Source organism: Sulfitobacter sp. M13, from assembly GCF_053474885.1.
The window spans coordinates 57,672-115,342 of sequence record NZ_JBRKBN010000003.1 but is presented as its reverse complement, the minus strand read 5'-3'; the positions used below and the strand labels follow the sequence as shown (position 1 = coordinate 115,342).

51 protein-coding genes (1 of these 51 only partly in view) are annotated in these 57,671 nt (G+C 58.4%); 32 read left to right on the top strand and 19 right to left on the bottom strand.

The genetic code is table 11. From position 1 onward, the window contains the following. Positions 1–144: 144 nt before the first annotated feature. From ACVBAU_RS17020 to ACVBAU_RS16995, 6 genes are all read right to left on the bottom strand, one after another. Positions 145–3,327, bottom strand: coding sequence for a CHASE domain-containing protein (locus tag ACVBAU_RS17020; RefSeq protein ID WP_448329238.1), 3,183 nt, complete (start codon positions 3,325–3,327; stop codon positions 145–147). Between the two features lie 179 nt (positions 3,328–3,506). Further along, positions 3,507–4,781 (bottom strand): glycerate kinase type-2 family protein, encoded by a 1,275-nt coding sequence (locus ACVBAU_RS17015; protein WP_448329236.1) that lies wholly within the window; start codon positions 4,779–4,781, stop codon positions 3,507–3,509. Between the two features lie 58 nt (positions 4,782–4,839). Continuing rightward, positions 4,840–5,817 carry an NAD(P)H-dependent flavin oxidoreductase gene (locus ACVBAU_RS17010; protein WP_448329234.1) on the bottom strand — a complete coding sequence of 326 codons (978 nt, stop codon included), beginning with the start codon at positions 5,815–5,817 and terminating at the stop codon, positions 4,840–4,842. 101 nt (positions 5,818–5,918) lie between these two features. Then, the gene (locus tag ACVBAU_RS17005) at positions 5,919–7,079 is read right to left on the bottom strand and encodes an acetyl-CoA C-acetyltransferase (protein ID WP_448329232.1); all 1,161 of its coding nucleotides are present in this window, start codon (positions 7,077–7,079) and stop codon (positions 5,919–5,921) included. Positions 7,080–7,103: 24 nt separating this feature from the next. Further along, positions 7,104–7,865, bottom strand: coding sequence for an SDR family NAD(P)-dependent oxidoreductase (locus ACVBAU_RS17000; RefSeq protein WP_448329230.1), 762 nt, complete (start codon positions 7,863–7,865; stop codon positions 7,104–7,106). A gap of 102 nt (positions 7,866–7,967) precedes the next feature. Next, positions 7,968–8,648, bottom strand: coding sequence for a hypothetical protein (locus tag ACVBAU_RS16995; RefSeq protein WP_448329228.1), 681 nt, complete (start codon positions 8,646–8,648; stop codon positions 7,968–7,970). Positions 8,649–9,152: 504 nt separating this feature from the next. Here ACVBAU_RS16995 and ACVBAU_RS16990 point away from each other — a divergent pair. Further along, positions 9,153–10,451 (top strand): AAA family ATPase, encoded by a 1,299-nt coding sequence (locus ACVBAU_RS16990; protein ID WP_448329226.1) that lies wholly within the window; start codon positions 9,153–9,155, stop codon positions 10,449–10,451. Further along, on the top strand, positions 10,451–11,632 hold the full coding sequence (locus ACVBAU_RS16985; protein ID WP_448329225.1) for a ParB/RepB/Spo0J family partition protein: 1,182 nt from the start codon (positions 10,451–10,453) through the stop codon (positions 11,630–11,632). The genes ACVBAU_RS16990 and ACVBAU_RS16985 overlap by 1 nt, the downstream gene beginning before the upstream one ends. 64 nt (positions 11,633–11,696) lie before the next feature. Here ACVBAU_RS16985 and ACVBAU_RS16980 read toward each other — a convergent pair whose 3' ends face one another. Next, complete coding sequence (locus ACVBAU_RS16980) at positions 11,697–12,332, bottom strand: glutathione S-transferase family protein (protein ID WP_448329223.1); 636 nt, start codon at positions 12,330–12,332, stop codon at positions 11,697–11,699. Between the two features lie 101 nt (positions 12,333–12,433). Further along, on the bottom strand, positions 12,434–14,119 hold the full coding sequence (locus ACVBAU_RS16975) for a thiamine pyrophosphate-binding protein (RefSeq protein WP_448329221.1): 1,686 nt from the start codon (positions 14,117–14,119) through the stop codon (positions 12,434–12,436). A 165-nt stretch (positions 14,120–14,284) separates the two neighbouring features. Here ACVBAU_RS16975 and ACVBAU_RS16970 point away from each other — a divergent pair, with 165 nt between their 5' ends. The 12 genes from ACVBAU_RS16970 to ACVBAU_RS16915 all read left to right on the top strand — a co-directional run bounded on the left by ACVBAU_RS16970 (position 14,285) and on the right by ACVBAU_RS16915 (position 31,936). Beyond that, positions 14,285–15,946: a hypothetical protein gene (locus ACVBAU_RS16970; RefSeq protein ID WP_448329219.1), complete on the top strand. Its 1,662-nt coding sequence runs from the start codon at positions 14,285–14,287 to the stop codon at positions 15,944–15,946. A gap of 47 nt (positions 15,947–15,993) precedes the next feature. Beyond that, a complete protein-coding gene (locus tag ACVBAU_RS16965) occupies positions 15,994–20,856 on the top strand; it encodes a cytochrome P450 (protein WP_448329217.1) in 4,863 nt (1,620 codons plus the stop codon). A gap of 183 nt (positions 20,857–21,039) precedes the next feature. Continuing rightward, complete coding sequence (locus ACVBAU_RS16960; RefSeq protein ID WP_448329216.1) at positions 21,040–22,041, top strand: transferrin-binding protein-like solute binding protein; 1,002 nt, start codon at positions 21,040–21,042, stop codon at positions 22,039–22,041. A 162-nt stretch (positions 22,042–22,203) separates the two neighbouring features. Further along, a complete protein-coding gene (locus ACVBAU_RS16955; RefSeq protein WP_448329214.1) occupies positions 22,204–23,484 on the top strand; it encodes a surface lipoprotein assembly modifier in 1,281 nt (426 codons plus the stop codon). Between the two features lie 209 nt (positions 23,485–23,693). Continuing rightward, a complete protein-coding gene (locus ACVBAU_RS16950; protein ID WP_448329212.1) occupies positions 23,694–25,181 on the top strand; it encodes an aldehyde dehydrogenase family protein in 1,488 nt (495 codons plus the stop codon). A gap of 32 nt (positions 25,182–25,213) precedes the next feature. Further along, positions 25,214–26,095, top strand: coding sequence for an NAD(P)-dependent oxidoreductase (locus ACVBAU_RS16945; RefSeq protein WP_448329210.1), 882 nt, complete (start codon positions 25,214–25,216; stop codon positions 26,093–26,095). 88 nt (positions 26,096–26,183) lie between these two features. Then, a complete protein-coding gene (locus ACVBAU_RS16940) occupies positions 26,184–27,164 on the top strand; it encodes a TRAP transporter substrate-binding protein (protein ID WP_323804100.1) in 981 nt (326 codons plus the stop codon). Between the two features lie 53 nt (positions 27,165–27,217). Beyond that, a complete protein-coding gene (locus ACVBAU_RS16935) occupies positions 27,218–27,739 on the top strand; it encodes a TRAP transporter small permease (RefSeq protein WP_448329207.1) in 522 nt (173 codons plus the stop codon). Continuing rightward, the gene (locus ACVBAU_RS16930) at positions 27,732–29,015 is read left to right on the top strand and encodes a TRAP transporter large permease (protein ID WP_448329205.1); all 1,284 of its coding nucleotides are present in this window, start codon (positions 27,732–27,734) and stop codon (positions 29,013–29,015) included. The genes ACVBAU_RS16935 and ACVBAU_RS16930 overlap by 8 nt, the downstream gene beginning before the upstream one ends. A 126-nt stretch (positions 29,016–29,141) precedes the next feature. Further along, positions 29,142–29,813: a sigma-70 family RNA polymerase sigma factor gene (locus ACVBAU_RS16925; RefSeq protein ID WP_323804097.1), complete on the top strand. Its 672-nt coding sequence runs from the start codon at positions 29,142–29,144 to the stop codon at positions 29,811–29,813. 1 nt (position 29,814) lies between these two features. Then, positions 29,815–31,251 carry a flagellar hook-length control protein FliK gene (locus tag ACVBAU_RS16920; protein ID WP_448329203.1) on the top strand — a complete coding sequence of 479 codons (1,437 nt, stop codon included), beginning with the start codon at positions 29,815–29,817 and terminating at the stop codon, positions 31,249–31,251. A 13-nt stretch (positions 31,252–31,264) separates the two neighbouring features. Continuing rightward, the gene (locus ACVBAU_RS16915; RefSeq protein ID WP_448329202.1) at positions 31,265–31,936 is read left to right on the top strand and encodes a flagellar hook assembly protein FlgD; all 672 of its coding nucleotides are present in this window, start codon (positions 31,265–31,267) and stop codon (positions 31,934–31,936) included. 11 nt (positions 31,937–31,947) lie between these two features. On the opposite strand, the gene ACVBAU_RS16910 is transcribed toward ACVBAU_RS16915, so the two are convergent. The 5 genes from ACVBAU_RS16910 to ACVBAU_RS16890 form a co-directional block, all read right to left on the bottom strand. Beyond that, entirely contained in the window at positions 31,948–32,355 is a 408-nt protein-coding gene (locus tag ACVBAU_RS16910) for a flagellar biosynthesis protein FlgH (protein ID WP_448329200.1), read from the bottom strand. Between the two features lie 62 nt (positions 32,356–32,417). Then, the gene (locus ACVBAU_RS16905; RefSeq protein WP_448329198.1) at positions 32,418–33,155 is read right to left on the bottom strand and encodes a flagellar basal body L-ring protein FlgH; all 738 of its coding nucleotides are present in this window, start codon (positions 33,153–33,155) and stop codon (positions 32,418–32,420) included. Further along, entirely contained in the window at positions 33,152–33,832 is a 681-nt protein-coding gene (gene flgA, locus ACVBAU_RS16900; protein WP_448329196.1) for a flagellar basal body P-ring formation chaperone FlgA, read from the bottom strand. Before flgA ends, ACVBAU_RS16905 begins: the two co-directional genes overlap by 4 nt. 12 nt (positions 33,833–33,844) lie before the next feature. After that, positions 33,845–34,630, bottom strand: coding sequence for a flagellar basal-body rod protein FlgG (gene flgG / locus ACVBAU_RS16895; protein WP_093732868.1), 786 nt, complete (start codon positions 34,628–34,630; stop codon positions 33,845–33,847). A 21-nt stretch (positions 34,631–34,651) separates the two neighbouring features. Next, complete coding sequence (locus ACVBAU_RS16890) at positions 34,652–35,383, bottom strand: flagellar hook basal-body protein (protein ID WP_448329194.1); 732 nt, start codon at positions 35,381–35,383, stop codon at positions 34,652–34,654. A gap of 117 nt (positions 35,384–35,500) precedes the next feature. On the opposite strand from ACVBAU_RS16890, the gene ACVBAU_RS16885 reads away from it, so the two are divergent. From ACVBAU_RS16885 to ACVBAU_RS16870, 4 genes are all read left to right on the top strand, one after another. Continuing rightward, positions 35,501–37,318: a tetratricopeptide repeat protein gene (locus ACVBAU_RS16885; protein WP_448329192.1), complete on the top strand. Its 1,818-nt coding sequence runs from the start codon at positions 35,501–35,503 to the stop codon at positions 37,316–37,318. Between the two features lie 130 nt (positions 37,319–37,448). Continuing rightward, positions 37,449–38,750 (top strand): flagellar hook protein FlgE, encoded by a 1,302-nt coding sequence (locus ACVBAU_RS16880; RefSeq protein ID WP_448329190.1) that lies wholly within the window; start codon positions 37,449–37,451, stop codon positions 38,748–38,750. Between the two features lie 26 nt (positions 38,751–38,776). Further along, on the top strand, positions 38,777–40,195 hold the full coding sequence (flgK, locus tag ACVBAU_RS16875) for a flagellar hook-associated protein FlgK (RefSeq protein ID WP_448329188.1): 1,419 nt from the start codon (positions 38,777–38,779) through the stop codon (positions 40,193–40,195). Between the two features lie 10 nt (positions 40,196–40,205). After that, entirely contained in the window at positions 40,206–41,285 is a 1,080-nt protein-coding gene (locus ACVBAU_RS16870; protein WP_448329186.1) for a flagellin, read from the top strand. Here the strand turns inward: ACVBAU_RS16870 and ACVBAU_RS16865 are convergent, their stop codons facing one another. Continuing rightward, complete coding sequence (locus ACVBAU_RS16865; RefSeq protein ID WP_448329184.1) at positions 41,286–41,990, bottom strand: winged helix-turn-helix domain-containing protein; 705 nt, start codon at positions 41,988–41,990, stop codon at positions 41,286–41,288. It abuts the gene before it with no gap. A 150-nt stretch (positions 41,991–42,140) separates the two neighbouring features. Here ACVBAU_RS16865 and ACVBAU_RS16860 point away from each other — a divergent pair, with 150 nt between their 5' ends. The 5 genes from ACVBAU_RS16860 (at position 42,141) to ACVBAU_RS16840 (ending at position 46,133) form a co-directional block, all read left to right on the top strand. After that, a complete protein-coding gene (locus ACVBAU_RS16860) occupies positions 42,141–43,322 on the top strand; it encodes a flagellar basal body P-ring protein FlgI (protein WP_448329182.1) in 1,182 nt (393 codons plus the stop codon). Continuing rightward, positions 43,322–43,624: a hypothetical protein gene (locus tag ACVBAU_RS16855; protein ID WP_448329180.1), complete on the top strand. Its 303-nt coding sequence runs from the start codon at positions 43,322–43,324 to the stop codon at positions 43,622–43,624. The genes ACVBAU_RS16860 and ACVBAU_RS16855 overlap by 1 nt, the downstream gene beginning before the upstream one ends. Further along, positions 43,621–44,112 (top strand): flagellar biosynthesis protein FlgI, encoded by a 492-nt coding sequence (locus ACVBAU_RS16850; RefSeq protein ID WP_448329178.1) that lies wholly within the window; start codon positions 43,621–43,623, stop codon positions 44,110–44,112. Before ACVBAU_RS16855 ends, ACVBAU_RS16850 begins: the two co-directional genes overlap by 4 nt. 132 nt (positions 44,113–44,244) lie before the next feature. Further along, the gene (locus tag ACVBAU_RS16845) at positions 44,245–45,114 is read left to right on the top strand and encodes a flagellin N-terminal helical domain-containing protein (protein ID WP_448329388.1); all 870 of its coding nucleotides are present in this window, start codon (positions 44,245–44,247) and stop codon (positions 45,112–45,114) included. A 167-nt stretch (positions 45,115–45,281) separates the two neighbouring features. Further along, complete coding sequence (locus ACVBAU_RS16840) at positions 45,282–46,133, top strand: flagellin N-terminal helical domain-containing protein (protein WP_448329386.1); 852 nt, start codon at positions 45,282–45,284, stop codon at positions 46,131–46,133. Positions 46,134–46,232: 99 nt separating this feature from the next. Here ACVBAU_RS16840 and ACVBAU_RS16835 read toward each other — a convergent pair whose 3' ends face one another. Next, entirely contained in the window at positions 46,233–47,624 is a 1,392-nt protein-coding gene (locus ACVBAU_RS16835; RefSeq protein WP_448329384.1) for a FliI/YscN family ATPase, read from the bottom strand. Positions 47,625–47,686: 62 nt separating this feature from the next. Between ACVBAU_RS16835 and ACVBAU_RS16830 the strand changes: the two genes are divergently transcribed. The 8 genes from ACVBAU_RS16830 to ACVBAU_RS16795 are packed head-to-tail and all read left to right on the top strand — an operon-like array spanning position 47,687 to position 53,877. Next, positions 47,687–48,040, top strand: coding sequence for a flagellar basal body protein (locus ACVBAU_RS16830; RefSeq protein ID WP_448329382.1), 354 nt, complete (start codon positions 47,687–47,689; stop codon positions 48,038–48,040). 15 nt (positions 48,041–48,055) lie between these two features. After that, positions 48,056–48,466, top strand: a complete 411-nt coding sequence (gene flgC / locus ACVBAU_RS16825; protein ID WP_093732880.1) for a flagellar basal body rod protein FlgC — start codon at positions 48,056–48,058, stop codon at positions 48,464–48,466. A 9-nt stretch (positions 48,467–48,475) separates the two neighbouring features. After that, complete coding sequence (locus tag ACVBAU_RS16820; protein WP_448329380.1) at positions 48,476–48,793, top strand: flagellar hook-basal body complex protein FliE; 318 nt, start codon at positions 48,476–48,478, stop codon at positions 48,791–48,793. Positions 48,794–48,832: 39 nt separating this feature from the next. After that, entirely contained in the window at positions 48,833–49,102 is a 270-nt protein-coding gene (locus ACVBAU_RS16815; RefSeq protein WP_448329378.1) for a flagellar biosynthetic protein FliQ, read from the top strand. 7 nt (positions 49,103–49,109) lie between these two features. Then, entirely contained in the window at positions 49,110–49,892 is a 783-nt protein-coding gene (locus ACVBAU_RS16810) for a lytic transglycosylase domain-containing protein (protein ID WP_448329376.1), read from the top strand. A gap of 2 nt (positions 49,893–49,894) precedes the next feature. After that, positions 49,895–51,985 carry a flagellar biosynthesis protein FlhA gene (gene flhA / locus ACVBAU_RS16805; protein ID WP_448329374.1) on the top strand — a complete coding sequence of 697 codons (2,091 nt, stop codon included), beginning with the start codon at positions 49,895–49,897 and terminating at the stop codon, positions 51,983–51,985. Between the two features lie 6 nt (positions 51,986–51,991). After that, a complete protein-coding gene (locus ACVBAU_RS16800) occupies positions 51,992–52,747 on the top strand; it encodes a flagellar biosynthetic protein FliR (RefSeq protein ID WP_448329372.1) in 756 nt (251 codons plus the stop codon). Between the two features lie 2 nt (positions 52,748–52,749). Beyond that, positions 52,750–53,877, top strand: coding sequence for an EscU/YscU/HrcU family type III secretion system export apparatus switch protein (locus ACVBAU_RS16795; protein ID WP_448329370.1), 1,128 nt, complete (start codon positions 52,750–52,752; stop codon positions 53,875–53,877). Here the strand turns inward: ACVBAU_RS16795 and ACVBAU_RS16790 are convergent. The 4 genes from ACVBAU_RS16790 to ACVBAU_RS16775 are packed head-to-tail and all read right to left on the bottom strand — an operon-like array spanning position 53,874 to position 56,499. Continuing rightward, entirely contained in the window at positions 53,874–54,536 is a 663-nt protein-coding gene (locus tag ACVBAU_RS16790) for a MotE family protein (RefSeq protein ID WP_448329368.1), read from the bottom strand. The two genes, ACVBAU_RS16795 and ACVBAU_RS16790, sit on opposite strands and share 4 nt — an antisense overlap. Positions 54,537–54,539: 3 nt before the next feature. Further along, positions 54,540–54,914 carry a flagellar motor switch protein gene (locus tag ACVBAU_RS16785; protein WP_448329366.1) on the bottom strand — a complete coding sequence of 125 codons (375 nt, stop codon included), beginning with the start codon at positions 54,912–54,914 and terminating at the stop codon, positions 54,540–54,542. Continuing rightward, entirely contained in the window at positions 54,895–55,848 is a 954-nt protein-coding gene (locus tag ACVBAU_RS16780; RefSeq protein WP_448329364.1) for a flagellar motor switch protein FliM, read from the bottom strand. Before ACVBAU_RS16780 ends, ACVBAU_RS16785 begins: the two co-directional genes overlap by 20 nt. Before the next feature lie 9 nt (positions 55,849–55,857). Continuing rightward, positions 55,858–56,499, bottom strand: coding sequence for a flagellar basal body-associated FliL family protein (locus ACVBAU_RS16775; protein ID WP_448329362.1), 642 nt, complete (start codon positions 56,497–56,499; stop codon positions 55,858–55,860). A 134-nt stretch (positions 56,500–56,633) separates the two neighbouring features. Here ACVBAU_RS16775 and fliF point away from each other — a divergent pair, with 134 nt between their 5' ends. Then, positions 56,634–57,671, top strand: the 5' portion of a protein-coding gene (gene fliF / locus ACVBAU_RS16770) for a flagellar basal-body MS-ring/collar protein FliF (RefSeq protein WP_448329360.1). The gene runs 657 nt beyond the window's last position; 1,038 of the gene's 1,695 nt are visible here — the first part of the coding sequence; the start codon lies at positions 56,634–56,636; the stop codon falls past the right edge of the window.

The following is a 57,671-nucleotide window of genomic DNA, read 5'->3' as shown; positions in this document are numbered from 1 at the left end:
CGCCGTCCTTATCTACAAAAAGAAGGCACCATCCCAAATTCAGCACCCTCTTATCCCTTGCGCCCCTATAGACAAAAGCATCTAGTCATTTTTAAGGCGACTTTAAGCAAATTTAACACAACCTGAGATAGATCAACTCGGGCCTTATGTCGACCCGACAATGCTGTTGATAATATGAGATAGCTCAGCCTGCGATTTTACAAGATGCGTGCCTACCCGGCTATCCTTGTCGCGTGCCCCATCCGATGTCAGTCCGACCACCCGCGCTTGGGGCTGAAACCTTGCTATGTCGTCCAGAACCGCACTTGCATCCCCATCCGGCACAGTCCAATCCAGAATAATAACGTCCAACGGTCCCGTATTCAGCGCGGCAGGGACCTCGTTCAGGCGCGTTACATTCTGGACGTCGGCAAAGGGCTTCAACCCCTCGCGAAGCACCTCTGCAAACTCTTCATCATCCTCAAGGTGCAACACCCTCAGGTTGCGCTCCGTGCCGTGAACGGCCTCGAGCTGCGGCGGGTGGACCGGCCCCTGCACGTCGGCAGGACCACTGCTCAACGGGCACGTGAACCAGAAGATAGTCGTCCCGCTCGGCTTGCTTTCGAACCCGATATTCCCGCCCTGACGCCATACGATCTGCCGCGTGATGTTCAGCCCAAGGCCGGTGCCGCCCTTTGCACGTGTGTCAGATCCATCCGCCTGCGAAAAAGCCTGGAAGATGCGGTTCTTGAAATTCTCGGGCACGCCGGGGCCAAAATTCTGCACATAGACGATCGCCATTTCGCCAATCGATTCCGCCTTGATGGTAACAGCTGTGCCTTCGCTTGAATATTTACAGGCATTGGAAATCAGGTTCGCCAGGACCTGCATCATCCGCGACCAATCCGCCGTCACATGGATCGGCGTCTCGGGCAGATCAATCTGAAGTCTGGTCCCGTGCGTTACCGCAAAAGGCATCATCTCGTGAACGGCGGAATCAATCACCTCGTTGAGGCTCATATGGTCGAGGTCGAAATCGATCTTGCCCGATGAGATTTTTTCGAGGTCCAGGATGTCGTTCACGATGGTGGTCAGACGGTCGGCATTGTTCCGCGCGATCTCGATCAGACGCAGGGCGGATGCGGGCAGCGCGTCCCGCGCCGACATTTCAATCAGCCCAAGCGCACCTTTGATCGACGTCAATGGCGTGCGCAATTCATGGCTAACGGTAGAGACAAACTCGTTCTTGATCTCGTCGATCTTCTTTTGATCGGTGATGTCGTTGACCTGCGCGATAAAGACAAAAGCGTCTTCATTCTTGTCATAGGTCCAGGTGATGTTGAACAACCCCCATCGTTCGCCACCGTCTTTGTGCAGGATAGGATGTTCGCCCCTATAAACTTCGTTTGACCCGCTTTCGGTAAACTGGGTGACGATCTCCCGCATCATCTTTACGTCTTTTTTAGGGATGACCTGACCAAGGGTAAAGCTGTCGGTCATCTCCTTTTGGGAATAGCCCGTAAGCTCGCACATAGCATTGTTCACACTGGTAAACTGGCCGTCGCTGTTCAGCGTTGCCATGCCGACGGGGGCCGCATTCAGCACGGTGCGGAACCGCTTTTCACTTGCCTCAAGCGCGTTTCGAGCGTGGCGCAGGGCGGTTATGTCGCTTTGCGTGCCGACCATCCGTGTCGCCGTGCCATCGGCCGCGCGATCCACGACCACAGCGTCGGACCGCATCCAGCGCCAGCTGTCGCCAAACTGCATCCGAAATTCTGTGAGCGATCTTTCGGCCTTGCCGGTTATGCAGTTTTTATCTGCCTCAAGCAGCCGGGGCAAATCGTCGGGGTGGATACGGTTCAGGAAGGCCTCTTGGGTATCCTCGACCTCGGGGGCCACTTGCGTAATCTTTCGCCAAGTCGGCGAGACAACCGATTTTCCAGTCTCGAGGTGAATTTCAAAGACACCAATCTCTGACCCTGCCAATGCAAGATCGTAGCGTTCCTTGATCACGGCCAGTTCCCCGACGGCCCCCACTTCGGCGGTGACGTCGCGCACAATAGCCGTGACCCGTTTGACGCCATTCAGCGTGACCCAGTCGTTGTGGTGCACATCAAGATACAGCTCGGCCCCGTCGCGCGTCGTGCCCGTCGCGTTATAACCGGCGTCATCGTGAATCCCTTGGGCAGGGGTGACAAAGTCAGAAAGGGGGCGCCCACCCATTCCATCCTCAACCTCGTTGAAAACCTCAAGCGCGGCATGGTTGGCAAATAGAACCTGCCGCCGGTGATCCAGAATAACAATGCCCACGACGCTGTTTTCAATGATCGACCGGTTTTCCTCCTCGCGGGCGCTGATTTGCTGTTCGCGCAGCTCCGCGATCTCGGCCAAAGAATCTCCGCGCTGACGGATGGCACGCAGCACAATCATCAACATTGCTGTCAACGCGATCCCCGCGACCAGCGCCAAAAGTGGGGTACCACCGGGAAAGAGCGCTTCGAACTGCGGCGTGCTTTCAAATTGCACCGACCAGGTCCGCCCAAAAAAGTCGGTTGTATAGGTGGTACCATATTTGCCGGCCGTATGATCGTGATCCTGACTGGCATAGATCAGCGCCTCAGGATCGGTCGTGGCGCCGTCATATACGTGGAAGTCATAAACGTTGTTCTGGTTCGGCGTCAGGTCTTGCAGCAGGTTCCGGCCAACAAAGGGCGCATATACCCAACCGCGAAACTCCCCGTCGCGCGGTCCCGAGCTATAGAACAGCGGGCGCAGCAACAAGAACCCCGGCTCCTTCATCGCGTCCTGTACCAGCAGGATACGCGGCGTCAGCTGTGGCGTGTTCGTTTCACGCGCCCGATTTGCCGCCTCGCGTCGCCCCTGTTCAAAGCTGATATCCAGCCCCACCGCTTCCTTGTTGGGCAGCACCGGCGCGATGTATTTGATCACATATTTCTGGTCGTGATTGGTTTCAGGCCGGACTTCAAACCCCGGCGACCCGTTGGCCTGCATCTGGGCCACAAAGGCCGCTTCGTCCACCCTCGCGACAGGTTCGATGAATCCGATCCCGTTGATTCCGGGCAGGTAATTTTCGATATCGACACTTTCGACGAAGGTTTCGAAATCGTCAGACTCGATGTTCTCGGATGCCTGCATCATCCCCGCGGCACCGTTCAGGCTTTGCAGATAGATATTCATCCGGCTGTCTAGCGCCTGTAGCCCATCCTCGGTGATGCGTGCAAATTCAGCCTTGGCCGCGGCGCGGTTCATCCGCGCGCCTTCGGCGTAGATCACGAAGGTCACGAGAAGGCATACGACGACCAAAATCAAATCTAAGCGCTTGAACAAAACTACTCTCTCACATTTCGCAAAACTGAAAACAGCGCCTAATTCGATACAAGCCAACCGCTGATTATGTTACCGCCATCCTTCGCTTATAAGTAGCACTGGTTTCCCTGCCAACGTTAATTGTTACTTGCCCACAGGATTAAGCCAGAAACCTCAATAGAATCTAAACGCAACCCAACTTACGATTGTGCATCATAAGGGCGCACAACCATAGAACGGAAGTCATTGACGTTAGTTAGCGTCGGTCCCGTCACCACCTGACCGCCAATACGGCCAAAGAAACCGTGGGCGTTATTTGCCGATAACGCCGATTCTGCGTTAACACCCGCGGCCCTCGCCCGCGCCAGACTGTCGGGCCCGATGATCGCACCCGCCACCTCTGCCGCGCCGTCGACGCCGTCTGTATCGCACGCCAACCCCCAGATGCCCGCCGCCTCGTTCAGGGCCAGCATCAGCGCCAAGGCGTATTCCGCATTCGGTCCGCCAACGCCATCACCGCGCCGCGTGACGGTCAACTCTCCGCCCGACAGGATGAGGAGCGGCGCATCGCCGGGGCGTAGACGCGCCTGTTCTTGCAGGGCCAAGGCGGCATGGGCGCGGGCGACCTCGCGGGCCTCGCCCTCCAGATCGTTGCCCAGACGGATCACGCGATACCCCTCTGCCTCGGCCAAAGCCTGCGCCGCATCAAGTGACTGCTTGGGGGCTGCATAAATCCGGTTCATCACACGCGATAACTGCGGATCACCGGGCGGCACCACCTGCGACCCCGCGGCCAACGCCCGCGTGACCGAGGCCGGAACCGCCACGCCCCACTGCGTCAAAATTGCCTGCGCGTCGTGCGATGTGGTGGCATCGCCCACCGTCGGGCCGGACCCGATCATCGCCATATCATCCCCCGGCACATCCGAGATCATCAACGTGTGCATCACCGCCGGATAGGCCGCCGCCGCCAGCTGCCCGCCTTTGACCTGCGACAGATGCTTGCGCACCACATTCATCTGGGAAATCGGCGCACCAGAGGCCAGTAAACCCGCGTTTACCGCCTGCTTTTCGGCCAGTGTAATATCCCCCAAGGGCGCGGTCAGCAGTGCCGACGCCCCGCCCGAGATCAGCGCCAGCACAAAGTCGCCCTCCCCCAAGCCCTTCAACAGCTTCAGCATACGCGCGGTTGCCGCCTGTCCGGCTGCATCGGGCACGGGGTGCGCGGCCTCGACAATCTCGATCCCCTGACAGGGGCGCGCATATCCATAGCGGGTGATCACCAAACCGTCACAAGGACCCCACGCCGCCTCGACGGCCTCTGCCATGCGCGCGCTTGCCTTGCCCGCGCCGATCACCACGACGCGGCCCGCCGGTTTTGGCGGCAGATGCGCTGCCAGCGATTGCATCGGGTCCGCCACCGCGACCGCCCGGTCGAACAATCGGCGCAATGTCGTCTGCGGTGTGTCGTGCATCGCTATCCCTGTCCTCGCATCAAAAAAGCCGCCCCCGAAGGGACGGCCTGTTTTACACTCACGCGGTCTGATCGAACAGACGTTTGCGGGCGGCGGCGTATTCTGTTGCCAGACGCTCTACCACCTCAGCGGCGGGGCGCACCTCTTTGACTGCGCCAATCCCCTGCCCGGCCCCCCAAATCTCTTTCCAGCTTTTGGGCTTTTCGCGATCGGCCCCAAAGTTCATGTTCGACGGGTCGGACCGTTCAAGGTTGTTCGGGTCCATCCCCTGCGCCTCGATAGAGGACTTCAGATAGTTGCCCCAAACGCCGGTGAACAAATCGGAATATACAATATCCGACGCACCCGAGTCCGCGATCATCTGTTTATAGCGATCGTCAGCATTGGCTTCTTGCGTGGCGATAAACGCCGACCCGGCATAGCCGCCATCCGCACCCATAGCCTGCGCCGCCAGAATGCTGTCGCCTTTGGCAATCGCACCGGACAAAAATACCGGCCCGTTAAACCATTCGCGAATTTCCTGAATCAGCGCCAGCGGTGACAACGCCCCGGCGTGGCCCCCTGCCCCAGCCGCCACAGCAATCAGACCATCGGCCCCTTTTTCAATCGCTTTATGTGCAAAGCGGTTGTTGATGATGTCATGCAAGACCACACCACCTGCACCATGCGCCGCGTCGTTAAGCCATTCCTGCGCGCCCAAGGACGTGATCCACAGCGGCACCTCGTGCTTGACGCAAATCTCTACGTCGCGTTCGAGACGGGTGTTGGATTTATGCACGATTTGGTTCACCGCATAGGGGGCGGCGGGGGTGTCGGGGTTGGCTTGGTTATAACGGTCCAGCTCTTCCTTGATGCGCGTCAGCCAGCGGTCCAGCTCAATCGGCTCCCCTTCTGCTTCGCGTGCATTCAGCGCAGGAAAACTGCCCACGATACCGGCCTTGCACTGTGCAATCACCAGATCAGGGTTCGAGATAATGAACAGCGGGCTGCCAATCAGCGGGATACGCAAATTGTCGAAAAGGGCGGGTAGCGTCATTTTATTCCTCCGGGACGTATTATTTTCCTGCAACTTGTCAGGATGTGCGGCCTTTGGAAATGACGGACGTTACGTCCCTCATCTCCTTCTTATGGTTGCGACTATAGCGCCTCGATGATCGTGACGTTGGCAATGCCGCCGCCTTCGCACATGGTCTGCAAACCGTATTTCTTGCCGCGCGCATGCAGGCTGTGCACCAGCGTCGTCATCAGCCGCGCCCCGGATGCGCCCAACGGATGCCCAAGCGCAATCGCGCCGCCGTTTACATTCAGCTTGGCCGGATCGGCACCTGTGTGTTTCGCCCATGCCATCGGGATTGGCGCAAAGGCTTCGTTGACCTCGAACAAATCAATATCATCGATCTTCATACCTGCCCGTTCCAACGCGCGGTCGGTTGCAGGCAAAGGTTCCTCAAGCATGATCACAGGGTCGCCCGCCGTCACGGTCAGGTTCACGATCCGCGCCTTGGGGGTCAGGTTGTATTTCTTCAGCGCCGCCTCGGACACGACCAGCACCCCCGCCGCGCCGTCACAAATCTGCGATGCATTCGCGGCAGAGATCATCCCGTCAGGGTCCAACAGCTTCACGCCAGAGATCGACGCAAGCGAGGCATCATCGCGGATACCTTCGTCACGGGTGTGCATCCCGCCGTCGATGGCCAGCGGAATGATCTCGGCGTCAAAGGCCCCGCCATCTCGCGCCGCCGTGGCACGGCGGTGGCTTTCCAGCGCATAGGCGTCCAGCTCGGCGCGGGTAAAGCCATGCTTTTGCGCGACCATCTCTGCGCCGATGAACTGGCTGAAATTCTTGGTGCCGTAACGCGCTTCGATCCGGTCGCTGAACGGTCCCTCGCCCAATCCCGCCTTGGCATATAGCGACACGTTCGATCCCATGGGCACCCGCGTCATGCTTTCGACGCCCATAGCGACAACCACATCCTGCGTGCCCGACATCACGGCCTGTGCCGCGAATTGCACCGCTTGTTGCGAGCTGCCGCATTGCCGGTCGATGGTCACCGCAGGCACGGATTGCGGCAGGGTCGACGCCAGCACACAGTTGCGCCCGAAGGCAAAGGATTGCTCTCCGCCCTGACTGACGCAGCCGACGATCACGTCATCAATGACCGCGCCGTCAATCCCCGCGCGCGCGACCAGCGCGTTCAATACCTCGGCCCCCAGATTGGCAGGGTGCCAGTCGCGCAGCGCGCCGCCACGGCGCCCCCCTGCGGTGCGGGCTGTCTCTACGATATAGGCATGTGCCATTGTGCTTTCCTCCCTAAGTAGTCTCTATTTCGGAGCCATCCGGATTGCGCCATCAAGGCGGATCGTTTCACCGTTCAACATCGGGTTATCGATGATCGCGCCGACCATTTTGGCGTATTCGGACGGGTCGCCCAAGCGGCTGGGAAAGGGCACCTGCGCGCCGAGCGAATCCTGCGCCTCTTGCGGCAGACTGGCCAGAAGCGGAGTCAGAAACAGCCCCGGCGCAATCGTCATCACGCGGATGCCATAGCGCGCCAGTTCGCGGGCAACGGGCAAAGTCATTCCGACAATCCCGCCCTTGGACGCGGCGTAGGCCGCCTGCCCGATCTGCCCGTCGAACGCAGCAACCGACGCCGTGTTGATAATGACGCCACGCTCTTCGCCGATGGGGTCCGCCTTGTGCAACGCGGCTGCGAATTTCGACAGCACGTTGAATGACCCCAACAGGTTCACATTCACCACGTTTGCAAAGCTCGCCAAGGGCAGCGCCACGCCATCCCGGTCCACCACTTTCGCGGGCGGCCCGATGCCTGCACAGTTCACTAGAATACGCGCCTTGCCGTGCAGCCCTTCGGCCTCGGCAATCGCCGCCTCGACGGCGCTTTCGTCGGTCACATCAACACGCAGGAATTTGCCATCAATGGCGGCGGCTTTTTCTTCGCCCAATTCGGCGTTCATATCAAAGATGGTTACCTTGGCCCCGGCTTGTGCCAGAAATTCAGCCGTGGCCCCGCCCAATCCTGATGCACCGCCTGTGACGATGGCCGCTTGTCCGTTCAATTGCATGATATGCTCCCCTCCCCCATTTGCGGCGAATGTCGCCCGCGTCTTGGCAGATTACAATGGTAAAGCGTGGTGCAATTGGTCAGGCAAATCTGGCAGCCTGTTTCAGGCGATGATCACGACGTCGGAGACATCACTATCGACAGCTTGCAGTGCAGCCAGCACGCGGGTGGTCAAGTGGGTCTGGACATAGGCGCCGTGAAAACGGCTTGGGGCTTGAAGCGTCACGCGCCCCCCTGCCCGATCCTGCCGCGTGAGGTTATGCAGCCAACTGCCATAAACACCCGCGTCTTCGGCATGGAGCACGGCCTGTGCCAGCGCCCATTCGCTCCCGCCCTCAACCGGTGGTGTCGGCGCGGTGCCGCGTACCGGCAATGGCACAACGCGCGTAGGTTCGGGTGCCCCTTGCATCCGTAGATCAAAGTCGGGGCCAACATGCGGCCACTGCGGCCGCGTCATTTCAAGGATCGCATCAAGGTCGAGCCCGTACTCCGTCACACGTCCGCGCGCGCCCTGTCGTTTGACCACAAGCCAGCCACAACCGCGCAGCTTTGCCATCTCGCGTTTGACGGTGCGTTCGTCTACCGACCACAGCTGGGCAATCTCGCGCTGACCGACGGCCAGTTCGTTGCGGGCCCAGTTGTAGCGCGCCGTCACTAGTGTAATGAAGCGCAGCACCAAACGGTGATCGTGTTTACCACCGGCAAGGGCATAGGCCCCCAAGGCAGTGATGATGTCATACTTGCGCGCGGCGGCGTCACGCCCCACGGGTTTGGGTGAAAGCATAGCTGCTCCGATCTGGCACGACGTGAATGTGCAGCCTCAGTTCGATCTCTTTGTGGATCCTCGGGGCGTAGACAACGTCCTTTCCGCCTCTTCCCTGATTTGCGTCCGGAAACCCGATTCTGTCAAGGATTGGTTTTGCCCTGACCCTCTTTCTTCCTCATTCAAATTTAAAAGTTAAGGTATTACTGGTATAGAGGGACAGTCAGGACGTCCCCTAATAGGGCGATTATGTCCCCCAATATGTCGCGGTGCCGATCCTGCTGTCCCCCTATATTTCCGTACTTGGGCTATAAAGCGGGTGCTATGCGGCGAATCGCGTCGGGGCCCTGTGGCATAAGGGATATTGCGAACCTAATTATAGAATAAATGTCTTTCCATAAGATGCAAATTCAGCGTAAATCCAAATTGAGTAGTAATTAGCGTTCTCTTTAGGGTTTTCCAGTGCCGCCACAGCTTGCGGGATGGGGGTTCCCCGCGGGGAACGGGTAGGGAAAAGGACAGCTTATGTTTACCTATGCGGACCTGGCAAAGCTTCAGGCGCAGTCGCTCAAGATGCAGGGGCACATCCGGCATCAGACGTATTCGCCCGAGATGGAAAAGACCCTGCGTCGGTTTTCAAGCTGGGAGGTGGCGGAGCTGATCTTTAAGACCAACCCCTCGACCCTGCGCGGCAGGCTGGCGGCAGACCCGTCCCTGCCCGAGGGGCAAGTCGAAGAAGAAGGCCGCCAGCGCTGGTATTCACTGGAAGAGATCAACGAGCTGCGCCGCAAGTTGAAGATCAAGAACCGGTCGCTGATGCCGCCGCGCCCTGCGGGCAAACGCGCGGTGCGTGCGGCGATTGCCAACTTTAAGGGCGGCGCTGGCAAATCGACCGTCGCGCTACATTTCGCCCATGCCGCCGCACTGGACGGCTACCGCGTGCTGGCGGTGGATTTCGATCCGCAGGCCACGCTGAGCCATTCGATGGGGCTGTCCGACGTGTCCGAAGAGGTGACGGTCTGGGGCATCATGGCCCGCGATCTTATCCGCGAGACAGAGCGGATGAATGCGGTTCAGGGCGGCGCCGAAAGCGGTGCCACCCTGCCCCAACGCAAGCTGCCCGCCTCGGTAACCGGCATGGGGTTGAGCGAACTGCGCGCCACCGATTTCATCAAGCCGACCAGCTGGCCGACGATCGATCTTGTCCCAAGCTGCGCCAATGCGGCCTTTGTCGAATTTGCCAGCGCGCAGTACCGGCACCTGAACCCAGAATGGTCATTCTTTGCCGCCGTGTCGCGCTACCTTGATACGATCCCGCCAGACGCCTACGACCTGATCATCTTCGACTGTCCGCCCGCCATCGGGTACCAATCGATGAACGCGGTTTTTGCGGCCGATGTTTTGTACATCCCGTCGGGCCCCGGCTATTGGGAGTATGACAGCACTACTAGCTTTATCGGCCAGCTCTCTGAGGCGCTGGAGGATCTGGGACGTTTCCGTGGGCGGCTGCCGTCTGGCACAGATCCGGTCAAGGCGTTTGCCGACATCAAGTTTCTATTGACCCGTTTCGAGCCTAATAACGACCTGCACCGTGCGATGCAGTCAGCCTTTCATCAGGTTTTTAAGCCACATGTAACAGAGCACCCAATTGAAATGACCCGCGCGGTCGAGCAGTCAGGCCGGTTCCTGTCGTCGATCTATGAAATGGATTATCGTCAGATGACCCGCGAGACTTGGCGCCGCGCACGGGCTTCCTTTGATCGGGCCTATGATGAATTCCGTACCACTCTGGTGGACGCGTGGGATAAGCTGGAGGATGAATAATGGTTAAGAAGCGTTCTGTTTTCGACATCAACTTTGAACTGGATGACGAGGAAGAAGCGGCCGGGTTCCCCGCGGGGAACGATAAGCCTGCGCCGCCGGTCGTGAAGGAATACAACATTCAGGGACACCCGCTGCAGAACAGCGACCCAGTTGTTTCTCAAGCCCCGAGCGCTGCGCCCACGTCGAGCCCCGCCCCTGCCCCTGCGCGCCGTGGACCGATGGCCAGCGCGATCTCGGAGACGTTGGAGGCGACCACTGAGCGCGCCACGGCAGAGGCCGCTATTCGTGCCGAAAACGACGCCTTGGCGCATGAGCATGTGCGGTTAAAACGGTTAGGGTTGATCACTGATCTGATCCAGACGTCGGATGTTCATACCGACAAGCTGACCCGAGACCGATCGGCGAGTGTCGATCCCGAGCTGGCAGAGCTGAAACAGTCGATCCAATCGGTCGGCTTGTCGAACCCCATTCGTGTAGAGCAGACGGACAACGGCTATGAGCTCATTCAGGGCTTCCGCCGTCTGACCGCCTTTCGCGAGCTTGCTGCTGAAACGGGCGATCCGCGCTATTCCCGCATCCCCGCAGCGCTGGTTCCCCGTGGGGAACCCTTGGCCGATCTTTACCGCAAAATGGTCGATGAGAACCTCGTGCGCAAAGACCTATCCTTTGGGGAAATGGCGCGGCTGGCCCTGTCATATGCGCAGGATTCCGGCATTGATGTCAGCGACGCGGTCAGCACGTTATATGCCTCAGCGTTGAAGCAGAAAAAGACCTATATCCGGCAGTTCGCGCGGGTTTTGGCAGATCTGGACGGTGCGCTGCGACACCCCGAGGTGATCCCGCGCGCGCTCGGCTTGGATGTGTATCGCTATCTGGATGCGAACGCCGGACACGCTATGGCGCTGAAAAAGGCATTGATCAGGCAACCCGACCGCGACGGCGATGCCGAACTGGCGATCTTGCGTGCGGGTATTACAGCCAAGAAAACCGCGCCAAAACCCGCGGGCCGCAGTTCAGCCAAAACGTCTTTGCGCCTTGGGTTGCCGCAGGGCGAGATGCGGGTGATCGCGTCAGATGGAAAGGTCGAGATGCGCTTGCCCCGAGATTTCTCGGCTGTGAGCAAGGCACGATTGCAGCGCGGTATCGAAGCGTTCCTAGCGGCGCTTGATAAGAAAGACTGAAGATTGAAATGGGGCAGGGCGGAACGTTCTGCCCCATTTCAGTTTAACGTCAGCCGGGTCGCGCTTATGGTTCCCCGCGGGGAACTTCGCTCACGTCTTTTGGCACTTGGTAACCCTTGACCACAGCGTCACGCGACCGCAGCGCCTTGTACCAGCGCAGCACATTCGGAAACTGCGTCAAATCCACACGCTGCCATTCATACCGCGCAACCCACGGCCAGCAGGCCATATCCGCGATTGAATAGTCACCGCAGATATAATCCTGCCCCTCAAGCTGCTTATCCAGCACGCCATACAGCCGCTGCACCTCGGTCGCGTATCGGGTTTCGGCGTAGGGGGCCTTGCCCGGGTTGAACTGTAAGAAGTGATGCGCCTGTCCGGCCATCGGGCCTAGACCGCCCATCTGCCACATCAGCCATTCGTGCACCGTGGCACGCCCGATCGCGTCTAATGGCAGAAATTGTCCATATTTATCAGCAAGATACCACATGATTGCGCCAGATTCCATCAAGGTCAGGCCGTTGTCATGGTCCTTGATCGCGGGGATCTTGTTATTCGGGCTTATGGCCAGGAAATCGGGGGCGAACTGTGCGTCGGCGGTAATATCGATCGCATGGGCGGTATAGTCCACGCCCAACTCTTCGAGCAGAATGGAGACCTTACGGCCATTTGGGGTGGTCCAAGTATAGAGGTCAATCATCGCTGCATCCTTTGGTCTACGTTCTGGGGAAGGGTGCCCCGCCCAAGTTCAAACTGCGGGCGGGGCGATATATCTGTCTCTAATATCTAGTTTAGAGACTATTAGCTTTTCGCCGCATCGCGCAATTTCGTGATTGTTGTACGGGTCGAAATCTGTTCGGGGTTGGTTACCAATTCGATCAACGCGGGACGACCACTGGCGCGGGCCCGCTCAAACGCGGCTGCAAAGTCGGACGTCTTTGTCACACGCTCCGCATGGGCCCCATAGCCTTCGGCCATTTTGCAGAAATCCTGATTGATCAGCGTGGTGCCTGAAATGCGTTCGGGGTGGTCGCGTTCCTGATGCATGCGGATGGTGCCGTAAATGCCGTTGTTGAACAGCAGCACGATGGGCGTCGCACCGTATTGCGCGGCGGTGGCGAGTTCCTGACCGCTCATCATGAAACCGCCGTCACCGACAAAGGACAGCACCAGCTGATCGGGATGTGCCAGCGCGGCAGCAACGCCCGCTGGAACGGAATATCCCATCGCGCCGCAGGTCGAGCCTACGATGCGGCCCGGGCGGCCAAAGCGCAGATAGCGTTGCGCCCAGCCGGTGTGGTTGCCAGCGTCCAGCGTCACGATTGTGTCCTGGGGGAGGCTGTCGCGGATCTGGCAAAGGGCGACGCCCATGTCGAGCTCCCAGTCGTCACCATTGGGGCTGTCGGTGTCGGTCAGGTAATCCCCGTGCAGCTTGGCGCACCAGTCCTGCCAATCGTCAGCGCGGCCCAGATCAACTTTGGCCAGTGCCGTCGCGGCGGCGGCGGGGCAGGCGGCAAACCCGAGGTCGGGGGAATACACCCGCCCGATTTCATCAGCGTCGGGATACAGATGCACCAGACGCGTGTCGGGGTTGGGCGACTGCAGCGTGGTGTAGGTCTTGGTGGTCATTTCGCCAAGGCGAGCCCCGATGACGATCAGCAGGTCCGCCTCTTTTTGACGGGCAAACAGCGTCGGCGCGGTGGAGGTGCCAAAATCGCCGGCAAAGACGGGGGATAGGTTGTGAACGATGTCCTGCCGCCGGAAGGACGTCGCGACGGGGATGTTGTTGGTCTCGGCAAAGCGGGTGATCGCGGCGGCGGCGTCCTCGGACCAGCCGGACCCGCCAAGCAGCATCAGCGGGCGTTTGGCCTGCGCGATCTCTGCCGTCAGCGCGTCGACATTTGCTGTCGAAAGCTGAGCTTGGGTCGCGGTATAGGGGCGGGCGTCGGCGACTTCGACGATGTCGGTCAGCATGTCTTCGGGCAGTGCGATAACGACCGGACCGGGCCGGCCCGAGGTGGCGACGCGGAAAGCCCGGGCCATATATTCGGGCACGCGGGATGCATCATCGATCTGGGTCGCCCATTTGGCGATGGGGCCAAACATGGCGCGGTAGTCGACCTCCTGAAAGGCCTCGCGGTCGGTGGTGTCGCGGGCGATCTGGCCTACCAGCAGGATCATGGGCGTGCTGTCTTGTTGCGCGATATGCACGCCGATGGCGGCATGGCAGGCACCGGGGCCGCGGGTGACCATGCAGATGCCGGGGGTGCCATTCAGCTTGCCGTAGGTCTCGGCCATATTTGCGGCACCTGCCTCGTGGCGGGCGTTGATCAGGGTAAAGCGGTCCTGCACGTCATGCAGCGCGTCCAGCACCTCGAGGTAACTTTCACCGGGCACGCAATAGGCCGTGTCGGCCCCGTGGATCAAAAGCTGGTCCACAAGGACCTGTCCGCCGGTTCGGCGTTTAAGGGGGGCGTTCTGGGTCATTGGTCGGGCTCCGTCCATGTCATCTGGTGTTTTTCGGTTGGCAAAGATGCACCATGCCGGGGCGGGTTTTGCAATGCCGTTGGGGAAACATGTGCGCGGAATTAGAATTTGACGGATCGCGGCGCATCCCGCACACTCAACCTATACGGAGATGGTGTGGTTGTTGTGGCAGATGGATCTCATAAGACCTTAGGCTTAAAGCTGAATGTCATCGGGCCCTTTGACCTGCGGCTGAGCGATGGGTCGGGTGTTACAATCACGTCGAAGAAAGCGCGCGCGGTGCTGGCGCTGCTGGCCGTCGCCCCCGGTGGCAGGCGCGAAAGACGGTGGTTGCAATACAAATTATGGAGCGAACGCGGAGAGCGTGAGGGTGCAGCGAGCCTGCGCCAGACGCTGTCTGCCTTGCGCCGTGCCTTGGCCCCGATGGAGGAGGTGTTGCAGGCGGATCGTACCACGGTCACGTTGTCGTTGGATCAGGTGGGCGTTGATGCGCTGGATCTGGGCAGGCTTGCCGATCACCTAACGGGGCAGGAAGAGTTCCTTGAGGGGCTCGATGTCAAAGATCCGGAGTTTGACAACTGGCTGCGCGAGCAGCGTGGTTTCTGGACCCGCCAAATAGACGCACATCAGGGCGGCGGCGCGGGCACGGTGGCCCCGGTTGCCCCCCCGCTTGATGTGCCCTGTGTGACGTTGATGCCCTTTGCCAATGCCGATCATCTGGCCCCCCAAGCGCAAGAGCTGGGGGAACAGGTGCTGGACCAGTTGTCGCGGCATCGCTGGATTTCATTTATGGATTGGACGGTGCACAATGCCCGCAGTGCCGCAGGGGCGGCGCGGCCCGCGACGGCCAACTATGCGGTGACGGGACAGCTGCGCACCGACGGGACGCAGCTGATCCTGACGGCAGAGTTGACGCATCTAACGACCGGCCAGTCGGTCAAACGCGCCCAATTCACCGCCCTCGCAGCGGATCCGGCTGATACTGGGCCTGATCTTGCCGCGGTTGCCCGCGAACTGGCGATCGAAGTGGCAGGGAACTTTAGCTGTGCGCTGGCGCAGGCCTACGAACAGCGGTCCCAGTCGCGGCAGGCACAAAGCGATGCGGCGCTGGTCTGGCAGGGGCGGTGGCATATCAACCGGCTCACGCCCGAGGACTTCGAAAGGGCGCGGCTGATCTTCGAGGATATCACGACCCGCAATCCCGGCCATGTAGAGGCGCATATCTATCTTGCGCTGACCACGCTGTGGCGGGTCTGGACCTGCCGCGCCGATCCGCGTGATATCAAATTGGCGCGGCGGCAAGCGCAGCGGGCGATCAAACTGGATGTGTCGGACGGGCGCGGCTATTGGATCGCGGGCTGTGCGGAATGTTGGCTGGGCAATAAAACCGCCGCGGTGCATTACACGGACGAGGCCATTCGTTTGTGTCCGTCTCTCGCCTTTGCCCATGACCAGCGTGGCACCAATCTGGCCTATGACGGGGACCCGCTGGCAGCGATCAACGCGTTAGAGCGCGCGATCCGTCTGGCACCGCACCACCCGCAGCGCTTTTGTTTTGAAGGGGAATATGCGCTGGCCGCCCTTTTGGCGGGCGATTTATCCGCAGCCTTGCAGCATGCGGACCATGCGTTGTTGCTGCGTCCGGCCTATTGGTATTCCCATATGGTCAAAGTGTTGGCGCTGCATCGCATGGGCCGTCCTGATGCGGTGGCGCGTGCAAAGCGCGCGTTGTACGAGTTCGAACCCCGTTTCAACCGCAGCTACATTAACTGGCTTCCTTTCTCCGACCGGTCGCTGAACGCGCGTATGATTGATGAGATGTTTTAGGTAGGGCGCGTCGTCGCTTGGGGGCCCTTGCACAAGGCATCCGTTCCATGACGAAATATGCAGATAACTATGCGGGTATCCGACAGGCGCAGGCTGATGAACGGGCGCATCCCTCTGATCTGGGCACGCGACATTTTTCGCTGGATGCGCTGAATGGCAGCTGGTTTGCGCAGCTGCGCAGCCGGATCACCCAAACGCTGATGAAGCACGGCGGGTTGCGGTTGATGCAGCGGATCGGGCCGGTGGTGCGGTTGGGCCCCTATTATTTCGTCACCCGCCATGCCGAGATCGTTGCCGCGCTGCACCGGCCTGATGTCTTTGGTGTACCCTTTGGCCCCGAGATGGAAGAAATGGCGGGTCCGCCCGTATTTGCCCTGGGCGATGACGGGGGCACCCATGCCGCGCAGATGGCGATTTTGCGCGGTCCTTGGGCGGCGATTGATCCTGTGACCCATGTGCGCCCCGTGGTGCGCCGCGTGACCGAAGCCTTGCTGGAGGACAGCGGCGGGCAGATCGATTTGGCGCGTGATGTCTTTATGCGCGTCACGGCTGAGGCCTGTCTGAAGACCTTTGGCATCGCGGCCCCGAGTGCTGAAAATTTCGCGGCGTTTTCGGCGGCCTGTTCGTCGCTGATCTTTGCCGATCCCACCGGCACGCCTGCGGTGCGACGCCAGGCGATGATCGGGGCGAAACGGATTTGCGATCTGCTGGACATCAGCATTAACGCCTATGCCAATTTATCGGCCAGAGAACGTAAGGCACCCGCACAGGCGGGGTTCTTGCAAGGGTTGATGGACGAGGTGGCGCAGGCAGGTCCGGACGGGGCGGTCTGGACGCAGTCGGACAAGGACACGGTGCGCGTGATCCTGTTCGGGGTCATCACCGGCTTTGTACCCACGACGGCGCTGGCGGCGGGCAAGATACTTGATCAGATGCGCCGCAAACCCGACCAGTTTCACCAAGCAATGCGCTGTGCCGCGCGGGCCGAAGCCGCACCCGATGATGCGCAAGCCCGTACCGCGTTGCGCGATATGCTGTTCGAGATCGCGCGCTTTAATCCGTCGTTGTTTCCCGGTCAGTTTCGGTTGCGCAAAGACGGTGTGGACACGCAGGGCTTGCCCGACGCGCTGCGCCGCATCAAGCCCGGTGCGCCTGTCATCCTCGCGACCGCCGTGGGACTGCATGATCCGCGGGTGGTGAAACATCCCAACCGCTTTGCCCCGGGGGAGGGGTTCTTGGGCAAGGACGGGCAGGTTTTGCCGGATTTGTCATTCGGGTTGGGGATGCACCATTGTCTGGGTCACGACATGGCGCATGAAATTATCACCGAGGCGTTTCAGGTCATTCTGTCGCGGCCGGGTATCGCCTTTCTGCCCGAAAGGCCAAAGTTCTATGGCCCGTATCTGGGGCGTCTGCGGATGCGGTTTGATATGGTTGAAGGGCATCAGGCGCAGTCCACGATCGTTTCACCCCTGCCGTTGAAGCAAGGGGTTGATATTGACGCGCTGCGGGCTGCTCTGAAGGGGCTGCTTGACGAAGGGTCGGACCTGAAGCAGGGGTTGGGCACGACAGGGATTGTGCATTTCGCCAGCCTGAACCTCGTCAATCTGGGGCCGGAAACGCGGTTGGATGCGCGCCCGACCCATCTGCTGGCAGAGTTCAATACTGACGGCACGCAACGCGATGCGCTGGCGCGGCTGGCGCAGATGATCGACACGCCCTGCACAGTGCTTTTGCCCTATCTTGAGGAGGCAAGCGGCGGCTTTGTGGCGGCATTGCGTGCCCATTTGCTGCACCCCGATACCAAGCCTTGGGGCACCATCGGGGTGAGTTTCAACGGGACAGAGCATATGCCCGTCCGGCAGATCGCGGCTGAAAAGGAGCTGTATGAGTGGGCGGAGCCGCTTGTCCGGCAGCTTTCACAGGAGGGGACCACGGACCCGGTTGCTGTGATGACCGAAATCCGAAAGGAGATGCGGAACGACTCCGCGCACGCCGCGCTTCTGTATCGTCCGTCACATCGATATCCGCGGTTCTCGCGGCACAAGGATTTCCCGTTCTCGGGCTTTATCGCGAAATATGCGGGGCTGGGGCTGAAACCCTTGGCAGCTTTCGCGGTATTGGCGCTGCTGTTGCCTGTGGGGTTGGTGGCTTTTGGCGTGATCACCTTGCTGCAGGCGGCGGATGTCTATGTCTCGCTGTGGATGGTGCCGCTGCTGTTGGCATTGACCGCAACGGGCATTGCGTTGGCATGGCTGCGACGGGTGGAGACGGGCGAAACCCCCGACGACCGCTTTGCGCCGCATGATCACGTCGCCGCCGTGCAGCAGATGGAGGATCTGCCGTGCTATGCGCAGAACCACATCACATCTGTCAGTGCGCTGAAACCCGGCGTGCTGCGGCGGCTGACCACGGCGCTGGCCTTTCACATCATCAAATACATGAAAATCCTGTGGTTCCGCCCCGGCTTTGTCACGGATTTCGCCACCATTCATTATGCACGGTGGTACTGCCCCAAAGGCAGCCAAAAGCTGATTTTTCAAGGGAATTATGACGGCAGTTGGGAAAGCTATCTTGAGGATTTCATCACCAAGGTGCACCGCGGGCAAACGATGGCGTGGAATAATTGCGCGGGCTTTCCGCGCAGCCGGTGGTTCTTTCTGGATGGCGCACAGGACGGGGACAAATTCAAACGATGGGTGCGCCGCCAGCAGGTGCAAACGCAGTTCTGGTACAGCCGTTTTCCGCAGCTCACCACGGGGATGATCCGCACGAATGCGCTGGTGCGCGATGGATTGGCGCGGGCGTTGACCCATGATGAATGTCGCGCATGGGCCAATCTGTTTTACACCGCCCCGCGGCCAGCGGATGCGATTGAGACGGATCAGGTGCAGACGCTGTTGTTCAACGGGCTGGGGCGGCATCCGCGGATGACCGCGCGGGCGATCCGTTTCGACACGGCGCAGAACGGCAAGCGTTTCATCGGGCAGCTGCTGCAAGACGCGCGCAACGCCGAAGTGCCCGGTGCGCCCTGGGATGCGCGGCTGAGCTTTGGCGATGCCTATCCTGACTATCCCGCGCATTTTATCGCTTTGTCTTCGGCGGGGCTGTCGCAGCTTGGCTTTCCCGACACACCCTATGAGGGGCGCGGCACGCTGCCCCATGCCTTTGCCAGCGGAATGGCTGCGCGGGCGCGGGTCCTGGGCGATGCGGACACGCCCGCCGATCCGGCCCATTGGCGGTGGAGCGACGGTTCCGCCCACGCCTTGCTGCTGTCCTATGCACGCGATGCAGACGAACAAAAGGAGACAGATGACACTGTGCAGGTTTTGGCCGGACATTTTGGCGTGACGGTCCAAAACACTGTGCGGGCGGATGTGCAGCGGCGCGGGCTAGCGCATAGCGACGGGTTTGGCACGCGCGACGGGATCTCGCAGCCGATCATGCGCCACACGCAGGCCTTTGCCAAAGGCAAGGCCACGCGGGACGACGTGGTTGGCGCAGGAGAGTTCATTCTGGGGTATCCGGATTCGCGCGGCTATTTGCCTTTGGCGATCACCGTGCCCGCCGATACGCCTGCCGCGGCGGGGCTGTCCTCGATACAAAATCCGGTGACAGATCTGGTACCACAGTTCGGACGGTCCGAACTCGGGGATCAGCGCGATTTCGGGCGGGGCGGCAGCTTTCTCGCTGTGCGCCAGATTTTGCATAACGACAAAGCCTTGCAGACGTTTGTGTCCGACAAGGCATCAGTGCTTGAGGCGCGGCACGTGCCGCAAAAAGGCGTCGCGGATGCGATCAGGGAAGATGTGTCCTTTGACATCAAGACCAGGCGCATCGGGCAGGGGCCCGACGACAAGGATATCGTGACAGGCGATAGACGGGACTCGGACGTGGATGGGGATATGGATCAGCGGCCTTATGGCGAGGTGCCGATGAACCCGCGCACGCGCCAGATCTGGATCGAACAATGGATTACCGCCAAGATCATTGGCCGGTGGGCCGATGGCAGTTCGCTGGCGCGCAACCCGTCGGTGTCGCGCAGCGTGCGCAATCGCGCGCGGTATCACAGTCTGGTGCGCCGGTATGTCGGGTTGCGGATCAAGGCATTAAAGACGGCCCAAGGCCAACGCCCCAGCACCGACGCCGATCTGGCCGCGCTGCACCGCTTCTTTACGCTCACGCGGACGCGAAGTGGTACAGGACGGCTGGGGGTGGATGGACCGTTCGGGATGGATGATACGATCTGGACCGCGCAGGGGTGGACCCTTTTCAACGACGCCTTGTCGGAGCTGGAGCGCGAGGTCGGCCCCCTTGGCATACCGAAGGACCTGCTGAAACCGGTTAAGCCCGACAATGATTTCCGCCACGGCGAGGACGATCCCTTGGGCCTATACTGCCCGATCGGATCCCATATCCGCCGCGCCAATCCGCGCGACAGTTTCCGCCCCGGTCACGAGATCACGCTTGAGATCAACAACCGCCACCGGCTGTTGCGGCGTGGGCGTACCTATAGCAGCACCTTTGAGACACCGCAGGATAGCGGTCTGGTCGATGCCGGATGGATACGCCACGACAGCCAAGTCGAACCCGCCGTCTATTCAGAGGAAGGCACGTTTTTCATGTGTTTCAACGCCAACATAGAGCGGCAGTTCGAGTTTGTGCAGCAGACGTGGATCAATGCCGACGGGTTCCACGGCGGGCGGCACGGGCCGGACCCGTTGATCACGCCGAAACAGCAGGGGGATGAATTTGTCATTCCGGGGTCGGAGGAGTCGCTGGCGCTGGATATGTGTCCGATGACGGGCGGTGGCGACACGCCCGCACCGGTAGATTTCACGCGCACGGTGGCGGGGGGCTACTTCTTTATGCCAAGCAAACAGGCGCTGCGGTACCTGACACAACTATAGGTTACGCGTCCTATCCTTTTAGGCGCGCAAAACCTTCGGATGCGCCGTTTTTTCACGATTTTTTCACGGAAGGGGTGTTCGAAAATTACGGTACATTCACGGTCCAATCTTAACCTTTCTTAACCTGCCGCGATTTTTTGGCAGGTACCCGCCCGCTTGGGGCTATTTAGAAAGGGCATTAAGATGAAACTTTATATGAAACTGATGACCACAACGGCATTGGCGCTAAGCGTCGCGGCCTGCGGATCGTCGAAAGGGATCGACAAGGTCTTCGACGTCACCGACATAACGAAAGAGGCGCAGGCCAAACGGACCTTTGCCACAGATAAAGACGGCAATACGGTCGATGCTGGCGGTGCCATCGCAGCAGGCAAGACGCTGACCGCGCGTGCCGTCGGGGTGAGCCTGAAAAGCCTGAACCAAGAAACTGGCAAAACCAGCCTGAAATCCGGGGGAACGGCGTCTATCAGACGCAATGATGCGGGCGCGCTGACGGTGACCATCAACGGCGTAGAGAAAGCCTTTAAGCCAAGCGATATAACGGCCGAAGGCGATGGATATGAAGTGGACGGGGATGCCGGTTATATCGGTGTCTACAGCTACACGGACCCGATTGCGAACTTTCTGACCGCTGGCAATGGCTATTCGCAGGTGGTGGGAATCCAGCGTGACCTCAACGATCCCGATAACCCCGGATTGCATGAAAACGCTTTTGCGGTCATCGGCACCGAGACCGCGGACGCGGATCTGAAGACCTTGCCCAAGGCGGTCTATTCGGGTCGATCACGGGTGGATGTGATCCCGAATTCCGGTTTCAAATCGAACTCTGAAAGCCGATACAAAGTGCGCAGTGAGGTGGCGATGACGGCCGATTTCGGTGCGGGCGAAGTCTGGGGGACCATCGGCAATACAACGGTCCAAGACCCCGGAAGCGATGTACTTGATGCCATTGGCGGAACGGTCAAGATGAACAAGACCAGCTTTGATAATAACGGCTTTGCCGGGACGCTGACCGCTGACCAGACCTTCATCAACGAGCTGGAAGTCGACAGCGGATCAGGGACCTATTCCGGCGCGTTCTATGGGCCGGATGCTGACGAAGTTGCTGGCATTCTGAAACTGGGCCTAACCGACGGGGCTGAAAGCATGAACGGTAGCGGCTTCTTCACCGCCGACAAACAATAACGTCGGTACAACGGGATAGAGATGCGGGATCAAATTAAGGGTGCCGCTTCTCTGGGCGTGGGCATGACCTCAAGCCATGCCTGCGTCTCCCCATTATTTCATGTGGGAGACGCAGGGAAGAGATCAGGGTTCACGCCGATTTAACTGCTTGAGGGTTAAACCATGAAACATCTATTTTATGCCGCCCTGATGGGCGTTCTGTTAGTGTGGCAATCGCCTGGATCGGCGCAGGCCGCGACACCGCAAGACTATCTGAAACAGGGGGAGTATGACGCGGCGCGGTCTAGTCTGGCCAAGCTGGTGGCGAATGACCCCAACGGGCCGTTGCATCAGGCCTATCTGGAAGGGCAGATTTTGCTGCGGAAAAACCAGCCTGCGGCGGCGATTGAGTTGTTCCGCGATCTGGTGCGCATCGCGCCCGCCTATGAACCGGCCCGACGGGAGCTGACCTTGCTGCTGGCCCATCGTGGCGATGTGACCGCCGCGCGTTATCACGCAGAGCGGCTGGTGGCGGAAACCGCCGACGAACAGCTGCGGGCCGGGTTGCAGACCTACATCTTGAACAACACCTCGCGCAAACCCAGCGGCTTTGCGCTGCGGTTTGCGTTGCTGCCATCGTCGAACCAGACACGCGGCAGTGCCGAGCAGGAGATCTTGGTTGGCGGGGTGCCGTTCACGTTGAACCCCAGTTCGCGGGCGTCTTCGGGTGTGGGGCTGTCGATCGGCGGCACCGCATGGCGGCGCTGGCAGTGGAACGAGAAGTGGTCGGGCGTCGGCTCCGCCAGTCTGGATGCCAAGTTCTACGATTCAGCGTTGAACACCGAAACCACCGCCATCGCCCGTTTCGACATTATTCGTGGCGGGCAGCGGGGGCGGTTTTCGTTCGGCCCGATCACAGAGCTGAGCTTTTCGGATTCTGACATCGTGCGCCGCCGCTGGGGGGCAGAGGTGCGAGGAGCCTATCAGCTGCGTCCGCGTGATGTGGTGTCGGGGGCGCTGCGGTTCGATCGTCAGACCTATGACCAAAGCCCGTTTCGCGACGGGCACCGGATGCGGGCGTCGGCGTCGTATCAGCATCGGGTGACGCCGACGCTGGGGCTGTCGTTTGGCGTGTCGCACCTGCGCGAAACGACGCAGCGCGCGCATCTTGATCACCGTGAAACCGGCGTCTCGGTGGGCGTCGATAAGCAGTGGAAATCGGGCCTGTCTACCGGTGTGGTTCTTGCGTTTGAACACGACAAATACGACGGCATTTTCCCCGGTACGGTGACCCCACGCGAGGATGACACCACCAGCATCACCTTTACCATGCAGCACAACAAGTTGCAGATCGGGAAATACGTGCCGCGGATCACCTATACCTATACGCGGGCGAAATCGAATGTGGCCTTGTTCGATTATGACAGCCACGACATCGGGGCGAGCCTATCGATGAAGTTCTGAGAGGGGGGGGCGGTGGGCCCTTCCTGCAACCGCCTACTGTGTGCCCCGTTTAACCTGACAAAACACAGGTTTGCAGGACATTCGGAAAAGAGATCCACGTAAAACTTTCAAAAAATTGAATTAATTCGCCTACCTTACCTTGCGGGGCGTCGATCCGAGGTGCAGAAAGACGCCGTATCACGGTGTTCTGCAAAGCAAGGGAGACACGTATGAAAGACTGGAGCGCTTTGGCGAGCGGCCTTTATGATGGCAGCTTTCGCCCCATGTTCATCAATGGCAAATGGTGCCCGGCCCAATCGGGCGCAGAGATGGACGCATGCAATCCGGCAAACGGGTCTTTGTTGGCGACCGTGCCACAGGGTGGCACCGCGGATATAGATGCAGCGGTGAAAGCTGCCCGTGCAGCGTTCGAGGGGCCTTGGTCCAAGTTTACCCCGTTTGAGCGACAGGCGCTTTTGCTGCGTATTGCCGACAAGTTCGAGGCCGAGTGGGAAAGCCTGTGCCTGTCCGATACGCTCGATATGGGGATGCCGATCCAGCGGACGCTGGCCAACAGCCGTCGCGTGTTGGGGATGCTGCGGTTTTATGCGGGGCAGGCGGTGATGATCCACGGCCAGACGATCCCGAACTCCTTCCCCGGCGAGATTTATTCATCCACTGTGCGTGAACCCGTGGGCGTGGTGGGGGCGATCATTCCGTGGAATGCGCCAATCGCCGGTTCCGTCTGGAAGATCGCGCCCGCGCTTGCGACCGGCTGCACCGTGGTGCTGAAACCCTCCGAGGAAGCGTCGCTGACTGTGCTGATGATCGCACGGTTGATGCAAGAAGCGGGGCTGCCCGACGGGGTGCTGAATGTGGTGACCGGACTGGGGGCCGACGCCGGTGCGGCGCTGGCGGCGCATGCGGATGTGGACAAGATCGTGTTCACCGGTTCAACGGCCACCGGTCAGGCGATTGCCCGCGCGGCGACGGGTACATTGAAACGGGTTTCGCTCGAGCTGGGGGGGAAATCACCCGTTATCGTGTGCAAGGACGCGGATATCGACAAGGCGGTGCCCGTGGCCGCGATGTCTGTCTTTGCAAACTCGGGTCAGATTTGCATCGCCGGATCGCGGCTGTTTGTGGCGCGCGAAATCCATGATGAATTTACCCGCCGTGTGGCAGAGTTTGCCGCGGGACTGAAGATCGGGCAAGGGATTGACGAGGGGACTGACATAGGGCCCATCATCTCGGCCCGTCAGGCCGACCGGATTGCGGGCTTTTTGTCGGATGGTCCGGGTGAAGGCGCAACTGTCCTGACCGGCGGGCAACGCGCCGAAGGAGCTGCGCTGAAAGGCGGGCATTACATCCAGCCCACCGTTTTTAGCGGCGTCACCGACGACATGCGCATCGCCCGCGAAGAGATTTTCGGCCCCGTGATTTCTGCGCTTCCGTTTGATGATCTGGACGAGGTCGTCACCCGCGCCAATGACACGCCTTATGGGCTGGCTGCGGGTGTGTTTTCGACCAATCTGGGCACGGCGCACAAGCTGGCGCATCGGCTCAAGGCAGGCTCTGTCTGGGTGAATATGTACCACGCGATTGATCCGGCGGTGCCGTTTGGCGGGGTGAAGATGTCGGGTTATGGCCGCGAAGGCGGGACCGAGCATCTGGAAGAATATCTGGACACTAAAGCGATCTGGATCAACGCGGACTAAGCTGCGCGTAAAGTCGAAGGGGGAGGGGAACGATGAAAGTTGGTATTATCGGTGTTGGTCTGATGGGCCACGGGATTGCGCGGAACGTCTTGCGCAAGGGCAAGTTCGATCTGGGCTTTCTGGATCATCCGGGCAACCAGCCGGTGGATGAGATCACCGGCCTGGGCGCGGTCGCCTATGACACCCCTGCCGCGCTGGCGGCGGCGTGCGATGTGATTATTCTTTGCGTCACAGGATCGCCTCAGGTCGAGGCGATTGTGACCGGCACAGACGGGCTGGTTTCGGGGCTGAAGCCCGGTGCGGTGGTCGTCGATTGTTCGACCGCACTGCCCGACAGCACTCTGCGTATGGGGGCCGCCGTAAAGGACGCGGGCGGCGCCTATCTTGATGCGCCGATGACACGTACGGCGAAACACGCCCATGACGGCGCGCTGAACTTGTTGGTGGGTGGCGATGCCGCTGTACTGGAAAAAGTCCGACCTGTATTAGCGAGCTTTACCGACACGGTCGACCACGTTGGCGCGCTTGGCCACGGGCACCGGCTGAAGCTGCTGCATAACTATGTGTCGGTGGGGTTCATGACCCTGCTGGCCGAAGCCGCGGCACAGGCAGCCGATGCGCAGATCGATCCGCAGGTGTTTGTGGACGTTCTGGCTGGCGGGGGCGGGGCGAGTGTCGCGCTTGAGCGTCTGGCCCCCTACATCACGCAAGGCGACCGCGAAGGGCTGCCCTTTTTCGTCAGCAATGCACAAAAAGACATCGACTATTACCGCGCCATGTCGACCGCATCGGGCGCGCAGCAGACCGTCGCCGATAACGTCTCTGCTGCGCTCGCCCGAACGGTCGAGGCGGGGCATGGTCAGGCCTATGTGCCCGAGCTGGTAAAGTTGTTCAGGAAATCCCCGCAAGGCTAATGCAGCATTGCGCGGTACCACCGAGGCTGCATCTTGTCAGCTTTGGTGGGTTTAGATAGCACATCCACAAGGTTACTGGGAGGTTACCATGAAATTCAATCTGACACATTTTGCGGCTGCAAGCGCGTTTGTCGCTTTGGCTGGTCCTGCTGCTGCGCAAACCGAGATCAAGATCGGCTACGCACTGGCACCTGACAGCCACTACGGCGTCGCGGCGCAGAAGTTCGAAGAAGTCGTGCTGGCAGAGACCGGCGACCAGTTCACGTTCAAACACTTCCCGTCGTCGGGTCTGGGTGGCGAACGCGAAGTGATCGAGGGGCTGCAACTGGGCACCATCGAGGCGACGATCGTATCCTCGGGCACATTGGCAAACTTCGTGCCGTCCACCGGGGTCTTTGACATTCCGTTTCTGTTCAGCGGTCTGGACCACGCCCGCGCGGTGCTGGACGGACCCATCGGCCAAGAGATTTTGGGCGAGTTCGACAATGTTGGTTTGCACGGTCTGGCGTGGGGCGAACAAGGCTTTCGCCACATCACCAACAACCGCAATGCGATCCACACGCCCGCCGATGTCGAAGGGCTAAAGATCCGCACGATGGAAAACCCCGTGCACCTCGCGGCGTTTGACGCCATGGGTGCTGCCCCCACGCCGATGGCATGGCCCGAGGTGATTTCCTCGTTGCAGCAAGGTGTGATTGACGGGCAGGAAAACCCGCTGTCAGTGATCGTGTCGGTCAAGCTGAACGAAGTGCAGAAGTATCTGACCGTGTCGGGTCACGTCTATTCGCCCGCAATGCTGCTGGTGTCCAAACCGTTCTGGGAGGGGCTGGACGACGATCAGAAAGCCGCGATGGAAAAAGCCGCGACCGAAGCTGCTGCCGCGATGCGGGGTTATGTTGACGATGTGGAAACGTCGGGCGTGGAAACGCTGAAAGAGCGCGGGATGGAAGTGAACGTTCTGTCCGCCGAAGAGAAAGCAGCGTTTCAGGCGTCGATCAAATCGGCATATGAAGGCTACTATGAGACCTACAGCCAAGAGCTGGTCGACTCGATCGTAAACTTCGAGTGAGACAAAACCGCCGGCATCCAAAGGGTGCCGGCGACATCGGGCGAGGGGAAGCCGTGAAGAAACTGGAAACCATTTTCGTGGCGTTGAACGGTTGGGCGCTGATCCTCATGCTCTCTGCAATGACGCTGGTCGTCGGTGCCAATATCACGCTGCGCTATGTGACCGCGCATTCGCTGCCATGGGCGGACGAGGCGGCGCGCTATCTGATGATCTGGATGACCTTTTCCGGTGCCGGTCTTGTGCTGCGCACGGGCGGGCATGTGGCAATCACCAATCTGCAGGAGGCGCTACCTGACATCGGGCAAAAGCTGCTGCGGGCGGCGATCGCTCTGGGGCTTTTGGTCTTTTTCGGTTTTATGGTTTATGTCGGCATCCAGTACGCGCAGCGTATGCAGTATCAGGTGACCCCTGCGCTGCGGATACCTTTTCTTTATGTCTACGCTGCGATGCCGGTCGGGTTTGCCCTGTTGATCGTGCATCTGCTGCTGATTGTCCGCCCTTTCATTATGGCGGGGGATTACAAACGTATGGATGGTGACACCGCCGATCCTCTGCCCGGAGGCGCAAATGGCTGAGATCCTTTTTCCTGCGCTGTTCGTGCTGCTCGCACTTGGCTTGCCGGTGGCCTTCGCCATGGCGATTTCGGTGTTTGTCGCGCTGAGCTTTGGGTCGTCCTACCCAAATCTGGTGGTCGTGAAAGAGATGTTCTCGGGCCTCGATAGCTTTCCGTTGCTGGCGGTGCCGTTCTTTATCCTCGCGGCTGAAATCATGACCGGCGGGGCGGTGACCCTCGCGATGTTGCGGCTGGCCCAATCGCTGGTAGGGCATCTGAAGGGCGGGCTGGGGCATGCGAATGTGGTCAGCTCTGCCATGTTCGCGGGGATTTCGGGCTCCGCGCTTGCCGATGCGGCCGGGCCGGGAACGATGATGATCCGGATGATGGAAAAGGGCGGCTATGGCCGCGCCTATGCGGGGGCGTTGACCATCTCAAGCTCGGTCGTGGGGCCGATTATCCCGCCGTCGATCACAATGATTATTTACGCGATGCAGGACCAGCAGGTGTCCGTCGGATCGTTGTTCATGGCGGGCGTGCTGCCGGGTGTTCTGATCACCCTAGCGGTGCTGGTCGCCAATGCGCGGGTCAGCCACAAACGCGGCTATGCCAGTGGTGCGCCGATGCCACCCATCGCGGAAATCGCGCGGATCGCCCTCTACGCGCTGCCCGCGTTGATGCTCGTGGTGCTGATCGTCGGCGGTATCCGCTTTGGCGTGTTCACCCCGACCGAGGCCTCCGTGATCGCGGTGTTTTATGCGCTGTTCGTCGGTATGTTCATCTATCGGTCGCTGCATGTCGCGGACCTGCCTGCGATTATCTTGCGGGCGGCGTTGGTATCGGGGGCAGTGTTATTGATCCTTGGTGCGGCGCGGGCTTTCGCGTGGATACTCATTATCGAAGGCGTGCCGCAGTTTCTGGCGGAAACCATCATCGCATGGGACCTGTCGCCGATTGTCTTTCTGCTTGCGGTGAATGCGCTGCTGCTGGTGTTTGGTCTGTTCATGGACCCGCTGCCCGGGGTGATGATCCTTGTGCCGATCCTTGCACCGATCAGCTTTGCCCTTGGGATTGATCCGGATCATTTCGCGATTATCGTGATCGTCAACCTGACCCTTGGCCTGACCACCCCGCCAGTGGGGAGTCTGATTTTCGTGGTCTCGTCGGCAGTGAACATCAAACCCTCTGCCCTGATCAAAGAGATGCCGCCGTTTTTTATCGCTTTGATGGTCGCGCTGCTGCTGATCACCTTTATCCCTGCGCTGTCCACGTGGTTGCCAACGCTCAGTGGTTTCTAAGGGCAACTGTCCTTTGTTATCGGCCTGTTTGCCAAGGATAAATGCCAATTTAACCCTGCCTTAAGCATAATAAACTTTCCCAGATTCGTGAACTGTGGTCATGTTGGGGAAAAAGTTGGGCAGGCAATGACAATAACTTATGCAGCAGCGCGCAATGCGCCGATGTTGGCGTTGGAAGATGAACGTGTCCTGCTAAAGGATTGGCAGGACAGCAAAGATAAGTTCGCACTTGAATCCTTGGTGCTTTCTCATGCGCGTATCGTGTTCTACTGGGCAAGGAAGCTCAGCGATAATCAAGCCGAACGCGAAGACCTGATTTCAGAGGGTATATTGGGTCTGATCCACGCCGCCGATCTGTTTGATTTGGACCGTGATGTGCGCTTTTCGACCTATGCGAAATGGTGGGTCAAGAACGCGACAATGACGGCGCGCAATCACTTGCGTACAATCGTTGAGACACCGGCGGGCGTGCAACGCACTGTGCAGCATTCGATTGATGACGACGAAAGCTTTGCGCTACTTGCTTCCGAAGACCCCAACCCCGAAGAAGCGGTGATCGCGCAATCGTCGCAAAGTTTGATCCGCGCCCGTCTGTTTGAAGCGATGGCCTTGCTGCCAGCGATGGACCGCGAGGTGCTGCAAGCGCGTACGCTTCGGCAGCCACCAGAGAGCATCCAAGATTTAGCGACCCGGATGGAGGTCACGCCGGCCAAGCTGCGCCAGATTGAACGCCGCGCGATGACACGGTTGAAATACGAACTCGCTGCACGTGGCGTTCTGACCAGCAAGATGCATTGATATGAATGTCGCTCTCTCAGCCTTGATGACGGGACAGTCGGGTGTGAAACCGGGCAAGGGCGATGCCGCTGTGCCCGAAGGATTTGCCGCATTGATGGGGGAGGTGCCCACGGGCGAGGCGGGGGTCGTTGTAGCACCGTTCACCGTGGCAGCGGAGGGTGAGGCTGTTTTGCTGACGGGCGAGAGTGCCACTGCTGAAGGCACTGCAGATGCGATAGATGTCGGGATGACTGCGATGGAAGGGGGCGATCCTACGGCCCTGTCGATGGAGCCGCCTTTTGCTGGCTTGATGAATGCACCGCAGACGACGGTGCCTGTGATGTCATTGGCATCGGGAATGGCTACTGGCGGGCCGGTCGTGGCGGCACTTCAGGTTTCGATGCAGGCCAATGGCACCGGCGATAATGGGCATGTTATTTCGTTGGCACCGACAGTTGTGGCACCTGCCGCTGATCCGCTCGGGGTAGGTTTGACGCAGGCAGGGGTGACGGCCTCAGCACAGACGGCAAGCGCACCGTCGGTCGTGTCAACGGCTGCTGCGGTTGTGCCCATGGCTGATGGTGACGTCGCTGCGCCCGCGATCCAGACACCGGTCGTCGTGCAAGCTGCGACTTCAGCGACGGCAGCAACTCAACAACCTGTCGTTGCTGTCGCGGAAGTTCAAACCGTTGCGCAGACACAAGCGGCCCCTGGTATCCAAGCTGTCCCTAAACCGCAGTTTAGTGACAAAGTAACCGCGGCTCAGCGTACACCCTCGCAGACTGTGGCCCCCGTGATCGAAGGGGCCGTTGCTCAGGATAGCCCTGTTGATACCGATACCCCCGTTGCGCCGCTACGGCAGGCGACTTTTGGGGCAGAGCAGCCAACCTTCCTCAACAACGCCGCCGCGCAGGGCAAACCCGCGCTTGATCTGACTGCAAAGCTGCGCCCCGCGGATGTGTTGCCGGCGCAACCGGTCGAAAGTAACCCGTTGGTCTTGGCCGATCAGGCGAGCGACCTGAAAGCGGCCGCGCCAAGCCCTGAAATGCAAAGCAAGCCCGCCCCAAAACCCTTTGCCGATGCGCTGATCTCGCAGGTGAAGTCCGTTGAGGCAAAAGAGGGACGCACGTCGGTCAGCCTGCATCCGCGCGGTTTGGGGCAGATCGAGATCGATGTCGTGACGGACAAGGAACATGGCACCCGCGTCGTCGTGCGCGTTGAAAACCCCGCCGTGCTGCAAACGCTGCGCGATGAACGGCAACTGCTGGCGCAGGGCCTCGGGTTCACCGATGCGGGTAGCTTTGAATTCCAGCAAGGTTTCTCGGAGGATCGTACACGCGACCAACTACAGCCCCATGTGCCGCTTGGCGGGGGAAATGACGACGGAGCGGGCACTTTGCCCGCTGGCGTTCAGCACAAAAATGTGGTGGATGACGGACAACTTGATATTCTCACCTAAGGGGGTGTGATCCATGCTTACAAGCCAGACACTGTTGAACAACGTCACCAGCACGAGCCAGAGCTCGGCGCAGGATTCACTGGGCCAGCTGGGGGAAGACTATACCAAATTCCTGACCCTGCTGACGGCGCAAATCCAGAACCAGGATCCGCTTGAACCGGTCGACAGCACACAGTTCGTGGCACAGTTGGCGCAACTGTCGCAGGTCGAACAAGCGGTGCAGACTAACACCCAGCTCGAGACGCTGACCAGCCAGATCAGCGGCTTGCTGAACCTTGGCGGTACGGAACTTTTGGGGCGCGACGTGACGGTACAATCCGACGTGGTGATGCTGGCGGATGGCAAGACGGCCTCTACCTATGAGGTTGGTGCCGGTGCGTCTAATGTGACAGCGAAGATCTTTGACCCGCTGGGGCGGAATGTGCGCACGATGACCGGCTTGCCCGCGGTATCCGGCACATCGAACCCGCTCGAATGGGACGGTCTCGATGATTATGGCAATGCGCAATTGGCGGGGAAATATACTGTCGTACTGACCGCGAAAGACGCGGCGGGCAACAACATCTCGATCCAGCCGTCCCGCAGTGCCCGCGTCGAAGACGTGCGCTTTCGCGAGGGAGAGATCATTTTTGGTCTGGATGGCGGTGAAACGGCATCGTCAATCACCGTGAAGTCAGCCAGCTAACTACGGATCTTTTAGTCGCGCAGGCTGATATTGCTGTAAAAGCTGTTCAGCCGCGCGGTACGTACCGCTGGAAAATTAACGTATAATTTGCGTACGATCTGCGCGGCAAGCTCCGCCTTGCGGGTTTCTTCCGCGATCGGTTGCGCAAGGCTTTGGTCTGTTTCGGCCAGTTCGGCAATCGCTGACACGGTGGCGTCGCGCAAACGGGCACGCCCCACGGCACCGTTGATCTCGTGAAAAGACACTTCCCCCATGACAAAGACATCCATGTCGAACATCAGATGCAGGACCTTGCGACTTTGCATAATCTGCATGGTGAACTTGCCTAGAGGCATTTTGAACATCAGTTCTTGCGTCACCGCCTGACCGGAGGGAGCCGAAGGCGTCGGCCGCATAAAGCGTTCGCCGACATAGCCCATGGCCCCTGCGCCTATAACGCATGCGGCTATGATGATGTATTTAATCACAGCCGCGGCCCGCGTCAGTAGGGCAGGAACACTTCAAGCGCGTCCTGACCGTAGCGTGCAGTTTGTACCGTCGAAATCTGTCCGCGTCCGCCATAAGTGATCCGCGCTTCGGCGATCTTGTCATAGTCGATGGTGTTGCCGACGTTGATATCCGACTGGCGGATGATACCGGCGATGCGGAGCTCGCGCAGTTCGTTGTTCACCTTGACCTCCTGGCGCCCTGCGATCACGAAATTTCCGTTTGGCAGGGTCTGGATGACAAGCGCTGCGACGCGCAGACGAATGCTTTCGTTGCGGCGGATCGATCCTTCGCCTTCGCTTGATGAGCTGCTGGAAAGCCCGATCAGTTTCCCGCTTTCAGTGGAGGTATCAAAGTTCAGGATATCGGGGTCATCAACCCCTGTCGACGACGAGCGGCTGCGCCCGGTGGCGTTTTGCAGCTGCGCACGGTCATCAATATCGATCAGGACAGTCACAAGGTCACCGACGTCTCCCGCGCGGCGGTCTTGAAACAGACGCGGTGTGGATTTGCTCCAGAGGCTGGCCTGATCCGCACGTTTGGGCTGGTCGGCTGGCGTGGGCAGGGGCATCGGAATGCTGATGCGGTTGACCTCGCCCATATGCTCCGGGCTGAGCGTCAGATCGCTGACCGTCGGGTTGTGGGTTTCCTTGAAGTCACCACAGGCTGAAAGCAAAAGCGCCGACGCCGCAAGGATGCAGCCCAAGCGGGCGGGAAAACGAAGGGATGTCATTGTACGACCTCGACGACGCCTGCTGCCATCGCGATGGTGGACAGGGCCTTGTTGCTGGAAAGGTTGACGACGCGTAGTTCCTGCCCCTTGTGGGCATCATCCAGGGCGCGTCCTTTTGCGGTCAGTTGCAGCCCGCCATGGGTCAAGCGGATCTTAACTTTTTCGCCGCGGCTGATGATACGGGGCGGCATGACTGAATTGCGGGGCACGGGGCGACCGGTCACCAACATGCGCCGGACCTGCTGCCCGACAAGTTGTTCATATTCGTTGATCGCATAGCTCCCGACCCGCTGCATGGGCATCTCGACCAGCGACACATCTTGCGCGCGCACGATTTCGTCGGGCACGATACGGCGGTTCGGGACCGGTACGGTCAGCGTGACCATCGCCAAGCCCCAGACCCGCTGCGGCAGACCGCTGTCCGTCACGATATTCGCGATAAATTGGCCCGAGTCAGGATCGATCCAGAACTCTTGGACAAAGTTCCCTTCCTTGATCATCCCCTCGGCCATGCGGATTTCCAGCTTGGCTTTTGCGGGCAGAGTTGCGCCCAGTTCTCCCACAGCACGTTCTTCGATCAGGTCAGTCACCGACACGGATTGCGCGGCTGCAGGGCCCGGGACCATAAAGGTCGCAAGCTGGAACAGGACGAACAGGGCAATGGCAACACGTTTCATCGGTCTAACCCGTTACTTGATCTGGTTGGTTGTGGTCATGATCTGATCGGCGGTTTCAATCGCTTTCGAGTTCATCTCGTAGGCGCGCTGTGCCGAGATCAGATCGGTGATTTGCTGGATAATATTAACGTTCGACTGCTCAAGATAGCCTTGGCGCGTGATGCCGACGCCGGGGGTGCCTGGGACGTTTTGCACAGGCTCACCGGATGCGGCTGTCTGCTCCATCAAGTTGTCGCCGACAGGTTTCAGGCCGGCCTCGTTCAGGAAAGTCGCAAAGTTCAACTGACCGAGTTCCACCGGTTCAGGCTGGTTTTCGACATACGCCATGACCACGCCTTCTTGGTTGATCTCGACCTGACGGGTCAGCTCTGGTACGATGATCGCGGGTTCGACCTCATAGCCGTTTAGCGTGACCAATTGACCTTCGGCGCTAAGCTGGAAATTCCCATCGCGGGTGAATGCCTGTGTCCCGTCGGGGCGGTTAACGGTGAAATAGCCGCGCCCTTCGATGGCGAGGTCCATTTGGTTTTCCGTCTGGATCAACCCGCCTTGCATGTTGTGGCGGATCACCCCTGCCGCTTGGACACCTAGGCCAATATCAGTGCCTACGGGCCGCGCAGTGCCTTCTTCCGAGGTCAACGAACCGGCGCTGGCAAAGCTTTGATAAACCAGATCCTGAAACGCCGCACGACCGCTTTTAAAACCGGTGGTGTTTGCGTTGGCGATGTTGTTGGCGATGACATCAACGTTGGTTTGCTGTGCCAACATCCCTGTGGCCGCGATCCCGAGTGCTTTCATCTTATGCTCCTTTCGGGGGCGTTATACGCGCCCAAGTTTCTGGATGGCTGTGCGGGTCAGATCATCGTCAGACCCCATCAGCTTGACCGAGTTTTCATAGGCCCGCTGGATGTCGATAAGCCGGGTCATTTCAAGGACAGCGTTCACGTTGCTGCCTTCGACAAAGCCCTGTTTGACCTGCGGATTTTCCATCTGCTGTGGCTGGCCTGCATTGGGGGGCAGTTGATACATGCCCGCGCCCATCGGCAGCATCTGCGCCGCTTGGTTAATCGCCACAACGCTGACCGCCCCCAGTACGGCACCTTGTGGGTTAGTGACCGTGCCGCTGGTCGTGATCACCACCTCGTCACCCACGTCATCGGGCAAGACCACGGGGCCGCCGCCGACACCTAGCAGGGGCATGCCGCCTGCGGTTTTCAACTGACCGTCCACGTCGACCACAAGGCGCCCGTGGCGGCTATAGCCCGTCTCGCCGCCGGGCATCTGAAACTGGAACCAGCCTTCACCGGCAATAGCGATGTCCATCGGGTTGCCGGTTTGCGTGAGAGGGCCGTCGGAGAGTTCGAGGTAGGTCCCGCTTTCGCGCACATAATTGATGGCGTCTTGACCGCTGCCATCTGGGACAGATTGGGTCACAGGGTGGATCGCCTTGTAGCCCGAGGTTGTGGCGTTGGCGAGGTTATGCGCCGCAGTATCCATGCTGCGCGTCAGCGCGGTTGCCTGAGAAAGCGACACGTAACTGATATTGGTCATCTCATCCCCCGATGGTGCTAACGCAAAGCAAAAACCGCATTGTACATGTTATTGCAAATATAAATTTTCATGAATACAAGGATAAGGCAAGCTGTAATTACCATACCAAGGATAGTTGTGCGCCGATATATTTGTCTTACTGTGCTGAAAGGGGCGCTGGTTCTTGCTGTTCCGGCGGGTGTCCTTGTGGCGGCGCCGACAGATGTCGTGGATACTCTTGACCACAGTATTTTAGATGCGGGGCGGAGCTGGCGGCGCGATGTGGATTTGCGGCGTTGGTCTGCGGATGGCTTGCGCGCCGATATGCGGCACAACATCGACAAGCTGGGCCGCCAGCGCGGCCCCGACCAGGTAGGCGTGATGCTGGATATCGCAGAGCTGTATCTGTCACATATGCTGCTGGACGAGGCAGGGGCGATACTGGCCGATATGACTCCTGACACCCCCGGCCCCACGCGTCGTCATCGGGCGCTATCGGACGCGGTGCGGCTGCTCGCGGGGGAAGCCCCGACGGCTATGACGCCACCTTTTTCGACCTCTCCGCTGGCGGGTAGTCGACCGGATCGGGCCTTTTGGGCCAGCCTCGATGCTATCGCGACATCGGATGTGCGGCGGCTGTCTCTCAATATCGAGGCCAGCTTTGGCGGGCTCAGCACGCAGCCTGAATCGGTTGTACGCGCGGTGCTGCCGGTTCTGCTAGAGGCGGCGATAGAGTTGGACAAGCGCGAATATGTCGATGCGACGCTGCGCTTGATGGATGAAATGCCGGATCTCGCGGGTGCCTCGTCCGGCACATTCCTGCGTGCACGGGCGGCACAAAAGCGGGGCGATGCCGCTACGGCGCTTAGGACCTATCTAGAGGCCGCCGAGGGCTGGGACCAATATGCCGTGCGTGCGCGGATGGCGGTGGCGGATATGGCGCTTGCCGAGGGCGGGAAGGGGGCGTTGCTTGCCGCACAATCGACCCTAAAGAGCGGATCAGAGGCGTGGCGCGGCGGTCGTTATGAGCTGGAAGTGTTGTATCGCCAAGAGCGCGTCTATCATGCGCTTGGCAATGATCCCGAAGCGGTGCTGGCGCTTGGCCGAATATTGCTGCGCTTCCCCGAGCGAGCCGAGGCGGCCTCGATCGAGGCACGTGCACAAGAATTGTTGGCGCGCATCTATGCTGCGGGGGGTGAGGGGCAATATCCCTTGTCAGCGTGGATGGCGCTACACCTACGGCTGCTGCCACATTTTCGGTACACCGAAGGGTTCACGGCGCAGATCGAAACGTTGGGCGACTATGTGCTGAAGCTCGGGTCAACCGACCTTGCTGCCAAGGAATACCGCCGTGCGGTGCGCATCTTGCAAGAAAAGCAGGAAGAACAGGGTGCGTCGCGTGAAGCGGATATTTTCCGCCTGCACCTGAAGCTTGCGCAGGCACAGATGCGCGGCGGTCAGTTCGCTGAGGCCCGGCTGACGCTCGAGGTGATGGACCCAAGCGTCGCGCCAGACCTGACGCAGGCGCATCAGACGTTGTTGGCAGAAGCCCTGTCAAAACTGGGGGATAAGCCCGCGTTGTTGAGAGCGTCGGTCAACACGCCGACGGCACAACATCTGCGCGATGTTGCCTTGGCGCTGTCCGAAGAAGAGCGCTGGCCGCAGGCATCAGATGCTTTATCGCAGCTTTGGCGGGACTACCCCCAGGCTTTTTCCTTGCAGGATGCCACACGGTTGCTGATTGCGGCCTACCGGTCCGAAGATCAGGGCACGCTAGAGAAGGTTACCCGATCCTTTCCTAGCCTTACGCCGTCTAAAGATCTGATATCACTCGCAAATAGTATTTCAGAAACACGCGACGGGGTTGACCCGCTAAGCGCAGACAGCGCTGCAAAGCGGCTGGAGCAGCTGGAAAACGCTTTTGAAAGTATCGCCAATTCAGGGATATCTCCATGAACTCGCATCCTGATGCGTCGAAATTGCAAGGTTAGGCAAAAATAAAACGCAAAAATTTAACCTTCTTTAAACTAATTCGTCTATTTGTCCTATTAGGCAAGAATACCAAGAACGATAACGAGGTAGTAATATGAGCATTTCAAGTGCGCTTCAGACCGGTGTCAGCGGGTTGCGCGCCAACTCCAAAGCGGTTGGCAGCATCTCCGAGAACATCGCAAACTCGAACACAGTGGGGTACCGCCGCGGGTTCGCGCATATGGTCACGACCACGGCTTCGGGCGGAAATGGTGACGGGGTTTTGTCGGTTAATGCCGTCGAAGAGATAGACATCTCGACGGCGGGCGGCTTGATCTCGACCAACTCCCCTACCGATCTGGCGATCGGCGGGAACGGTTTTTTCTCGGTGTCGATGAACCCGAACGAGACAGTTCAGACCAACTATATGCTCACACGTGCGGGATCTTTCCTGCCGGATGAAAAGGGCAATCTGCAAAACGCGGCCGGATATTACCTTGCCGGCTATCCCTACCAGCTGGATGGCGGCATCGGATCCGTCGACCGCACATCGTTTAGCGATATGGAGACCGTAAACATCGGTAACCTGAATATCTCTGCCGGGGTGACGACGACCATTTCTTCCTTTGGCAACCTACCGTCGCAAGATACGGGGCAGGCCGAACCCGGTGCGCCTTTTGTGACATCATCGGAAGTGTTTACCGCCTTGGGCGAAAGCCAGCGGGTGAGCTTTTCCTGGGCCCCCGGCACGACGGCAAATACATGGGATCTGGCAATCGCGGACCAGAACGGCGATGCCTTGGGCAGCGTCACGATGGAATTCAACAACGCAGGCCCCGCAGCCGGTTCGCCGCTGGGGTATACAAACGCCACGTCGACCGCGACAGCGCCGGCTGCGTTCTCAGTTGATCCCGCGACAGGCGTGGCGACTATCACGTTGAATAACGGTGTCGTCCCGCAAGAAATCGACATTACCCTGGGCAAGCCGGGTGGCTTTGACGGGATCAGCCAGTTCGCAGGTGACTTTAGCCTCGCGTTTGATCGCGACGGGTCCAGCGCCGGGGAACTGGTACGTACCGAGATCACCGAAGAGGGCACTTTGTTCGGCATTTTCGACAATGGTATGCGCCGCGCCCTATACGATATTCCTGTCGCTGTTGTGGCCAACCCCAACGGGCTGGTCGAGGTGAAGGGCAACGCCTATCGCCTGTCTGGCGAGACCGGGTCGTTCTCTGCGTTGCAGGCCAACTCCTCTACCGTCGGGTCGATCAACGCCGGGGCGCTTGAAGGCTCTAACGTGGACATTGCGCAAGAGATGACCGATTTGATCAAGGCGCAGCGCGCGTTTTCTACCAACGCCAAAGTTATCACGACCGTCGACGATATGATGGATGAAACCACCCGTCTGAAGCGTTAATCCAGACGGTTTGACCGGAGCATGACATGAGCCTTACGGGCGCGCTGAATTCGGCCACGGCCGGGTTATATACCACACAGGGTCAGTCGCGGGTCGCGGCGGATAACGTGTCGAATGCGATGAACCCGGGGTATGTCCGGCGCGAGGCGGTGCTTGTCACCGCCAGCGGCGGGCAGGGCGGCGCTGTGATCAGCGAGATCCGCCGCGAAGTCGATGCGACGCTGCAGCGGATGTCGCGCCTCGAAAATTCGCGGATGACGCAGTACCAATCCATTCAGGAAGGGCTGACCAGCTATACTTCCTATCTGGGGCAGCCCGGCGATGGTACGTCGCCCGCGGACCGGTTCAACGATTTCCAGAACAGTCTGACAACGCTGGTGAATATGCCGTCGTCAAATGGGGCGCAGACTGCGGTTGCGCTGGCTGCAGAGGACCTGGCGCGGTCGGTCAAAGGGGCCGCGACGACCTTGTCGACCACGCTGAGCGACGTGAACATGGAAATCCGCTATGAAGTCGCGGATTTGAACACGGCACTGTATCAGCTGCGTGATCTGAACGCCTCGGGCAGCAGTTTCGCGCCCGGATCGCTGGAGTCTGCACAGTTCGATGAAAAAGTAGATACGATCCTTGATCAGATATCGGGCATTGTGGATACGCGGATGCACCGGTCGTCTAATGGGTCGATCAGCCTATATACCGTCAGCGGTGCGGCTTTGCTTGAAGGGCAAGTGGTTCAGGACGTGACCTTTAACCCCAGTGACGGGACGCTGATGGCGGGCAAGCAGGATATCACCCCGTTCAAAGACGGCGTCCGCGGTGTGCAGCACGGCAGTCTTGCGGGGCTGTCCGAACTGAAACGAGAGACGATACCGAAGTTTAGTCAACAGTTGGATGAATTCGCCCGCGGGTTGATGCAGACCTTCGAAGGGGCCGACGCCAGCCTGGCACCGAACGAGGCAGGCTTGTTCACCGACAACGGCAGTGCTTTTGATCCCGATAACCTCACCGGACTGGCCAGCCGCTTGCAGGTGAACGACAAGATTTCGTCAAATGGGGATGCCGAGGTTTGGCGTATTCGGGACGGGTTAGGGGCGGTTTCCCCTGGTGCGGGGTCTGAAATGGCGCAGATCAACGCCTTTTTGACAGCGCTTGATGACCCCATGAACGCCGCGAAAGGCACAGGTATTCCGAGCGAAGTCTCATTACGTGATTTCTCTGCCGAGATGATCACCAGTCAGGCGGCAGAGCGCGCGCGGGCCGAGAATGATTTCAATGCAGCGGCCTCTGCGGCCGAGGTGGTGATGTCGGCGCGACGCAATTCCGAAGGCGTCAATATCGACGACGAGATGCAGCAATTATTATTGATCGAACAAAGCTACGCGGCAAATTCCAGAGTGCTCGCAGCAGTGTCAGAGATGATCGACACGCTGATCGCAGCGGTATGAGGCGGATAAAATGGTTCTAGGCATCAGCAGCTTTTCGTCGTTTCAGTTTAACCTTTTCAACCGGCAGAACGTACAGCGCAACACAATGGCGTTGCAGCGTGCAAGCGAGGAAGTCGCCACCGGAAAAAAGGCCGACATCTATGCCGATCTTGGTCCGCGCGCCGCGTCGGTCATGAAACTGCACGGCCGTGAGGCGAACACGCAAACCTTCATAACGTCGAACAAGGTCCTCGGCAGTAAGCTTGACGCGATGCTTGCCTCGGTCGACGCTGCGCGCACGCAGGTGCAATCGGTGCTGGAAAGCGCGTTGGTCAATGCGACGCGGGACAACAATGGGGCCGAAGTGCTCCAGATGCAGGCGCGGGCGGCCCTTGAAAGCCTCGTGTCGACGATGAACACCTCGTATAACGGCGAAAACCTGTTTTCGGGTCTGGAATCCAATAAGACCGCGCTGACACGTTGGCCAGAAAACAGTGCAGAAACCGGGCGGTCACCGCAATCTGTGATGGAAGAAATCTTCGGCTCCGGCCCGACAGATCCCGCAAGTGCCCAAGCGATTGCAGATCAGATCGACGCGGTTTTCCAGTCTCAAGACGCCGATGCCAGCCGAAATTTCCAAGGCACTTTTTATCAAGCGTCGCCCGAGGCCGATGCAGCCGGCAACGAGACCAAGCAACTTAGCGCTTGGGTGAATACTGGCCAAGAGGTGGTATATGGCGTGCGTGCGAATGAACAATCCTTTCGCGATGCCTATAAGGGCTTGGCGATGCTGGCTGTTTCGGATGTCAGTCAGATGGATGACGCGGCCTATAGCACATGGATGTCAGAGGTCGTCGATAGCCTTTCAGCGTCGCAAGAAGGGATGTTGGATATCTCTGCACGGATCGGTTTCAATCAGCAGATCGTCGAGAAAACGCAGATGCAGCTGAACGATCTGTCTTTGGTCCAGCGCACGCAGATTTCGAACTACGAGAGCGTTGATCCCTATGAGGCAGCCACGCGGATGAACAGTCTGGAGACGCAGTTGCAAGCAAGCTATCAGGTGACATCGCGGCTCTCGAGCCTGTCGATCCTGAACTATCTGCGCTGATCAGCTTGCCTTGGAGGTCACCTCGGGCGAGCTGAGCTTATAACCGCGACCATGTACGGTTTCGATATACTGCCAGCCCGACTTTGACGCTGACGCGAGCTTTTTGCGCAGTTTGCAGATGTAGACGTCAATCACCTTGTCAAACGGCTGATCGATGCTGCTGCCATAGATGGCGTCATAGATCGCGTTTTTTGAGATGACCTTGTTCGAGTTCAGCGCAAGATGCTGGAACACCGAGTATTCCCGTTTCGAAAGCTTAATCCGGCTGCCAGACACAATCGGGTCGCGCCCGTCGAAATAGGCCGTCAGCTCTCCGACAATCACGCTTTCAGAGGCGTGACCATAGTGCCGCCGGATAATCGAATTTGTCCGCGACAGCACCTCTGCACCGCGGATCGGGCTAACGATAACATCATCGGCCCCGAGGTTCAGCAGATCTGAGGTGTCTTTGGCGTTGCGGAAATCCTTGAGGACGATGACCGGATTGACGCAGCCCGCCGTGCGCATCGCACGGATATAGTCACGCGTGTCGTCACCTTCACCAATCAACACCGCGTTGGTCTGGTGACCAGGTTGCAGCAAGGGGCCAAGCCCAGTGGTGAAAAACTCGGCTGTGACGAACTGAAGCTCGATACCTGCGCTGCGCAGCTCTGCGGTTAGGCCGGCGCATCGTTCTTTCCGCTGTTCGAAAATATACATGCGCATTTTATTCTGCCCTAAATCCTGACTATTCCTATCGGTAGCAAGTATATTCTGCGGTAGCAACAATTAATAGATGATTTAACTTGTATAAAACGGTCTGCTACGTGATTATGGCAAGGATAGTTGAACTGTTCTTGTACTGGAGATTTCGCAATGGCGCACCGCCAGCGACCCCCTTTCTCAGCATGGCTGCGCGGCCTGCAGGCGATCGCCGCAGCCGCGCTGCTCGCGTTGCCGGCAGTACCAGCAGGTGCACAGGTTCGGATCAAGGACATCGCGCATTTCGAAGGGGTTCGGGAAAACCATTTGATCGGCTATGGCTTGGTCGTTGGCCTTTTGGGGACGGGGGACAAGCTGAATTCCAGCCCCTTCACGCGTGAATCCATTCGCGGCATGCTTGAACGTTTGGGCGTGGCCAATCTGGATGGCGAGACGCTGAAAACCAAAAATACCGCAGCTGTGATGGTTACGGCCAAGCTGCCGCCTTTTGCGCGGCGCGGATCGCCCATTGATATCACGGTGTCGTCCTTGGGCGATGCGACCAGCCTGCGCGGTGGTACCCTGTTGATCACACCGCTGACTGGTGCAGACGGTGAGGTCTATGCCGTAGGACAGGGTGCGGTCGCGGCCTCGGGGTACCGGGTGGATGGCAATGCCGCGAGCGTCGTGGACGGCGTGCCGACCATCGCGCGGATCGAAAACGGTGCCATCGTTGAGCGCGAGATCGAATTTAGCCTCTTCCAGCTCGACAGCATCCGGATTGCGCTGAACAACCCTGATTTTACGACCGCTGACCGTGTACGCGAGGCGATTGCCCGACACCTCGGATCTAGTCAGGTCGAAGTGCTGGATTCCGGCACGATCGAGGTCTGGGTCGGTGACAAGCGCAACGCCCCCGAAACGATCATGGCAGTCGAAAATCTGCTGGTCACGCCGGATGCCGTTGCGCGGGTTGTGATCGACGAAAAATCCGGCACCATCGTCATGGGGTCCGATGTGCGGATCGCGCAGGTTGCCATCAGCCAAGGCGGATTGACCGTTCGCGTGCGCGAGAACTTTGGCGTTAGTCAGCCCGGCCCGTTCAGTGTCGGTGGCAATACAGCTGTGATCAGCGAGAAACCTATCTCTATCGGGGGGACGACCGTGATCGTGCCCGAAACCGAGATCGATATTCAGGAAACCGACGGCAGCTTTAGTATTCTGAATGGCGACGTGAGCCTTCAAGAGCTGGTCGATGGGCTGAACGCCATTGGCGTTGGCGCACGACAGACAATCGCGATCCTGCAAGCGATCAAAGCCGCCGGTGCCCTACATGCGGATCTGGAGATTATCTGATGACGGGTCCAATTACTCCGGCGCTGCCTGCTTTCGACATCGCCAAGCCCGATCGCGCGGCACAGACGGGCAAGGAATTCGAAAAGGTGTTTCTGACCCAGTTTGTCGATGAGATGATGAAGACGGCCGGCTCATCTGCGTTTGGTGGCGAGCAGCAAGCCGATATGTGGCGGTCGTTCATGTCAGAAGCCGTTGCTGGCCAGCTTGTCGAACAGGGCGGTTTCGGGTTCTCGGGCAGCGTGTCGCAGATGCTGGATGCCTACGGTCAGGGCAAATCCACGGTCGAAGGGCAGGGCGAATGATGTCGCGCACCTTCCGCTTTGGTCGACGCGGCAGCACCCCAGAGGGGGAGGCGACGGACCAGCCTGCGTTAACCCCGCAGGACGAAGAAAACATCCACGCCTATGTGGCGAAGATCCACGATACAATCGACGTGCTGAACCGCGAGATAGACGCGATCAAGGCCGGCGATCTGGACGTCGTCAGCGCGATCTTCGAGGAGAAATCCCGCGCGCTGAAATGGTTGGAACTGCAAACGCCGCTTGTAGAGCCCTTTATCGATCACCCGATTATGACAGAGCTGGAGGTCAAGCGACACCTCAAGCACCTCAAAAGCGCGATTGAAGAAGACAGCGCCATTTTGTCCCGCATGGCGGTCGCGGCGCGCACCATTCTGCGCGAGGTGAAAAAGATCAGCAATCGCAATGATCTAGACGGGAATTACGGGAAGATGGGGCAACGTGTCAGCGGTGTTGCCGACAAGAATATGCGCGTTGATCAGAAATTCTGATCCGCTTTCTACCGATTTACCCATTTTGTTAACCCCGCTTTAACCTGAGCTGCTAAGTAGTTCAGGTTAGCCTTTCTACGGCTGACCTCAGTCAGAAGACTGGATCAATACGAGAAGCAAGGAGAACATTAAATGTCGTCCATTCTCACCAATAGCTCCGCAATGAACGCTCTGGCCACGTTGAAAGACGTGAACCGTGGGCTGAACCAAACACAGGACCGTGTTTCCACGGGTCTGAAAGTGGCGTCTGGTAAAGACAACGCTGCCTATTTCGCCGTCTCCGAGACGATGAAAGGCGACAGCGGCATGTTCAAAGCCATTAACGAAGGCATGTCTGCGACGAAGAACTCCGTTGCGACAGCCCGTCTGGGTGCTGAAACTGTTTCTGACATTGCGCAGCAGATCGTTGAACGTGTTGCATTCGCCCAAACTGATGGCGTTGACCGTGCCGATGTCCAATTGGAAATTGATGCATTGGTTGGTAATATGACCTCTGCAATCGCCCAGTCCACGTTCAATGGCGATAATCTTGTCGACGGCGTTTACAAAAATGACTCGGGTGGTACCCCTCTGACGGAGGTCTCGGTTGTCAACGGTATCAAGCGTGATGGCACTGGCATTACTGCCACTACATTTTCGTTTAAAGAGGTCAATCTGACTGCGATCAAAGATGCTTTTGCAACGATAGATCTCGAATCTTTGGCGGCCGGCAGCGGTGGCACGACTATGGCTGATAAGCTCGCGACGGCCGAAGGCGAACTTAGCAAAGCAATTTCCGCTGCAACATCACTAGGCATCACTGAAAACACCTTGGACGGTCAGATGCAGTTCATCGAGAGCCTGACAGACACGCTGGATTCCGGCGTAAGCTCGATGGTTGATGCGGATATGGAAGAAGAAGCGGCACGTCTGCAGGCCTATCAGGTCCAGCAGCAGCTGGCGACGCAGTCCCTGTCGATTGCCAACCAGGCCCCTCAGAACATCCTGAGCTTGTTCCGTTAATTCGGCTCCGGCGTTTTATGACAATACCCTCTCCATCTATGGTGGGGGAGGGCTGGCACTGACAATTGTCCAGCCCGCTTTCAACTGAGTAAAAAGTAAGTAAAGCTGGCCTCCTGTCAGCATCAGTCAGAAGACTGGATCAATACGAGAAACAAGGAGAACATTAAATGTCGTCCATTCTCACCAATAGCTCCGCAATGAACGCTCTGGCCACGTTGAAAGACGTGAACCGTGGGCTTAACCAAACTCAAGACCGTGTTTCCACGGGTCTGAAAGTGGCGTCCGGTAAAGACAACGCTGCCTATTTTGCTGTCTCAGAGACGATGAAAGGCGACAGCGGCATGTTCAAAGCCATTAATGAAGGCATGACAGCGACCAAGAACTCCGTCGCGACAGCCCGTTTGGGAGCCGAAACTGTGTCTGACATCGCGCAACAGATCGTTGAGCGTGTTGCTTTCGCGCAAACCGATGGCGTTGATCGCGCTGATGTGCAGCTGGAAATCGACGCATTGGTAAAGAACATGGGGTCTGCAATCGAGCAGGCCACATTCAACGGCGATAATCTTGTAGATGGTAGCAAAACCGGTGCTGGTAACGAAGTAAGCGTTACAAACGGGGTGACACGCAACGGCGCGACATTTGGCGCGACGACGTTTAAGTTTGAGGGTGTCAACCTTGCGGCGATCAAGACCGAATTTGGTAAGATCAATGTTAACGATCTCACGACAGCGGATGGCGCAACTATGGCTGCAAAGTTGCAGTTCGCAGAGGCTGAGCTGGGTAAATCCATCACCGCTGCAACCTCCCTCGGCATCACCGAAAACGCTCTCGACGGTCAGATGGAGTTCATCGACGCCCTGACAGACACGCTGGATTCCGGCGTGAGCTCGATGGTTGATGCGGATATGGAAGAAGAAGCGGCACGTCTGCAGGCCTATCAGGTTCAGCAGCAGCTGGCGACGCAGTCCTTGTCGATTGCCAACCAAGCCCCTCAAAACATCCTGAGCTTGTTCCGTTAATTCGGCTTCGGCGTTTTATGACAATACCCTCTCCACCTTTGGTGGGGAGGGGCCCTGACGACACAAACCACCGGCCCGGACATGCGTCCCGCCGGTTTTTTATTGCGCCTGAGCAGCCTCGGCGCGGGCGCGTTCCTCGAAAAAACTACGCAGCGGGTCGTCGATGCCGGATTCAAGGATCATCCGATAGGTATCTGCAAATCCCTCGGCGGCGGGCGTTTTGTCGCCACGGCTTTGTGACAGAAACGGGCTTGCTGCTTTAAAGAAGGTAATAGCCTGATCGGTTTCGGGATCGGACCCTGATTTATAGGCCCCAAGGCGGATCAGATCCTCCATATCGGCGTAGCGGCCCAAAGCCTTGCGCGCGACTTTGGTGATTTCATACTCCTCGGGGGAGTGGCACCCCGGCAGCATCCGCGACAGCGATTTTTGCAGGTCGATCGCAGGAAAACGCCCCTGTTCCGCGATGCGTCGATCCAAAACCAGATGCCCGTCCACGATGCCGCGCACCGCATCCGCGATCGGTTCGTTCATGTCATCCCCGTCCACCAACACGGTATAAAGCCCTGTTATGTCGCCCTCGGCCGCCATGCCGGGGCCTGCGCGCTCTAGTAAATGCGGAAGCTCACTGAAGACCGACGGCGGATAGCCCCGTAGGGTCGGTGGCTCGCCACGGGCAAGGCCGATTTCGCGCTGCGCCATGGCAAAACGCGTGACACTGTCGAGCAGCAACAGCACCTGTTTGCCCGTCGATTTGAAGTATTCCGCAATCGCGGTCGTGGTCAGCGCGGCTTGCTTGCGCAGCAGCGGCGCCTCATCCCCGGTAGAGACAACGACCACCGCGCGCGCCATGCCTTCCTCGCCCAAATCCTCTTGGATGAACTGTTGTACCTCGCGTCCGCGCTCTCCGATAAGCCCGATCACGATCACATCGGCATCCGTATTGCGTGCGAGCATGGCCATCATCGTCGATTTTCCAACGCCGGAGCCCGCGAAAACCCCCATCCGCTGTCCGCGGCAGATTGGAGTAAAGATGTCGATGCATTTGATCTGGGTCTCTAGCTTCTCGCCGACCTTTTTACGGTCGAACGCACCGGGCGGATTGGCGCGAAAGCGGGTTTTTCGCCGTGGGCGTCGGGCGCGTGCATATTGAGTGAGCGGGCGGCCAAGCGCATCGACCACCGTGCCGATCCAGCTCTCGTCGGGGAAAACCATATCGTCATGTTCGATCAATTCGACCGCGTTTCCGACCGACACGCCTTCCCATGTGCCAAAGGGCAAAACACAAAGATCGCTTCCCTGCGCGCTCACGACTTCACCGTCAATATGCCCTGCGGGGGTGTGTACTCTGCATTGGCTGCCGATGGCCGCCATTGCTTCCAGCCCGCCGACCGTCAAGGTCATGCCGGTGATTGATTTGACGGTGCCCGAGATCTTTGCGCTGGCGCATGAATAGATGGACTTTTGCAGATTTGCGAAGGCAGAAGTCAAAATATACTCTTTCGAAAATATTCTATCCTTGCTATATATCAAGGATAAATTATGAGTCTAGTATGAATACAGATCCTACATCCTTGTTCAGTCTTGCCCCTAAGCGTTTGCAGTGGCTTGCCACGCGGCAAAACGTCGTGTCCGAGAATATCGCTAACGCAAATATCTCAGGATATCGGGCGCAGGGCGTCCAAAGCTTCGCAAGCTATCTTGAGGACACCGGTAGGTCGCAGCGGTTGCAGGAGGCCGAAGTGGTCGAGGCAAAGGTTCTTTCGGGCGCGACCATGACCGGGAATAACGTGAATCTCGAAGAGCAGTTGGTCGAGGCGAATAGTGCTTCGGGGCAGTTTCAGATGGCAGCCAGTTTGTACCGCAAGGCGCATGAGATGGTTTATGCCGTTGCAGGTCGACGGTAATAGGAGGCGGGCGCGATGGATTCTCTTTCCAGAATTTCAACAACAGCAGCCAGTGGGATGCGCGCGCAGGGTGATCGGTTGCGCATTGTGTCTGAGAACCTTGCCAACGCGAGTTCGACCGCGCAAACGGCTGGGGGCGATCCCTATCAGCGCAAGGCCATTTCATTCGAAAGCGGTACAGATCCGGCCACCGGCGCGGCGATTGTGCAGTCTGCGGGCGTAACGCGGGACGCTGCCGACTTTACCCTGCGGTACGAGCCATCGCACCCAGCGGCCGATCAGAATGGCTATATCAAGATGCCGAACGTTAACCCGTTGATCGAAATGAGCAACATGCGCGAAGCTGCGCGCAGCTATGAAGCAAACCTTTCGATGCTGGACAAGGCGCGCGATATGCGTCGTCAGCTGGTCGAGTTGTTGAAATAAGGTGCCAGAATGACAGATTTTTCCGCCATCCGTTCCTCTTATGTTGAAGCCGCCTATTCCAAGACGGTTCAGGGAGAAACGCGCGGACCGAAGTCAGTAGGCCCCGCTCCCAAAGATTTCTCGCAAATGGTTGGCGATGCGGCGGCGCAGGCGGTGGAATCCGTACGCAGCGGCGACCAGATGGCGATCAAGGGGCTGACAGGGCAGGCCAGCCTTCAGGAAGTTGTTCAGGCCACAATGGCGATGGAGCAGACGGTTCAGGTGTCGGTGGCATTGCGTGACAAATTGGTGGAAGCGTACCAGGAAGTTATGCGCATGCCGGTTTAACATCAGGTTAATGTACGCCATGTTTTTCGGAGGTCCGCTGTGGATTCTGTCACTATCTACGAGATCATCCGGCAGACGTTGACCGTGACACTGATTGGATCAGCTCCGGTGCTGGTCGTGGCGCTTGGGGTTGGACTGGCCATCGCCTTTTTTCAGGCTCTGACTCAAATTCAGGAAATGACGCTGACTTTCGTGCCAAAAATTGCCGCAATCTTCGTAACGCTTGCGATCAGTATTCCCTTTATCTTTTCGACACTTGTCGGTCTGTCTGACCGGGTTTTTGACCTTGTGGCCAACGGGGGGCTTTAGGGTGCGCTTGTCTGCATTTTTGCTGGCTGTCTTGCTGCCGATATCTGCGCAAGCGGACAAGGCTGGATGGTCGGGGTTTTACACGGCGTCCGTTTCAGCGGTGAAACCTGCGGCACTAAGCGCGAACCAAAACCCGATGCGGATTTGCGTGGAAGAAATTCTTGCAGCTGAACAGCGCTATGACATTCCGGGAAACCTGCTGTTGGCCATAGGTATTCAAGAAGCGGGTCGCGAAGTGAACAACAAGCTTGTGGTGTGGCCTTGGACCGCAAATACGAATGGCACGGGCACATTTTTCGGGAGCAAACTCGCCCTCGAAGCACATGTCCGCGAGACCCAAGCGCGTGGCGTTCGGTCGACAGATGTCGGCTGTATGCAGATCAATCAGCGTTGGCATGGCGACCAGTTTGCTTCTCTCGAGGAGGCGACGGCACCGGTGCATAACGTAGACTATGCCGCGCGCTTTCTCACGTCACTTTACCAAGAGACGGGCGATTGGTGGCAGGCGGCTGGCCGGTACCATTCCTCAAACGCCAGCTATAAATCGGTTTACCTAAAGAAGTTGCAGCAGAACCAGCGCATCGCCCAAGCATTCTTGACCCGCTTTGCGAGTGATGTCAGCGTTGGCGACAACGCACCGCAACAGGTCGCAGCTACCCGCGAAATGCCCGACTTTAATTGGAGCGCAGATTTGAGCGGTGCGAATTCCGGAAAAACGCGCGGCGCGCTGTCCATCTACTCCACGCAGGTGTTGGCTCCGATCCTGCCCCACTATGCGGAGGTCAACTGAGCGTGGCGACACCCGACACAAATCCGGTGCCCTTCAGCTTTGCAAAGCTGGGCGGTGCTAATCGAGATATCGGGTTTGCCGTGGGGATGGTTCTCATCCTGGCAATGCTGTTTATTCCGTTGCCTCCTTTCTTTCTCGATCTTGGTCTGGCGATCTCGCTCGCGCTATCTGTACTGATTCTCATGGTGGCGTTGTGGATCGGTACACCCCTTGAATTTAACTCCTTTCCAACGCTGCTACTGGTCGTCACGATGCTGCGTCTTGCTCTCAACGTATCCTCAACCAGATTAATATTAAGTGAAGGCCACAATGGCCCCGGTGCCGCAGGGAATGTCATCGAAGGTTTCTCGCAGTTCATTCTGGGCGGTGACTTCATCATCGGGATCATCGTTTTCACAATTCTGGTGATCATTAACTTTATCGTCATCACTAAGGGTTCTACTCGGATCGCAGAGGTCGCAGCGCGATTCTCGCTGGATGCGATGCCGGGCAAACAAATGGCGATCGACGCTGACCTAGGGGCGGGCGCGATTACAGAGGAGGAGGCGAAAACACGGCGTAAAACGGTGGAGGAAGAAAGCTCTTTCTTCGGGGCCATGGATGGTGCGTCGAAATTTGTCCGGGGCGATGCGGTCGCCGGGTTGATCATCACACTGATTAATGTGTTCGGCGGCATTATGATTGGGATGATCAGCCACGGCCTAAGCGTCGGCGATGCCATGAGCCGATATACAGTTCTGACCATCGGGGACGGTCTGGTCACGCAGATCCCGGCATTGGTGGTTTCTCTCGCCGCTGGTTTGCTTGTGACGAAGGGCGGGACGCTGGGTGCCGCGAACGAAGCAGTCTTAGGCCAGCTTAGCAACTTCCCTAAGGCGCTCTATGTCGCTGGCGGCCTGACATTCTGCATCGGCTGGCTGCCCGGCTTTCCGGTAATGATCTTTCTTACGTTGTCGACGGGGATGGTTGGGTTTGGCTATATTATGCAAAAGTCTTTTCTGGAGCGTGATAAAGCCGAAGAATTAGCCGCGGCGCGCAAGGCCGCACCTACTGAAAGTAGCGAAGACAAGCTTGCGGATATGCTTCGGGTGGATGATGTGCGGCTTGACCTTGGTTCCGGGCTTGTACCGATGATCACATCAGTGAATGCCGCCCTGCCTGGCAAAGTAAAAAGCCTCAGGTCTTTGTTTATAAAAGACTTTGGTTTTGTCCTCCCGCTGGTCCGGATTAAGGACGACGCGGAACTGCCCGCCTATACCTACACCATCTCCCTGCAAGGAGTAGAGGCGGCGCGCGGTGAGGTTGATCCGATGATGATGATGGTGATCAACCCCTCCGGGCAAGAGATCAATCTGCCCGGCAAGCGCACACGCGAGCCCACCTTCGGGCTCGAGGCCATATGGGTTGACGAAACGCGCGCCTCCGAAGCAGAGCTGATGGGGATGACGGTTGTCGACCCTGAAAGCGTGATCACCACCCACCTGACCGAGGTGATCAAGGAGCATATGCCCGAGATACTCACCTATGCTGCGACGCAGGAACTGATCGAAGGGCAGGATAAGGAATACCAAAAACTGCTTTCAAGTGGGTCGGACAGCAGTTCAGCCGTCATGTTGCAGCATGTTCTACAAGCGCTGCTGGCTGAACGGGTATCGATCCGGAACCTTTCAATGATCATCGAGGCGGTCGCCGAGGCCAGTGCGACGTCCAAGAATATCCGGACCGTGATTGAACATGCGCGGAGCAAACTCGCCAAGCAGATCTGCCAGTCATTGAAGGACTCTCAAGGGTACGTACCGGTGATCAACCTGGGCGGTGATTGGGAGCGCGAGCTAGCGACCTCGATTTCAAAGGCAAATGGCGAAGAGACGTTCTTGATGTCTCCATCGCGCGTGCAGGAGTTCGTTCTTGCTGTGCGGAAAGAAATCCAAAAATTCTCGAGCGCGGATGAATGGCCGGCCATTTTAGTTAGCCCCCAAGCGCGTCCCTACGTGCGGTCGATACTGGAACGGGTCAGCCCAATGACCCAAGTGATTTCCCATAACGAAGTCCACCGCAAAGCGTCGTTGCGTACCGTTGGCACCGTCGGGTAAGGGCCCGTGGCAATCGAACCTTTCATTTCGTCATTGTTTTTTTCTTTTTTCGTCGTGTTTGCCCGCATTGGAACAGCGCTGATGTTCATGCCGGGTTTTGGCGAGGTTCAGATTCCGGTGCGGCCACGTCTATCGCTCGCAATGCTTATCAGCCTGTCGCTGCTGCCTTTGACCCCGATCGCAAGCTCATTACCCGACAGTATCGTGACCGCAGTATTCCTGTTCGGCGCTGAGGTGTTGATTGGATTATGGATCGGGCTTTGCGCACGTATCCTCTTGTCAGCATTGCAGTTTGCCGGATTTCAGGTCGGGCAGGTATCCGGGTTGGCCAATGCCTTTGGACCGTCGTTCGGATCATTTGAAGGGGCCACAATGGTCGCCAGTCTTCTGCTTATGAGTGCGGTTACCATGATTTTCATCACGGATACCCATCATCTGATTATCCGCGCGTTGCTCGCCAGCTATCAAGTCTTTCCGCCTGGCCAGTTTATACTGGCCGATCTGGCTGATCAAATTCTGCGCGTGGCAAGTGCGAGCCTCTATATTGGCACGGCTATCGCGGCCCCATTTTTTGTGATGGGGGTGATTTTGAATCTTGGTATGGGGCTAGCAAACCGGATGATGCCACAGCTGCCAGTGTTTTTTGTTGCGGCGTCGCTGCTGATTGGGGCGGGGCTACTGATCCTTGCCATCGCCCTGCCAACCATGCTTGATTACTTTTTGACGCGGTTCCAGGAATGGATCATGGGTTTTAGGATCTAATCATGGCCGATAACAGCGACAGTACAGAAAAGACGCTAGAGCCGACCGAGAAGAAACTTAAGGACGCGCGCAAGAAAGGCGACGTCCCATCTTCGAAAGAGACGGGAAATATGGTGGTTGTCGTCGCGATGCTGGCGATCGCTGCCTTGATCTTGCCCTATCAAGCCCCGCAGATCGTCGTCGCTCTTTCGGTGCTTCTGGACCATGCTCCCACCCTGTTGGTCGCAACGGGGGAGCCGGGTGTCATCCGGTTGGGGCAGATCATGAGCGAGTTTTTCTTTATGATCGTCTGGGCGGTCCTTCCGATCTTTGGGGTGCTGTTCCTAGGGGGCGCGATTGGCGCGGTGATCCAAGGCGAAACTGTCGTTGCCGCCGAGCGTATCAAACCAAAACTTTCGAAATTATCCCCGTTCGAGGGGCTGAAGCGTCTTTTTTCGGCCAATGCGCTGGTCGAATTCGTGAAAAGTATCGTCAAAGTGTTGGCGATTGGCGGGCTCGCGGCATGGATCACGAATGAAGCGGTGCGGCGCATTTGGACATCTTCTGGTTTTATCCCAGAGCATCTGCCCGGCTATCTGACCGCCGCCGCGGTGAAGCTGCTGATCGCAGCGGCAATCCTACTGGTGCCCATTGCGATTGCCGATATTTTATGGCGGCGTTTTGACTGGCGACGCAAGCAACGGATGAGCCAGAAGGACATCCAGGACGAGCATAAAGAATCCGAAGGCTCCCCCGAGATCCGCCAGAAACGCGCGCGTCGTCGCCGCGAGTTGTCGCAGCAGCGCACCATTACCGCCGTGCCTTTGGCAGATGTTATCCTGACCAACCCGACGCATTATTCGATCGCGCTGAAGTATGACCCCGAGCAGGACATGGCACCGGTCTGTATCGCTAAGGGTGCAGACCATCTTGCGCGCCGAATTCGCGAGGTGGCTACGGAACATAATATTCCGATGATCGCGAATAAACCGTTAACGCGTATGCTGTATGACGAGATCGAAGTCGATCAGGTTATCCCCGTCGCCCATTGGGAAATCGTGGCGGAGATCATTAGCTTTGTCTTTGATTTGCGCAACAATAAGAAGCGCGCGGCACCGCAGGGATCAATCCTGCGGACCGACCCGAATTAACGCAGTTTAATGCCCGTTAGGTCCTGGTCAGCGGGCAATTGAGAGCGTTCAAGAATAATCTTGGACACCGCGCGGGCGCGCACTGCTGGAATTTTCGCAAGAATTGGCGCGGCAGTTCTTGGCTTCATGGTTCCGAGGATCATGATCGTAGTCTCGATATCCAGATCGTCCATAATACGCGCCGCATCCGTAGGCTTCATATTCGTATAAAGTTGGATCAATCGATCAAGGTCATCGGTCTGTGCGGCGTCAACGCGGCCCAACAGGCTCTCAATAGAAGTCTTGAGTTCCGTTAACGACGCTTTTTCGATGTTAAGCCGTTCGCGGGCCAGGGCAAATTCAGCCCGCTGGTTTTCTAGCTCTACCTGTTGCAAACGGACCAGTTCACGCTCTTTAGTCAAAGAAATAAGCACGTCTTCCGGCGCTTCGCAGCCGTTTGACAGGTCGGGCAGATTGGCGACCAAGGGCGGCGCATCCTGAACCGGCTGCAGTTCCGTTTCTTCCTTGGTCTCCGCGGCAAGCACCATCATCGGCTGTGTGGGAAGGGGGCTATCCTTGAACATAGGAAGCTCTGGGAAGGACAGGGCCGCTTTGGCACAGAGCGTAAGCGCCAGCCCCCCAATAATAATCTTGCCGTTTAACATACCTGATCCAAACATCTATCAGCCCTTCGCCGCAGAGGAATTTTCAAAAAATGCGCGCACCATTTCCTTTTTATCCCGCACCACACGGACACCGTTGCGTTCGGCCGGAACGGGCTTGGTGGCGCGACGGCTTGCGAAAGAGGCGGCTGCTTCCTCTACGGGGCTTGGTTCGTCGACGGGGTCAGGCACACGTTGCGCCGTTTCGATGCTTTCGCGCATGTGATGCACCGATTTTTCAGATTTATCGACCGCCGAAGAGAATTGTTCGACCAGCGGCTCAAGCTGCTTTAGCGTCGCCGTCAGCTTGCGTAATTTCATCGAGACCACATAACCATAGCCGATGCTGCCGATCAGCAATACGACGATCAGACTGTCAATTATCGTTGCTATCATCTTCGTGGTCCTCCAGAATTTCCAGCTTTTCGGTAATTTGCACAGCCACATAGCCGTTATTGCGTTTCCCTAAAGATACAGTGAACATCGGGGTATCGGCGCAGGTCACTGTCGCGTCGCGACCTTCTTCGATACCAAAATCAATCGTATCGCCTGGGCGCCACGACATGATTTTCTGCAAGGGAAAGACGTTTTCGGACAGCACTACATCCAATTCAACATGGGCACGTTCAATCTGAGCCTCGATAAGAGAACGCCACTGGTCTTGCGACACCATACGATCGCCAAAATAGACTTTGCCAAGATCAGGCAGGATCTGTTCTAGGGCGTCATAAGGAATGACCAGATCAAGGTTACCTGTGTTGCCCGCCAAGGTTAGAGACAAGCTTAGCCGCGCACAAAGGCTGGTATTCTTGGCAATTGCGGCACCTTCGACCTCTGTATCGATACGGTCCAGCTCTAGGTTAGCGGCCCCTACAACCGACAGTGATCGCTCCAGCTCGGCAAAAACAGCAGAAGCGAGCCGCTCTCCAAAGCCCAGCTCAATGGCGGTGAAGGGATCAGTGTTGTCGAAGTCGATATTCTTGGCATTGCCACCCAGCATCAATTCTACCGCGGTCATCAGAACGGTTTGGTCCATCACTACAAGGATTTCGCCGACGAACGGATGGCCTGTTCCGATGGCAAGAAACGTGGGCTTGGGCAGCCCTTCGATTACTTTTCCCATTGGAATATAGTCGAGCGACGCAAGCGATGCTTCGCACATGGCCCGCAGTAAATCGGGCAGGGCGACTGAAAGGTTTTCGACCATGCGATCACCGATGATGTCCAGCATAGGGAGCCGGTCAAAGGTGAAATCCGACATGCGGATGATCTCGTCGATCAGGTTAGGGCCTGACTCGTCCGGTCGTGTTGCTGTATCGCTCGCGCTCATCTCCGCCCCCTATTGTACGATCAGGTCTTTGATCAGGATTTCCTGCGGCAGATCATTGCCCACAGCCGCGCGGGCGCGTTTCAGCAGTTCGGCCTTGATATACAGAATGCCCGCCATGCCGCGCACGTCGTTTTCCGTCAGTCCACGCAGGTACCCGTTAAAGAGATCGCGCATGAAAGGCTGACGTTCTGCCATCAGCTTGTCCGCGCCGGCGTCGGGCCGGTAGGCGACCATCAGGTTAACCTTAAGATAAACCGACGTGGGGGATCCGTTCTGGTCGAACCCCTGAATGTTGGTCAGCATCTCGCCCAGATCAAGCAAGCCGGTGTCGGCTGCTTTGACGTCTTTTTCGCCCTCTGCGTGATCGTCGGTTTCGGCTTCGCCGTGCGTGTCGTCGCTCTGCTTTTGCGGCGCAGCGTCGTCATCTTTGGCGTCAGCGTGCTCGGCTTCGTCGCTCTTGTACTCGGGCTCAAAGGCTTCGGCGTCTTTGACATAGGCTGCGCGCGCAAGGAAGAAGCCGCCGCCGAGCGAGACTACACACATCAAGGCTGCCGCGATCAGCATTTTGCGCGATCCGCGCGGCCGGTCCGCTGCGTCAGCAGGGGAGCCCTGCTTTACCGCGGCTGGCTTTTTTTTCGCTTTATCAGCCATGTGGAAACCTTAACTTGGGGTTAATGTACATTCGTCTTTCAGGGCCAAAAACACAAGGTTAAAAATTGTTTAATACTTGCCACGAGGCATGAATTGTTCAATATATCCGTAACAAATCGCTGCTGAGGGGCATCATGCAAGGATTACTCGACAATCTTAAGTCGCTCGGTCGCAACAAGCTTATGATGCTTGGCGGGGCGGGTATTGGCGTGATGCTTTTGATGATTCTCGGCATCGGTGCGGTGACCCGTCCGGACTACGCGCCGCTTTATTCGAATCTGTCGATCACCTCTGCGAATTCAATCGAAGCGACACTGGCGAATGCGGGCTTTGATGCCATGGTGTCGGAAGATGGTACGAGCATTTCTGTGCCGCGCGGCGATGCGGTGCGGGCACGGATGGTTTTGGCCGAAACCGGCATGCCGATCGACGGCGATCCAGGGTGGGAGCTGTTTGACGAAAACAGCGGGCTGGCGATGAATTCGTTCCTCCAGAAAATCAACAAGATGCGCGCGATGGAGGGGGAGCTGGCACGTTCGATCCAGACGCTCGATGGCATTTCGTCGGCGCGTGTGCATCTGGTGCTGCCGGACCGCGAGCCGTTTTCACGTGATGCACCTGCGCCGCGGGCGTCGATCATCTTGCGCCCCGAATCTGGCCGCGCCGTGACACGTAAGCAGGCCGTCGCGGTCAGCAATCTAGTCGCCTCTGCCGTTGCAAATTTGGACCTTTCGCGCGTGACCGTCCTGTCCGCAAGCGGAGAGACTATCCTTGCTGAAGGGCCAGATGGCAGCAGTCAGGGCGGTGTGCAATCCGCCAAAGCCGGCATCGAAGATCGTCTGTCACAGGAGTTGCAGAATATCCTAACCGCTCGGGTCGGGGCCGGTAACGCGCGCGTGCATGTGAACGTAGAGCTCACGACGCAACGCGAGGTCATCGTAGAGCAGACCTATGATCCGGATCAGCAAGTCGTGCGATCAACCGAGACAAAATCCGAGGACCAGACCGGTACTAAAGCGGCTGGAAATGTGGGCGTCGAAAACAACATACCTGCGGCATTGGCCGACGGCACCGGGGAAGGGTCGTCGACCCGACGGTCCGAAGCCGATGAGATCGTACAGTATGAAATCGGTAACACGCGCCGCGAAATTATACGCGAAGCGGGTGACGTT

Excerpts from the sequence above, each read along its gene's own strand:
- ACVBAU_RS16930 (WP_448329205.1), top strand. The coding sequence starts at position 27,732 with ATGGCTGAGATCCTTTTTCCTGCGCTGTTCGTGCTGCTCGCACTTGGC.
- ACVBAU_RS16890 (WP_448329194.1), bottom strand. The coding sequence starts at position 35,383 with ATGACCAATATCAGTTACGTGTCGCTTTCTCAGGCAACCGCGCTGACG.
- ACVBAU_RS17010 (WP_448329234.1), bottom strand. The coding sequence starts at position 5,817 with ATGACGCTACCCGCCCTTTTCGACAATTTGCGTATCCCGCTGATTGGC.
- ACVBAU_RS16995 (WP_448329228.1), bottom strand. The coding sequence starts at position 8,648 with ATGCTTTCACCCAAACCCGTGGGGCGTGACGCCGCCGCGCGCAAGTAT.
- ACVBAU_RS16915 (WP_448329202.1), top strand. The coding sequence starts at position 31,265 with ATGCTTACAAGCCAGACACTGTTGAACAACGTCACCAGCACGAGCCAG.
- ACVBAU_RS16865 (WP_448329184.1), bottom strand. The coding sequence starts at position 41,990 with ATGCGCATGTATATTTTCGAACAGCGGAAAGAACGATGCGCCGGCCTA.
- ACVBAU_RS16780 (WP_448329364.1), bottom strand. The coding sequence starts at position 55,848 with ATGAGCGCGAGCGATACAGCAACACGACCGGACGAGTCAGGCCCTAAC.
- ACVBAU_RS16850 (WP_448329178.1), top strand. The coding sequence starts at position 43,621 with ATGATGTCGCGCACCTTCCGCTTTGGTCGACGCGGCAGCACCCCAGAG.
- ACVBAU_RS16845 (WP_448329388.1), top strand. The coding sequence starts at position 44,245 with ATGTCGTCCATTCTCACCAATAGCTCCGCAATGAACGCTCTGGCCACG.
- ACVBAU_RS16775 (WP_448329362.1), bottom strand. The coding sequence starts at position 56,499 with ATGGCTGATAAAGCGAAAAAAAAGCCAGCCGCGGTAAAGCAGGGCTCC.
- ACVBAU_RS16980 (WP_448329223.1), bottom strand. The coding sequence starts at position 12,332 with ATGATTGACCTCTATACTTGGACCACCCCAAATGGCCGTAAGGTCTCC.
- ACVBAU_RS16940 (WP_323804100.1), top strand. The coding sequence starts at position 26,184 with ATGAAATTCAATCTGACACATTTTGCGGCTGCAAGCGCGTTTGTCGCT.
- flgK (WP_448329188.1), top strand. The coding sequence starts at position 38,777 with ATGAGCCTTACGGGCGCGCTGAATTCGGCCACGGCCGGGTTATATACC.
- ACVBAU_RS16990 (WP_448329226.1), top strand. The coding sequence starts at position 9,153 with ATGTTTACCTATGCGGACCTGGCAAAGCTTCAGGCGCAGTCGCTCAAG.
- ACVBAU_RS16920 (WP_448329203.1), top strand. The coding sequence starts at position 29,815 with ATGAATGTCGCTCTCTCAGCCTTGATGACGGGACAGTCGGGTGTGAAA.
- flgC (WP_093732880.1), top strand. The coding sequence starts at position 48,056 with ATGGATTCTCTTTCCAGAATTTCAACAACAGCAGCCAGTGGGATGCGC.
- ACVBAU_RS16820 (WP_448329380.1), top strand. The coding sequence starts at position 48,476 with ATGACAGATTTTTCCGCCATCCGTTCCTCTTATGTTGAAGCCGCCTAT.
- ACVBAU_RS17000 (WP_448329230.1), bottom strand. The coding sequence starts at position 7,865 with ATGCAATTGAACGGACAAGCGGCCATCGTCACAGGCGGTGCATCAGGA.
- ACVBAU_RS16830 (WP_448329382.1), top strand. The coding sequence starts at position 47,687 with ATGAATACAGATCCTACATCCTTGTTCAGTCTTGCCCCTAAGCGTTTG.
- ACVBAU_RS16795 (WP_448329370.1), top strand. The coding sequence starts at position 52,750 with ATGGCCGATAACAGCGACAGTACAGAAAAGACGCTAGAGCCGACCGAG.
- ACVBAU_RS16855 (WP_448329180.1), top strand. The coding sequence starts at position 43,322 with ATGACGGGTCCAATTACTCCGGCGCTGCCTGCTTTCGACATCGCCAAG.
- ACVBAU_RS16965 (WP_448329217.1), top strand. The coding sequence starts at position 15,994 with ATGACGAAATATGCAGATAACTATGCGGGTATCCGACAGGCGCAGGCT.
- ACVBAU_RS16870 (WP_448329186.1), top strand. The coding sequence starts at position 40,206 with ATGGTTCTAGGCATCAGCAGCTTTTCGTCGTTTCAGTTTAACCTTTTC.
- ACVBAU_RS16985 (WP_448329225.1), top strand. The coding sequence starts at position 10,451 with ATGGTTAAGAAGCGTTCTGTTTTCGACATCAACTTTGAACTGGATGAC.
- ACVBAU_RS16880 (WP_448329190.1), top strand. The coding sequence starts at position 37,449 with ATGAGCATTTCAAGTGCGCTTCAGACCGGTGTCAGCGGGTTGCGCGCC.
- ACVBAU_RS16945 (WP_448329210.1), top strand. The coding sequence starts at position 25,214 with ATGAAAGTTGGTATTATCGGTGTTGGTCTGATGGGCCACGGGATTGCG.
- ACVBAU_RS16860 (WP_448329182.1), top strand. The coding sequence starts at position 42,141 with ATGGCGCACCGCCAGCGACCCCCTTTCTCAGCATGGCTGCGCGGCCTG.
- ACVBAU_RS17005 (WP_448329232.1), bottom strand. The coding sequence starts at position 7,079 with ATGGCACATGCCTATATCGTAGAGACAGCCCGCACCGCAGGGGGGCGC.
- ACVBAU_RS16790 (WP_448329368.1), bottom strand. The coding sequence starts at position 54,536 with ATGTTTGGATCAGGTATGTTAAACGGCAAGATTATTATTGGGGGGCTG.
- ACVBAU_RS16905 (WP_448329198.1), bottom strand. The coding sequence starts at position 33,155 with ATGACATCCCTTCGTTTTCCCGCCCGCTTGGGCTGCATCCTTGCGGCG.
- ACVBAU_RS16840 (WP_448329386.1), top strand. The coding sequence starts at position 45,282 with ATGTCGTCCATTCTCACCAATAGCTCCGCAATGAACGCTCTGGCCACG.
- ACVBAU_RS16975 (WP_448329221.1), bottom strand. The coding sequence starts at position 14,119 with ATGACCCAGAACGCCCCCCTTAAACGCCGAACCGGCGGACAGGTCCTT.
- ACVBAU_RS16925 (WP_323804097.1), top strand. The coding sequence starts at position 29,142 with ATGACAATAACTTATGCAGCAGCGCGCAATGCGCCGATGTTGGCGTTG.
- ACVBAU_RS16950 (WP_448329212.1), top strand. The coding sequence starts at position 23,694 with ATGAAAGACTGGAGCGCTTTGGCGAGCGGCCTTTATGATGGCAGCTTT.
- ACVBAU_RS16960 (WP_448329216.1), top strand. The coding sequence starts at position 21,040 with ATGAAACTTTATATGAAACTGATGACCACAACGGCATTGGCGCTAAGC.
- flgG (WP_093732868.1), bottom strand. The coding sequence starts at position 34,630 with ATGAAAGCACTCGGGATCGCGGCCACAGGGATGTTGGCACAGCAAACC.
- ACVBAU_RS16955 (WP_448329214.1), top strand. The coding sequence starts at position 22,204 with ATGAAACATCTATTTTATGCCGCCCTGATGGGCGTTCTGTTAGTGTGG.
- ACVBAU_RS16910 (WP_448329200.1), bottom strand. The coding sequence starts at position 32,355 with ATGGGCTATGTCGGCGAACGCTTTATGCGGCCGACGCCTTCGGCTCCC.
- flgA (WP_448329196.1), bottom strand. The coding sequence starts at position 33,832 with ATGAAACGTGTTGCCATTGCCCTGTTCGTCCTGTTCCAGCTTGCGACC.
- ACVBAU_RS16785 (WP_448329366.1), bottom strand. The coding sequence starts at position 54,914 with ATGATAGCAACGATAATTGACAGTCTGATCGTCGTATTGCTGATCGGC.
- ACVBAU_RS17015 (WP_448329236.1), bottom strand. The coding sequence starts at position 4,781 with ATGCACGACACACCGCAGACGACATTGCGCCGATTGTTCGACCGGGCG.